The organism is Kribbella sp. VKM Ac-2566 (assembly GCF_004366005.1).
Taxonomy (GTDB): domain Bacteria; phylum Actinomycetota; class Actinomycetes; order Propionibacteriales; family Kribbellaceae; genus Kribbella; species Kribbella pratensis.
This window is the reverse complement of record NZ_SODT01000010.1, coordinates 1-56,081: the sequence shown is the minus strand read 5'-3', so window position 1 is coordinate 56,081 and position 56,081 is coordinate 1. Positions and strand designations below refer to the sequence as shown.

General features: G+C 68.3%; 58 protein-coding genes (1 of these 58 running past the window's edge). 32 read left to right on the top strand and 26 right to left on the bottom strand.

Going from position 1 to position 56,081, the window contains the following annotated elements; translation table 11 throughout:
• Positions 1–1,859 carry the 5' portion of a peptidoglycan DD-metalloendopeptidase family protein gene (locus EV647_RS18650; RefSeq protein ID WP_134004591.1) on the bottom strand. Its footprint begins 277 nt before the window's first position, so the window shows 1,859 of its 2,136 coding nt (coding positions 1–1,859); it begins with the start codon at positions 1,857–1,859; its stop codon lies beyond the left edge, outside the window.
• A gap of 163 nt (positions 1,860–2,022) precedes the next feature.
• On the opposite strand from EV647_RS18650, the gene lpdA reads away from it, so the two are divergent.
• The gene (lpdA, locus tag EV647_RS18645) at positions 2,023–3,420 is read left to right on the top strand and encodes a dihydrolipoyl dehydrogenase (protein WP_134004589.1); all 1,398 of its coding nucleotides are present in this window, start codon (positions 2,023–2,025) and stop codon (positions 3,418–3,420) included.
• Positions 3,421–3,474: 54 nt separating this feature from the next.
• Here lpdA and EV647_RS18640 read toward each other — a convergent pair whose 3' ends face one another.
• Positions 3,475–3,870, bottom strand: coding sequence for a RidA family protein (locus tag EV647_RS18640; protein WP_134005918.1), 396 nt, complete (start codon positions 3,868–3,870; stop codon positions 3,475–3,477).
• A 59-nt stretch (positions 3,871–3,929) separates the two neighbouring features.
• Between EV647_RS18640 and EV647_RS18635 the strand changes: the two genes are divergently transcribed.
• Positions 3,930–4,949, top strand: coding sequence for a YafY family protein (locus tag EV647_RS18635; protein WP_134004586.1), 1,020 nt, complete (start codon positions 3,930–3,932; stop codon positions 4,947–4,949).
• Here EV647_RS18635 and tsaA read toward each other — a convergent pair.
• The 3 genes from tsaA to EV647_RS42580 form a co-directional block, all read right to left on the bottom strand.
• Entirely contained in the window at positions 4,915–5,328 is a 414-nt protein-coding gene (tsaA, locus tag EV647_RS18630; RefSeq protein ID WP_134004584.1) for a tRNA (N6-threonylcarbamoyladenosine(37)-N6)-methyltransferase TrmO, read from the bottom strand. The genes EV647_RS18635 and tsaA overlap by 35 nt on opposite strands.
• Entirely contained in the window at positions 5,325–6,080 is a 756-nt protein-coding gene (locus EV647_RS18625; protein ID WP_134004581.1) for a metallophosphoesterase, read from the bottom strand. Before EV647_RS18625 ends, tsaA begins: the two co-directional genes overlap by 4 nt.
• A gap of 70 nt (positions 6,081–6,150) precedes the next feature.
• Positions 6,151–6,507 (bottom strand): hypothetical protein, encoded by a 357-nt coding sequence (locus EV647_RS42580; protein ID WP_202876227.1) that lies wholly within the window; start codon positions 6,505–6,507, stop codon positions 6,151–6,153.
• A 122-nt stretch (positions 6,508–6,629) separates the two neighbouring features.
• Between EV647_RS42580 and EV647_RS42575 the strand changes: the two genes are divergently transcribed.
• The 8 genes from EV647_RS42575 (at position 6,630) to EV647_RS18585 (ending at position 14,207) form a co-directional block, all read left to right on the top strand.
• The gene (locus tag EV647_RS42575) at positions 6,630–6,989 is read left to right on the top strand and encodes a hypothetical protein (RefSeq protein WP_202876226.1); all 360 of its coding nucleotides are present in this window, start codon (positions 6,630–6,632) and stop codon (positions 6,987–6,989) included.
• Positions 6,990–7,135: 146 nt separating this feature from the next.
• A complete protein-coding gene (locus EV647_RS18615; protein ID WP_134004578.1) occupies positions 7,136–8,494 on the top strand; it encodes an NAD(P)/FAD-dependent oxidoreductase in 1,359 nt (452 codons plus the stop codon).
• A 45-nt stretch (positions 8,495–8,539) separates the two neighbouring features.
• A complete protein-coding gene (locus tag EV647_RS18610) occupies positions 8,540–9,559 on the top strand; it encodes an energy-coupling factor ABC transporter permease (protein WP_134004576.1) in 1,020 nt (339 codons plus the stop codon).
• Positions 9,556–10,314: a cobalt ECF transporter T component CbiQ gene (gene cbiQ, locus EV647_RS18605; RefSeq protein ID WP_134004574.1), complete on the top strand. Its 759-nt coding sequence runs from the start codon at positions 9,556–9,558 to the stop codon at positions 10,312–10,314. Before EV647_RS18610 ends, cbiQ begins: the two co-directional genes overlap by 4 nt.
• Positions 10,311–11,084 carry an energy-coupling factor ABC transporter ATP-binding protein gene (locus EV647_RS18600; RefSeq protein ID WP_134004572.1) on the top strand — a complete coding sequence of 258 codons (774 nt, stop codon included), beginning with the start codon at positions 10,311–10,313 and terminating at the stop codon, positions 11,082–11,084. Before cbiQ ends, EV647_RS18600 begins: the two co-directional genes overlap by 4 nt.
• Positions 11,081–12,121, top strand: coding sequence for a mandelate racemase/muconate lactonizing enzyme family protein (locus tag EV647_RS18595; protein ID WP_134004570.1), 1,041 nt, complete (start codon positions 11,081–11,083; stop codon positions 12,119–12,121). Before EV647_RS18600 ends, EV647_RS18595 begins: the two co-directional genes overlap by 4 nt.
• 129 nt (positions 12,122–12,250) lie before the next feature.
• Complete coding sequence (locus tag EV647_RS18590; protein ID WP_134004568.1) at positions 12,251–13,036, top strand: SGNH/GDSL hydrolase family protein; 786 nt, start codon at positions 12,251–12,253, stop codon at positions 13,034–13,036.
• Positions 13,037–13,217: 181 nt separating this feature from the next.
• Entirely contained in the window at positions 13,218–14,207 is a 990-nt protein-coding gene (locus EV647_RS18585) for a winged helix DNA-binding domain-containing protein (protein WP_134004566.1), read from the top strand.
• Here the strand turns inward: EV647_RS18585 and EV647_RS18580 are convergent.
• Together EV647_RS18580 and EV647_RS18575 are read right to left on the bottom strand one after the other, a co-directional pair.
• Positions 14,196–16,457, bottom strand: coding sequence for an excinuclease ABC subunit UvrA (locus EV647_RS18580; RefSeq protein WP_134004563.1), 2,262 nt, complete (start codon positions 16,455–16,457; stop codon positions 14,196–14,198). The genes EV647_RS18585 and EV647_RS18580 overlap by 12 nt on opposite strands.
• Before the next feature lie 82 nt (positions 16,458–16,539).
• The gene (locus EV647_RS18575; protein ID WP_238175029.1) at positions 16,540–17,076 is read right to left on the bottom strand and encodes a MarR family winged helix-turn-helix transcriptional regulator; all 537 of its coding nucleotides are present in this window, start codon (positions 17,074–17,076) and stop codon (positions 16,540–16,542) included.
• Positions 17,077–17,131: 55 nt separating this feature from the next.
• On the opposite strand from EV647_RS18575, the gene EV647_RS18570 reads away from it, so the two are divergent.
• On the top strand, positions 17,132–17,839 hold the full coding sequence (locus tag EV647_RS18570; protein ID WP_134004557.1) for an SDR family NAD(P)-dependent oxidoreductase: 708 nt from the start codon (positions 17,132–17,134) through the stop codon (positions 17,837–17,839).
• A gap of 37 nt (positions 17,840–17,876) precedes the next feature.
• Positions 17,877–18,926, top strand: coding sequence for a LacI family DNA-binding transcriptional regulator (locus EV647_RS18565; RefSeq protein ID WP_134004555.1), 1,050 nt, complete (start codon positions 17,877–17,879; stop codon positions 18,924–18,926).
• Between the two features lie 634 nt (positions 18,927–19,560).
• Here the strand turns inward: EV647_RS18565 and EV647_RS18560 are convergent.
• From EV647_RS18560 to EV647_RS18525, 8 genes are all read right to left on the bottom strand, one after another.
• Positions 19,561–19,914, bottom strand: coding sequence for a YciI family protein (locus EV647_RS18560; protein WP_134004553.1), 354 nt, complete (start codon positions 19,912–19,914; stop codon positions 19,561–19,563).
• Between the two features lie 72 nt (positions 19,915–19,986).
• Positions 19,987–20,430 carry a carboxymuconolactone decarboxylase family protein gene (locus EV647_RS18555; RefSeq protein ID WP_238177284.1) on the bottom strand — a complete coding sequence of 148 codons (444 nt, stop codon included), beginning with the start codon at positions 20,428–20,430 and terminating at the stop codon, positions 19,987–19,989.
• Between the two features lie 45 nt (positions 20,431–20,475).
• A complete protein-coding gene (locus EV647_RS18550) occupies positions 20,476–21,258 on the bottom strand; it encodes a sugar phosphate isomerase/epimerase family protein (protein WP_134004547.1) in 783 nt (260 codons plus the stop codon).
• Positions 21,259–21,260: 2 nt separating this feature from the next.
• Complete coding sequence (locus tag EV647_RS18545) at positions 21,261–22,085, bottom strand: carbohydrate ABC transporter permease (protein WP_133791624.1); 825 nt, start codon at positions 22,083–22,085, stop codon at positions 21,261–21,263.
• Positions 22,075–23,022 carry a carbohydrate ABC transporter permease gene (locus EV647_RS18540; RefSeq protein ID WP_134004544.1) on the bottom strand — a complete coding sequence of 316 codons (948 nt, stop codon included), beginning with the start codon at positions 23,020–23,022 and terminating at the stop codon, positions 22,075–22,077. The genes EV647_RS18545 and EV647_RS18540 overlap by 11 nt, the downstream gene beginning before the upstream one ends.
• Before the next feature lie 5 nt (positions 23,023–23,027).
• On the bottom strand, positions 23,028–24,335 hold the full coding sequence (locus tag EV647_RS18535; RefSeq protein WP_134004541.1) for a sugar ABC transporter substrate-binding protein: 1,308 nt from the start codon (positions 24,333–24,335) through the stop codon (positions 23,028–23,030).
• A gap of 8 nt (positions 24,336–24,343) precedes the next feature.
• The gene (locus tag EV647_RS18530) at positions 24,344–25,486 is read right to left on the bottom strand and encodes a mandelate racemase/muconate lactonizing enzyme family protein (protein WP_134004538.1); all 1,143 of its coding nucleotides are present in this window, start codon (positions 25,484–25,486) and stop codon (positions 24,344–24,346) included.
• A 38-nt stretch (positions 25,487–25,524) separates the two neighbouring features.
• Positions 25,525–26,550, bottom strand: coding sequence for a hydroxyacid dehydrogenase (locus tag EV647_RS18525; RefSeq protein ID WP_134004536.1), 1,026 nt, complete (start codon positions 26,548–26,550; stop codon positions 25,525–25,527).
• Positions 26,551–26,645: 95 nt separating this feature from the next.
• Here EV647_RS18525 and EV647_RS18520 point away from each other — a divergent pair, with 95 nt between their 5' ends.
• From EV647_RS18520 to EV647_RS18510, 3 genes are all read left to right on the top strand, one after another.
• Entirely contained in the window at positions 26,646–27,545 is a 900-nt protein-coding gene (locus tag EV647_RS18520; protein ID WP_238177283.1) for a LysR family transcriptional regulator, read from the top strand.
• Positions 27,546–27,579: 34 nt separating this feature from the next.
• A complete protein-coding gene (locus EV647_RS18515; RefSeq protein ID WP_134004533.1) occupies positions 27,580–28,524 on the top strand; it encodes an SDR family NAD(P)-dependent oxidoreductase in 945 nt (314 codons plus the stop codon).
• Positions 28,525–28,651: 127 nt separating this feature from the next.
• The gene (locus tag EV647_RS18510; protein ID WP_134004530.1) at positions 28,652–29,470 is read left to right on the top strand and encodes a putative protein N(5)-glutamine methyltransferase; all 819 of its coding nucleotides are present in this window, start codon (positions 28,652–28,654) and stop codon (positions 29,468–29,470) included.
• Here the strand turns inward: EV647_RS18510 and EV647_RS18505 are convergent.
• Positions 29,427–31,391 (bottom strand): translation factor GTPase family protein, encoded by a 1,965-nt coding sequence (locus EV647_RS18505; protein WP_134004528.1) that lies wholly within the window; start codon positions 31,389–31,391, stop codon positions 29,427–29,429. The genes EV647_RS18510 and EV647_RS18505 overlap by 44 nt on opposite strands.
• Positions 31,392–31,569: 178 nt before the next feature.
• On the opposite strand from EV647_RS18505, the gene EV647_RS18500 reads away from it, so the two are divergent.
• Positions 31,570–32,328, top strand: a complete 759-nt coding sequence (locus tag EV647_RS18500) for a phosphotransferase family protein (RefSeq protein ID WP_134004525.1) — start codon at positions 31,570–31,572, stop codon at positions 32,326–32,328.
• Here the strand turns inward: EV647_RS18500 and pyrH are convergent.
• Positions 32,321–33,028, bottom strand: a complete 708-nt coding sequence (gene pyrH, locus EV647_RS18495) for a UMP kinase (protein ID WP_134004522.1) — start codon at positions 33,026–33,028, stop codon at positions 32,321–32,323. The genes EV647_RS18500 and pyrH overlap by 8 nt on opposite strands.
• Before the next feature lie 105 nt (positions 33,029–33,133).
• On the opposite strand from pyrH, the gene EV647_RS18490 reads away from it, so the two are divergent.
• The 3 genes from EV647_RS18490 (at position 33,134) to EV647_RS18480 (ending at position 35,695) form a co-directional block, all read left to right on the top strand.
• Complete coding sequence (locus tag EV647_RS18490; RefSeq protein WP_238177282.1) at positions 33,134–33,922, top strand: DinB family protein; 789 nt, start codon at positions 33,134–33,136, stop codon at positions 33,920–33,922.
• Between the two features lie 9 nt (positions 33,923–33,931).
• A complete protein-coding gene (locus EV647_RS18485; protein WP_134004517.1) occupies positions 33,932–34,522 on the top strand; it encodes a VOC family protein in 591 nt (196 codons plus the stop codon).
• A gap of 225 nt (positions 34,523–34,747) precedes the next feature.
• A complete protein-coding gene (locus tag EV647_RS18480) occupies positions 34,748–35,695 on the top strand; it encodes a small ribosomal subunit Rsm22 family protein (protein WP_134004515.1) in 948 nt (315 codons plus the stop codon).
• On the opposite strand, the gene EV647_RS18475 is transcribed toward EV647_RS18480, so the two are convergent.
• Entirely contained in the window at positions 35,685–36,005 is a 321-nt protein-coding gene (locus EV647_RS18475; protein ID WP_134004513.1) for a nuclear transport factor 2 family protein, read from the bottom strand. The two genes, EV647_RS18480 and EV647_RS18475, sit on opposite strands and share 11 nt — an antisense overlap.
• A gap of 108 nt (positions 36,006–36,113) precedes the next feature.
• Between EV647_RS18475 and EV647_RS18470 the strand changes: the two genes are divergently transcribed.
• Entirely contained in the window at positions 36,114–36,914 is an 801-nt protein-coding gene (locus tag EV647_RS18470; RefSeq protein ID WP_134004510.1) for a MerR family transcriptional regulator, read from the top strand.
• A gap of 6 nt (positions 36,915–36,920) precedes the next feature.
• Here EV647_RS18470 and EV647_RS18465 read toward each other — a convergent pair whose 3' ends face one another.
• The 5 genes from EV647_RS18465 to EV647_RS18445 form a co-directional block, all read right to left on the bottom strand.
• Positions 36,921–37,682: an SDR family NAD(P)-dependent oxidoreductase gene (locus EV647_RS18465; protein ID WP_134004508.1), complete on the bottom strand. Its 762-nt coding sequence runs from the start codon at positions 37,680–37,682 to the stop codon at positions 36,921–36,923.
• Positions 37,683–37,751: 69 nt separating this feature from the next.
• Positions 37,752–38,633 carry an AraC family transcriptional regulator gene (locus EV647_RS18460; protein WP_134004505.1) on the bottom strand — a complete coding sequence of 294 codons (882 nt, stop codon included), beginning with the start codon at positions 38,631–38,633 and terminating at the stop codon, positions 37,752–37,754.
• A gap of 22 nt (positions 38,634–38,655) precedes the next feature.
• Positions 38,656–39,447 (bottom strand): alpha/beta fold hydrolase, encoded by a 792-nt coding sequence (locus EV647_RS18455; RefSeq protein ID WP_238177281.1) that lies wholly within the window; start codon positions 39,445–39,447, stop codon positions 38,656–38,658.
• Positions 39,444–39,863 carry a VOC family protein gene (locus EV647_RS18450; protein WP_134004503.1) on the bottom strand — a complete coding sequence of 140 codons (420 nt, stop codon included), beginning with the start codon at positions 39,861–39,863 and terminating at the stop codon, positions 39,444–39,446. Before EV647_RS18450 ends, EV647_RS18455 begins: the two co-directional genes overlap by 4 nt.
• Positions 39,864–39,873: 10 nt before the next feature.
• Complete coding sequence (locus EV647_RS18445; RefSeq protein ID WP_134004500.1) at positions 39,874–40,830, bottom strand: helix-turn-helix domain-containing protein; 957 nt, start codon at positions 40,828–40,830, stop codon at positions 39,874–39,876.
• 70 nt (positions 40,831–40,900) lie between these two features.
• Here EV647_RS18445 and EV647_RS18440 point away from each other — a divergent pair, with 70 nt between their 5' ends.
• The 7 genes from EV647_RS18440 to EV647_RS18410 all read left to right on the top strand — a co-directional run bounded on the left by EV647_RS18440 (position 40,901) and on the right by EV647_RS18410 (position 48,205).
• The gene (locus EV647_RS18440; RefSeq protein WP_134004497.1) at positions 40,901–41,887 is read left to right on the top strand and encodes a saccharopine dehydrogenase NADP-binding domain-containing protein; all 987 of its coding nucleotides are present in this window, start codon (positions 40,901–40,903) and stop codon (positions 41,885–41,887) included.
• Between the two features lie 72 nt (positions 41,888–41,959).
• Complete coding sequence (locus EV647_RS18435; protein ID WP_134004494.1) at positions 41,960–43,576, top strand: hypothetical protein; 1,617 nt, start codon at positions 41,960–41,962, stop codon at positions 43,574–43,576.
• A 46-nt stretch (positions 43,577–43,622) separates the two neighbouring features.
• Entirely contained in the window at positions 43,623–44,639 is a 1,017-nt protein-coding gene (locus tag EV647_RS42570) for an endonuclease/exonuclease/phosphatase family protein (RefSeq protein ID WP_134004492.1), read from the top strand.
• Positions 44,636–44,902 carry a DUF664 domain-containing protein gene (locus EV647_RS18425; protein WP_202876225.1) on the top strand — a complete coding sequence of 89 codons (267 nt, stop codon included), beginning with the start codon at positions 44,636–44,638 and terminating at the stop codon, positions 44,900–44,902. The genes EV647_RS42570 and EV647_RS18425 overlap by 4 nt, the downstream gene beginning before the upstream one ends.
• A gap of 55 nt (positions 44,903–44,957) precedes the next feature.
• A complete protein-coding gene (locus tag EV647_RS18420) occupies positions 44,958–45,401 on the top strand; it encodes a helix-turn-helix transcriptional regulator (protein WP_134004488.1) in 444 nt (147 codons plus the stop codon).
• Positions 45,402–45,411: 10 nt separating this feature from the next.
• Complete coding sequence (locus EV647_RS18415) at positions 45,412–45,822, top strand: VOC family protein (protein ID WP_130385673.1); 411 nt, start codon at positions 45,412–45,414, stop codon at positions 45,820–45,822.
• 22 nt (positions 45,823–45,844) lie between these two features.
• The gene (locus EV647_RS18410) at positions 45,845–48,205 is read left to right on the top strand and encodes an excinuclease ABC subunit UvrA (protein WP_134004487.1); all 2,361 of its coding nucleotides are present in this window, start codon (positions 45,845–45,847) and stop codon (positions 48,203–48,205) included.
• Positions 48,206–48,228: 23 nt separating this feature from the next.
• Here the strand turns inward: EV647_RS18410 and EV647_RS18405 are convergent, their stop codons facing one another.
• The gene (locus tag EV647_RS18405; protein WP_134004485.1) at positions 48,229–48,912 is read right to left on the bottom strand and encodes a response regulator transcription factor; all 684 of its coding nucleotides are present in this window, start codon (positions 48,910–48,912) and stop codon (positions 48,229–48,231) included.
• Complete coding sequence (locus EV647_RS18400; protein ID WP_134004483.1) at positions 48,912–49,964, bottom strand: sensor histidine kinase KdpD; 1,053 nt, start codon at positions 49,962–49,964, stop codon at positions 48,912–48,914. Before EV647_RS18400 ends, EV647_RS18405 begins: the two co-directional genes overlap by 1 nt.
• A 167-nt stretch (positions 49,965–50,131) precedes the next feature.
• Between EV647_RS18400 and EV647_RS18395 the strand changes: the two genes are divergently transcribed.
• Positions 50,132–50,572, top strand: a complete 441-nt coding sequence (locus EV647_RS18395; protein WP_134004482.1) for a response regulator — start codon at positions 50,132–50,134, stop codon at positions 50,570–50,572.
• Here the strand turns inward: EV647_RS18395 and EV647_RS18390 are convergent.
• A complete protein-coding gene (locus EV647_RS18390) occupies positions 50,523–52,166 on the bottom strand; it encodes a PAS domain S-box protein (RefSeq protein WP_134004481.1) in 1,644 nt (547 codons plus the stop codon). The two genes, EV647_RS18395 and EV647_RS18390, sit on opposite strands and share 50 nt — an antisense overlap.
• Positions 52,167–52,381: 215 nt before the next feature.
• Here EV647_RS18390 and EV647_RS18385 point away from each other — a divergent pair, with 215 nt between their 5' ends.
• From EV647_RS18385 to EV647_RS18370, 4 genes are all read left to right on the top strand, one after another.
• Positions 52,382–52,930: a hypothetical protein gene (locus EV647_RS18385; RefSeq protein WP_134004480.1), complete on the top strand. Its 549-nt coding sequence runs from the start codon at positions 52,382–52,384 to the stop codon at positions 52,928–52,930.
• A gap of 98 nt (positions 52,931–53,028) precedes the next feature.
• Positions 53,029–53,559 (top strand): hypothetical protein, encoded by a 531-nt coding sequence (locus EV647_RS18380; protein ID WP_134004479.1) that lies wholly within the window; start codon positions 53,029–53,031, stop codon positions 53,557–53,559.
• A complete protein-coding gene (locus EV647_RS18375; RefSeq protein WP_134004477.1) occupies positions 53,556–54,044 on the top strand; it encodes a hypothetical protein in 489 nt (162 codons plus the stop codon). The genes EV647_RS18380 and EV647_RS18375 overlap by 4 nt, the downstream gene beginning before the upstream one ends.
• An 86-nt stretch (positions 54,045–54,130) precedes the next feature.
• The coding region (locus EV647_RS18370; RefSeq protein WP_202876224.1) for a hypothetical protein at positions 54,131–56,081 on the top strand (1,951 nt) is incomplete at its 3' end.

Below are 56,081 nucleotides of genomic sequence, written 5' to 3'. Positions count from 1 at the left end.
TTGCCGAACTGCGCACGGTAGGCCGAGGCGAGCTTCAGGTAGGCCGCGGCGGCGTCGCACCTGAGCATGTGACCGGACCCGAGCGCGCACAGCTTGCCCGACGGAATCATGCCGTTGCTGTAGCCGCCCCACCCGGTGCTCGCGGACCCGGTCGCCAGGAACGGCATCGGGTTGACGGGGTCGCCGCCGAGCCGGACCTCGAAGTGCAGGTGCGGCCCGGTCGAGTTGCCTTCGGTGCCGACGGCACCGATCTGCTGCCCGGCCGTCACCTGCTGCCCGTCCGCGACGTCGACCCTGCTCAGGTGGGCGTAGAGCGTCTCCAGGCCGTTCCCGTGGTCGATCCGCACCAGGTTGCCGGCCCAGGCGGGGTGCTCGACGCGTACGACGCCAGACGTCACGGCGCGTACCGTCGTACCGATCGAGGCCGGGAAGTCCTGGCCGGTGTGGGATCCGGTCGACCACATGGATCCCGACTGACCGAACGGCGTACCGATCTCGTAGGTCCCGTCCGGCAGCGGCCAGGTCCAGGAGCCCGAACCGACGTCGTACGACGTGGCCGTGTTGCCGCACCGGAACGCGTACGCCTCGGACGTCGCCACCGGCGCGACCTGGGGCTTGGCCGGGGCGCCGAGCGTCGGACGGAGCGCGGCGTACAGGTTGTCGGGCACCGTCGTGACGACGACCGACCCCTTCGACTCGTCGGCGGCGATCATCTCGCCGTTGTCGAGCGCGACGCCGATGTGGACGAGGCCGAGGGACCTGCTGCCCATGACGAGCAGGTCGCCGGGCTGGATCTGCGCGTTCGGGACGGCCTGGTAGTTCGGGTAGACCTTGCCGACCAGGTTCGGCAGGGTCGTGTACGGCTGCCACGCGACGCGGGCCGCGCCGAGGCAGCCGTACTTGTCCGGGCCGGTCGCGGCAACGCCGTACGGCTTCCCGACCAAGCTGAAGGCTTGGTTGACCGCCCGGATCGTCTCGGCCGACATCACGCGCACGGTCCGTCCGGCGACGGACACCGATGCGACACCCGGGACTGCCGCACCGCGGCGGGTCAGCGGAGCCAGCCCGTTCGGCAGTTTGCTCGGATTCTTGAGTACGGCGGCGGCCGGGGGAGTGACCTTCGTGGCGGCGAGCTCAGTCAGATAGGTCCGCCAGCGAGCGAGCGCCTGCTGGTTGCGCGCCAGCTGGAGCTGCTTCGAGAGCGCGGAGGCGACATCGAGATCGGCCGTCTGGTCAGCCATCGCCGCCGATGCGCTGGCAGCCTTGTGCTGGACCTGATTGCTGAGCTCCTGAGCCTTGGCGGCGGCCTCGTTCGCGGCGGTGCGCTTCGCGGTCGCGTCGGCCTTGAGCCGGTTGGACTCGGCTTCAGCAGCCATGGCCTTGTTGTACTGCGACACGTGCGTGCTGCCGAGCTGCGTGATCGCGGTCTGCCGATCGGCGATCTCCTGCAGGTTCTCGGCGATCGGGGCGAGCGACCAGAGCATCGACTCGGTACCCATCACGGTCGGAATACCCAGCTGGTACGCCTGCGCGGTGATCACGCCGAGCCGGCGACGCTCCGCGTCGGACAGGCCCTTGGACGCCGTCGCACTGGCTTCCGCCTTCTTCGCGGCGGCCTCGGCGGCCTGCGCCTCCTTCAGCGCCTTCGTGTAGGCGATCGTCGCCTTGGCGAAGTCGGCCTGGACGGCGGCGGCCTCGGCCTGGAGCTGCTCCAGCGAGCGGTTGACATCGGTGACAGAGGCAGGCGGCGGCTCGGTCGTGGGCGGCGTCGGGTCGGCGTACGCCGCCGGGACGGCGACCGCCGCCAGCAGTATGCCGAGTGCCGCGAGCCGCAGCCCCCGGCGTCTGCCCAGATCCATCCGTCCCCCATGCCTATCGCCTCACGCGCGAGCCCAGCGTAGGCGTCGTACGGTCCTGACGGAACCCTCGTGCACACACCGTGACCCTTCGGGCAACATGAGGCGGGCCACAGTTGCCGCCTCGGCGTCGGATCGGCTGGTGGCACCTATTAAAGTTCACTGCATGGCCTCGCACTTTGACGTTGTTGTCCTCGGCGCCGGTCCCGGCGGGTACGTCGCGGCGATCCGCGCCGCCCAGCTCGGGCTCAAGACCGCCATCATCGAGAAGAAGTACTGGGGCGGTGTCTGCCTGAACGTGGGCTGTATCCCGTCCAAGGCGCTGCTGCGGAACGCCGAGCTGTCGCACATCTTCCGGACGGAGGCGAAGACCTTCGGCATCAGCGGCGAGGTGACCTTCGACTTCCCGACCGCGGTGCAGCGCAGCCGGAAGGTCGCGGACGGCCGGGTCAAGGGCGTTCACTTCCTGATGAAGAAGAACAACATCACCGAGTTCGACGGCTGGGGCTCGTTCACCGACGCCAACACCCTCGACGTGACGCTGAACGACGGCTCGTCGGAGACGGTCACCTTCGGCTCCTGCATCGTGGCGACCGGCGCGACCACCAAGCTGCTGCCGGGCACCCAGCTCAGCGAGCGCGTGGTGACCTACGAGGAGCAGATCCTCACCGAGGAGCTGCCCGGCTCGATCGTGATCGCCGGCGCCGGTGCGATCGGTGTCGAGTTCGCGTACGTGCTGGCGAACTACGGCGTGAAGGTGACGATCGTCGAGTTCCTCGACCGGATGGTCCCGCTCGAGGACCCGGAGGTCTCCAAGGAGCTCGCGCGGGCGTACAAGAAGCTCGGCGTCGACGTGCTGACGTCCACGCGGGTCGACTCGATCGACGACTCCGGCGCCTCGGTCAAGGTCACCGTGACCGGCAAGGACGGCGTACAGCAGACGATCGAGGCCGACAAGGTCATGCAGGCGATCGGCTTCCAGCCGCGCGTCGACGGCTACGGCCTGGACAAGATCGGCGTACAGCTCACCGAGCGCGGTGCGATCGGCGTCGACGGCTTCTGCCGGACCAACGTGCCGAACATCTTCGCGATCGGCGACGTGACCGCGAAGCTGATGCTCGCGCACGCGGCCGAGGCGATGGGCGTGATCGCGGCCGAGACGATCGCGGGTCACGAGACGATGGAGCTCGACTACGCGATGATCCCGCGGGCGACGTTCTGCCAGCCGCAGATCGCCAGCTTCGGGTACACCGAGGAAGAGGCCCGCAAGCTCGGCCACGACGTGAAGGTCGCCAAGTTCCCGTTCACCGCGAACGGCAAGGCGCACGGCCTCGGCGACCCGACCGGTTTCGTCAAGGTGATCAGCGACAGCAAGTACGGCGAACTTCTCGGCGCGCACCTGATCGGTCCCGAGGTCACCGAGCTCCTGCCCGAGCTGACCCTGGCCCAGAAGTGGGACCTGACCACCAAGGAACTGGCCCGCAACGTCCACGCCCACCCCACCCTCAGCGAGGCTCTCCAAGAGGCCTTCCATGGCCTCGAAGGCCACATGATCAACTTCTAGCCGCAGTTGGGGAGGGTTTTGTGCCGTTCTGGGCGCAAAACCCTCCCCAAGTCATCAGTCGACGGCAGTGGCTTCGAGTTCGACCAGTTGGCCGGGGATTGCCAGGCGCGTGACGCCGAGCATTGTCGTGGTGGGTGCGACGCCCGCGGCTGCGAGGCGTGCGGCCAGTACGCCGTAGTGGGGGAACAGTAGGTCGACGTCTGTGGTGTAGACGTTGAGGCGGACGAGGTTCGTGAGGGACATTCCGGCCTCGGTGAGTACTGCCTCCAGGTTGTCGAGGCTCAGTGCCAGCTGTGCGGGCAGGTCTCCGTCGTGCTGGGGTTTGCCGTCGGCGTCCATCGCGGTCTGGCCGGAGCAGTACAGCGTCCGGGGGTGACCTTCAACCAGCTCGCCCTGGTTGAAGCCCAGCTCCAGCGACCACGGCACCGGGTTGACTGCGGTTCGTTCAATCGTCATGCCGGCGAGCTTTCCAACAAATCACGACATCCTTGGTCAGGTATTGTTTCGGGGTGCGCGCCGACCGGTTGGTCTCGCTGGTGTTGTTGCTGCGTCAACGCGGCCGGCTGACCGCAGACGTGCTCGCCCGCGAGCTGGAGGTGTCGACGCGCACGGTGCTGCGGGACATCGAGGCGCTGTCGGCGGCGGGCGTTCCGGTGTACGCCGAGCGTGGGCGGCACGGCGGATTCGCGTTGCTACCCGGGTTCCGCACCGAGCTCACCGGGCTGAATCACGACGAGGCACTGGCGTTGCTGACTGCCGGCTCGGGACGAGGCGAGCAGGTCTTCGGTCTCAGCTCCGCGCTGGCCTCGGCGATGCGCAAGGTGGTCGACGCGCTCCCCGAAAGCCACCGGACCACCGCGAGCGAGGCAGCCCAGCGGATCCTCGTCGACCCGGAGACGGACCTGCTCTCGCGTCGGCTGATCACCAAAGAGGTGCCCGATGCCACGATGCTCGAGGTCCGGCGCGCGGTGCTGGCCGGCCACAAACTGCGCATCCTGTACGCCGCCACAGGCCGGGAACCGCAGTGGCGCACGGTCGACCCGATCGGCCTGGTCACCGTCCGCGACCGCGGCTACCTGCTGGCCAGAAGATCCGGCGAGGACCGCACGTACCGGCTGTCGCGGATGCAAGCCGCCGAGGAGCTCCCCCAACCTGCGGAGCGTCCGAGCCGCGTCGACCTCGACCGCATCTGGCGCGATCGCTCCGCCCAGTTCCTCTCCGATGGCCACCTCACGGTCCTGGTACGGGTCAATCCAGCACGCCGCGAAGACCTGCTGAACGCCGCGGTGGCCGTCCGAGCCGAGGCCCCCGAACCTGACGCCGACGGCTGGCTCCACCTCGAACTGACCTTCCAAGACTCGTGGCACGCCGAATGGGCTCTCTGGCAACTAGGAGACAACGCGGAAGCCCTGAAGCCCCAGTCCCTCCGCACCGCCCTCCACAACCGAGCCACCACAATGGCCACTCGCTACGAGTCTCCGATCGACGCGGGGGTCAGCGTTCATGGATGTCGCCCAGAACGGGCTTGACGTCGACGACCGGTGTGTCGTCGAGGGCTTCCAGGTTGTTCACGTGCAGGCGGAGGCCGTCGACGGCCAGGACCGTGACTCGATGGAGGCCGAGGGGGTTGGGGCGGTCAGGGGAGCGGGTGCTGAAGACGCCGGTCGCCGGGCGGGACGTGTCGCCTCGCGGATGGACTGCCTGTACGGCGCGGTCGGCTCGGTCGAACCAGGTGATCAGGATGAGTTCGTCGCCCGCCGTGATGTCGGCGAGGGCAGCGCGGACCGACTCGTCGAAGACCACCCACGCGTCGGGGGCGCCTTCGTCGCCCTGACGGGGAGCGTCCGTGCGCTCCTGCAGGCTGGACTCGACCCGGGCGATCGGGTGCAGAACCAAGGGGCCCGTCATCGCGGGAACCTGTAGACGGTCTGGAGGGGTTCGCCCGGTACGTGGACGTGGAGGGCGAAACCGGGTTCGGCGGTGGGGTCGACCAGCGATCCGGTCGGGCTCTCGGGTTCGAAGGGGAGCGGGACCGACGAGCGGATGCCGGGGGCGACTCGGAGGGGGATGCCGGCGAAGGTTGCTGCGATGGCGTTGTGGACGTGGCCCGCGAACAGCGCGGTGACTGGCTTGCCTTGGAGCACGGCGGCGAACGGCTCGCGGGTCCGGAGCATCCACTGGTCCATCGTCGGGTGATGCAGGTTGAACGGTGGCTGATGGAACGCGACGAACAACGGTCCGTCGAACGGTTCCCGCAGTACGCCGTCCAGCCAGGCCAACGACTCCTCCGGCAGCAGACCGTGGTTCTCGCCCGGCACCGTCGTGTCGAGCAGCACGAAACGGGCCTCGCCGACATCACGAACCTGGTGCACCGGATGCGCCTCACCCGGCGCGTCGACGAACGACGCGAGCCCGGCGCGGAACGGCGTACTCACATCGTGGTTGCCCGGCAGGACGAGCACCGGCGCGGACAGCTCGAGCTCCGCGGCGAGTTCGGCGTACTCGGACTCCAGCCCGTGATCGGCCAGATCGCCGGTGACCAGGACGACGTCGACCGGGCGGCGGAACTCTCGCAGGTACGACGTGATTCGCCGGAGCCTCGATCGCGCCTCCTCCGAGCCGTCGAGATGCGGGTCACTGAGGTGCGCGATCACGTACATGGCAGCACCCTAGCCGCAGGATCCGTTCACTCTGACGTGGCGCCGGTGGAATTCCGACGCCGGTCCTCTTTCACCCCAACGCAGTCAGCAATTGCCGGTAGCCCGGAGCGAGCTGCCTGAGGGTTTCGGCTGCTTGGCTGAATTCACCCACCACCAATGGGTACTGGAGGCGGCCGAGAAGAGTGGACTGGTCGCGGGCGATGACGGCGGCTTCGGCCTCGCCGATCGAAGCCAGCCAGGTGGCGGCGTCGTCGAGGCGGCGGGCACCGGAGCGGACGGCGAAGGTCGAGAGGTGCCGCTGGAGGTCGTCGTCGATGCCGGCGGCAAGCATTCCGGCGAGCCGGTGGACGGCGCCGGCCGAGTCTCCGTTCGCGAGCCAGCTGACTGCCGCGGGCAAGGAGGCTCGGACTGCGTCCTCGACCCGCACGTCGCGGACTCGGCGAAATGCGTGCGCAGGACATGAGGAGCCGAGAAGTCGAGTTTCTCCGCCCGCCAAGCCTGCAGGAAGCTGTCGATCGGCAGCGTCGCGTAAGGGAAGCCGTCCGGGTCGTGCATCACGACGACATCGTCGGTCACCTCGAGTACGACGACCCAATGGTCGCCGCCGATCGCTGTACCGGCCGCCCAAGGCTGGTGCCTGAGCAGACCGATGTCCACGGGACCGACAAGCGCGGGGCCAGACGCAGCCCGCAGTCGGTCGAGGGCCTCGTCCGGCGAACCACCCGCGGAGCGTTCGCAGGTCCAGCCCAGCAGGTCGACGGCGGCGTCGAGGCCCAGGTCCGGGTTCCATCCGGGCGGGTCGAAGTACGGGAGGCCCGACGGTTCGATCTGTGCACCGTAGGGCGAGCCGGTCAGTACCTCGATCGCGGACGGCGGCGCAGAATTGCCGCCGGTCACCATCGCGAGTGAATTCGCGTAACAATAGCTACCGGAGCCGATATAGCGAGTCATACCGCCGACAGTGACATTTTCGGAATTCGTTGTCACCTTGGTGAATTCGGCGGCCGACGGGGGTGGGTTCGGCCGCGCCCGGCCGGTCTGGGAGATTGGGCAGCATGGCTGAACAGGTTGACGTGGTCGTTGTCGGGCTCGGAGTCGGCGGGGAGGAGACGGCGGGGCGGCTGGCGCAGGCCGGGCTGCGGGTGGTCGGGATCGAATCCCGGCTGGTCGGCGGTGAGTGCCCGTACTACGGGTGCATCCCGAGCAAGATGATGATCCGGGCCGCGAACCTGATCGCCGAGACGCGTCGCGTCGACGGCATCGCCGGTACGGCGAGCGTGCAGCCGGACTGGACGCCGGTCGCGAAGCGGATCCGCGAGGAGGCGACCGACACCTGGAACGACCAGGTCGCGGTCGACCGGCTGGTGAACAAGGGCGCGACCGTCATCAAGGACGTCGCCACGATCACCGGCCCGAACACGGTCCGCGCCGGCGACACCGAGTACGAGGCGGCCCGCGGCATCGTGATCGCGACCGGGACGGTCCCGTCCGTCCCGCCGATCGACGGCCTGGCCGGTACGCCGTACTGGACGAACCGCGAGGCGATCGAGGTCGAGACGCTGCCCGAGTCGCTCGTCGTCCTGGGCGGCGGCGCGATCGGCATGGAGCTGGCGCAGGTGTTCGCCCGCTTCGGCGTCCAGGTGACCGTCGTCGAAGGTGCTCCTGAGGTGCTGCCGATGGAGGAGCCGGAGTCGGGCGAGCTGGCCCGCGAGGCGATGGAGCGCGACGGTGTGACGTTCCGTCTCGGCGCGCACGCGCAGCAGATCGGGTACGCCGACGGCACGTTCACCGTCACGCTCGCGGACGGGGCGACGGCCACCGGCGAGAAGTTGCTGGTGGCAACCGGTCGGCGGGTGGCGACCGCGGAGCTCGGCCTGGACAAGCTCGGTCTGGACCCGTCGGCCCGGCGGGTCGAGGTCGACGAGCACGTCCGCGCGGGCGACAAGGTCTGGGCGGTCGGTGACGTCACCGGCGTCGGCGCGTTCACCCACAACGCCATGTACCAGGCCGACATCGCGGTCCGCGACATCCTGCAGGAGGCGGACGCGCCGACGGCGAGCTACCACGCGATGCCGCGGGTCACGTTCACCGACCCGGAGATCGGTGCGGTCGGGCTGACCGAGAAGCAGGCGCGGGAGGCGGGGCTGAACGTGCGGACCGCGTCGACCCCGATCCCGGCCTCGACTCGCGGCTGGATCCACAAGGCCGGCAACGAGGGCTTCATCAAGGTCGTCATGGATGCCGACCGGGGTGTGCTGGTCGGCGCGACGAGCGCGGGCCCGACGGGTGGCGAGGTGCTCAGCGCGCTGGCGGTCGCGGTGCATGCCGCCGTACCGGTGAACACGCTGCGTCAGATGATCTACGCGTATCCGACGTTCCACCGTGCGATCAGCGAGGCGCTCAAGGAGCTGTGAGATTGCTTGTTGCGATTCGGTCGCAACAAGAACAACAATGAGCGCGTGCATGTCCCTGACGGTTTCTTCAACGCGCCGACGTCCGTCGCCACCGGCCTGATCGCGGCCGGGGCGGTCGGCTTCAGCCTGCAGCGGGCGAACCGCGAGCTCCGGGAGACCGGTCCGGCGCTGGCCGGGCTGACCGCGGCGTTCGTGTTCGCGGTGCAGATGGTGAACTTCCCGGTCGGCGCGGGCACCAGCGGTCACCTGCTCGGAGGCGCGCTCGCGGCGGCGCTGGTCGGGCCGTGGACCGCCGTACTGGTGATGTCGACGGTGCTCCTGGTGCAGGGGCTGCTGTTCGCCGACGGCGGTCTGACGGCGCTGGGTACGAACATCACGTTGATGGGCCTGATCACGGTGCTCGTCGGGTACTTCCTGACACGGGCGCTGATGAAGGTGCTGCCGCGCCGGGTCGGCAGCGTCGTACCGGCCGCGACCGTCGGCGCGCTGGTGTCGGTGCCGGTCGCGGCCCTGGCGTTCACCGGGCTGTACTCGATCGGCGGCGCGGTCGACATCCCGCTCGGCAAACTCGCGACCGCGATGGTCGGCTGGCACGTTCTGGTCGGGATCGGCGAGGCGGTGATCACCGCGGCCGTGCTGAGCGCGGTCGTCGCGACCCGGCCGGACCTTGTGTACGCCGCCCGGCACCTGCAGCACGACCTGGTCCTGGTCGATGCCGACGGCAACACCTCCACGGTGTCACCGGACCGGCCGATCGCCGCGAAGCCGGCCGGCCGATCCCTCGGTGTGGGGATTGCGGTGACGCTGCTCGTCGCGGGCGGGCTGAGCCTGTTCGCGAGCGCGCACCCGGACGGGCTGGAGTTCGTCGGCGCCAAGCTCGGGTTCGAGGGTGCGGCGAAGGACTCGGCGGTTGCGGGCAGTCCACTGGCCGATTACGGCGTACACGGCATCGGAAATGCACAGGTTTCCGGCGCACTGGCCGGGATCATCGGCGTACTGGTGACGATCGTCGTCGGCCTCGCGATCGCCAAGCTCGCCTCACTCCGAACCAACAAGGCCTCATGAGTGGGGACGGCCTGCTCGTCGCGGTGGACAGCCCGGTCCACCGCGTCCCGGCGCAGGTGAAGCTCGTCGCACTGTTCGTGTTCGTCCTCGCGGTCGTCTCCACGCCGGCCGCGATCTTCTGGGCGTTCAGCCTGTACGCCGTGATGCTCGTTGCGGCTGTGGTCGTGGCGAAGTTGCCGGTGACCGTGGTGTCGCGACGGCTCGCGGTCGAGACGCCGTTCATCGTGTTCGCGTTGTTGCTGCCGTTCGTCGCGACCGGCCCGCAGGTCGACGTACTCGGGCTGCACCTGTCCCAGTCGGGTGTACTCGGTGCCTGGAACGTGCTGGCGAAGGGGACGCTCGGGGTGATCGCGGCGATCCTGCTGTCGGCGACGACCGCGCCGCGCGACCTGCTGGCCGGGCTCGAGCGGCTGCGGCTGCCCGCGACTCTCGTGGCGATCCTGTCGTTCATGGTTCGGTACCTGAGCGTGGTCTCGGACGACCTGCACCGGATGCGGGTGGCGCGGGAATCCCGCGGGTACACCGGTGGCCGGGTCGGTCATCTGAAGGCGGTCGCCGGGGGAGTGGGCGTCCTGTTCGTCCGCAGCTTCGAGCGGGGCGAGCGTGTCCATCTGGCGATGCGCTCGCGCGGCTACACCGGACGAATGCCACTGCTCAGCGTCTCGGGCGCGACCCGGGCACAGTGGCTCGAGGGTCTGGCGATCTCCCTCGCCGCGGTCACGATCGCGGTCGCGGCTAGGGTGGTGAGCTTGTGAGCGGTCCTGCGATTCAGGTCGAGCGGCTGGTGTTCGCCTATCCCGACGGGCGGCAGGCCCTGTTCGGCGTCGACTTCACCGTGGAGCGCGGCGAGCGGGTCGCGCTGCTCGGTCCGAACGGCGCCGGCAAGACCACGCTCGTGCTGCACCTGAACGGCATTCTCGGGTCGGTCGCCGGTGGGACCGGGAGCGGCCGCATCCAGATCGGCGGCACCGGGCTGCACCGGGAGCACCTGACCGAGATCCGGCGCAAGGTCGGTCTGGTCTTCCAGGACCCGGACGACCAGCTGTTCATGCCGACGGTCCGCGACGACGTGGCCTTCGGGCCCGCCAACCTCGGGTTGCGTGGCGCGGAGCTCGACGATCGCGTCCACGAAGCGCTGGTCCAGGTCGGCATGCAGGACCACGCCGACCTCGCCCCGCACCACCTGTCGTTCGGTCAGCGCCGACGGGTCGCCGTCGCCACGGTCCTCGCGATGCGTCCCGAAGTACTGGTCCTCGACGAGCCGTCGAGCAACCTCGATCCCGCAGCCCGTCGCGAGCTCGCCGACATCCTTGCCGGGCTCGACGTCACGCTGCTGATGATCACCCACGACCTCCCGTACGCGCTGCAGCTGTGCGAGCGGAGCCTGTTGATGGATGGCGGCCGGATCGTGGCTGACGGCAAGACCCGTGACCTGCTCGGCGACGCCGACCTGATGGCCGCACATCGTCTCGAGCTGCCGTACGGATTCGATCCCCTCTCCGTCCCCGGTCCGGAGCGTTCATGAAGATCACTGCGGTCACCGTCGAGGTCACGTCGGAGCCCAAGGCCCATCCGGTGCGCGATGCGATCCAGCTGCTCGATCGCAATGGTGTCACCAGGGTCCGCATCGACACCGACGAGGGCGTCAGCGGCGTGAGTACGACGTACTTCGGTCGCGTCGAGAGCTCACCGGACGTGCTGGCGAAGATCGTCACCGACCAGCTGGCGCCGGCGATCATCGGCGAGGATCCAGCCGTCATCCGGGGGATCCGGCAACAGCTGCAGACGCTGACCGACTACCAGGGGACGGCGGGGCTGTCGTCGTACGGGATCTCGGCGATCGACCAGGCGCTGTGGGATCTGCTCGGGAAGTCGTTGGGTGTGCCGGTGTGGAAGTTGCTCGGTGCGCAGCGGACCGCCATCCCGACGTACGCGATGGTCGGCTGGCTGGAGCTCGACGTTGCAGGTCTGGAGCGGGTGTCCGCGGAGGCGATGGAGCAGGGCTTCCGGGGCGTGAAGATGAGGGTCGGCGGCGGGCCGCTGACCGAGGATGTGCAACGGATCAAGGCGGTCCGCAACGTGATCGGGCCGGATGCGCCGCTGATGGTCGACGCCAATCAGGCCTTCGGGTTCGCCGAGGCGCTGCGGCGCGGCCGGGTGTACGAAGAACTCGACTGCCGGTGGTTCGAGGAGCCGCTGCCGGCGGGGGACACCGACGGTCATGTCCGGCTGGCGGAGAAGTTGGACATCCCGATCGCGACGGGCGAGAACCGCTACGGGCAGGCCGCGTTCCGGGACCTGATCGCGCGCGGCGGCGTGGGCGTCGTACAACCTGATCTGCGACGGGCCGGTGGGTTGACGGATTGTCTCGAGATCGGGTTGATGGCGGCCGGGTTCGGGATTCCGTACGCGTCGCACGGCGGCGGTGCGCACATTCATGTGCTGGCGGCCCTGCCGAACACGATCTACGTGGAGAGCGGGCTGCTGCCTGCCGGGGTGCAACTGGTGGACGGTTGTTATCCGTTGCCGACGGGACCGGGTTTGTCGTCCTGGGACGGCTAGTTGGTGACAGTCACCGGGAATCCACGGTGAATTTGTTACCAAGCCCTTGTGTGTTACTCGCCAGTCAGCGAAGGTGACGTTGAGTACTTCTGTCGCTACCCCCCGCTCAGGCAAAGGCGGTCCGCCCCCATGAAGTCATTCACCAGTTTGCTCACTGCCGCGGCCCTCGGTGCCGCGATGCTCCTCAGCCCGGGTGTCGCGCATGCCGCGGCACCGAACTACGTCGCGCTCGGCGACTCCTACGCCTCCGGTGTCGGAACCCGCTCCTACATCGAGAGCAGCGGCTCCTGCCAGCGCTCCACGAAGGCCTACGCGTACATCGACGCCGGCCGGATCGGCGCGAACCTCACGTTCGTCGCCTGCTCCGGCGCGCGGGTCGCCGATGTGACCGCGAATCAGCTGCCGTCGGTGACCAGCTCGACCAACATCGTCTCCGTCCAGGTCGGCGGCAACGACGCCGGGTTCTCGTCGGTGATCACCGAGTGCGCGAAGCCGTCCTGGCTCGCCGACTGCACCGGCGCGGTCGCGAACGCACGGTCGATCATCAACAACACGCTGCCGGGCCGACTCAACACGCTCTACTCGTCGATCAGGAGCCGGGCCTCGTCGGCGAAGGTCGTCGTGGTCGGGTACCCGCGCCTGTTCAACGGCACCGACTGCAACGCCGGCACGTTCTTCAGCCCCGACGAGATGACCAAGCTGAACGCCACCGCGGACCTGCTGAACTCGAAGGTCTCGGCCTCGGCGAGCGCGGCCGGTTTCACGTTCGTGGATCCGACGTCGAACTTCATCGGGCATGCGGTCTGCGGCAGCCCGGAGTGGATCAACGGGCTGTCCAACCCGGTCAGCGAGTCCTACCACCCCAACGTGACCGGCCAGGCGGCGTACGCCGGCCTCGTCCAACCCGCCCTCTGACCGATCCACGTTTGCCTGGCTGACCAGGCAAATGAGGGGTTCGTGACCCGGATTCAGGGTCACGAACCCCTCATTTCATGGGTGAGCCAGGCAAATTGCCGGGTCAGCCAGGCAAATTGGTGAGGGGGAGGGTGCGGACGGGGCTGGTTCGTGGTGTCATGCAGGAGTGGCGCGGAGGTCTGTGGGCTGGTTACTGGCAGCCAGGATGCAGGCCAACGGCCTGGCGCGTCCGGTGAACGAGGCCGGCCCCGGAGGGGTGGCCGACGTCGTACGCCGGGCGGGGGGACTCCAGGCCCAGACCTGGCGAGGAGCGGCGTACGCCGTCCGCGCCCGATCGACCGCGACCACGCTCGCCGACGTCGCGAGCGCCCAGGAAACCGACCGCTCCGTGATCCGCGGCTGGTTCATGCGCGGCACCCTCCAACTCGTCGTGACCGAGGACGCCGGCCCGCTGCTCGGGCTGCTCGGCCCGAAACTGATCAAGGACACCGAACGCCGGTACGGCGAACTCGGCCTCCCGGATCGCGTCCGAGCCGAGGCCGCCGACGTACTCGAGGACTGGTTGCTGACCCACGGCCCGAGCAACCGCGCCGAACTGGCGGACGTCCTGGTCCGCGCCGGACTGATCGCGGAGCCCAAAGGACAGGCTGTGTACGCGCTCATCCGGTACGCCGGTCTGCTCGGACGCCTCTGCTACGGACCCGGCGAAACCTGGGTCGCCGTCCGCGACTGGCTCGGCAAGCCACTGGTCCTCGAAGGCGACCCCGAGGACCTGGCCCGCCGCTACCTGACCGCGTACGGCCCAGCCACCCCACGCGACTTCGCCACCTGGTCCGGCCTGCCGGTCCCAGTTGCGCGCCGAGCGGTGGAGGCGGTGGCCACGACGTCCTTCGAGATCGAGACCACCGAACTCCACGCCGTCGACGATCTACCGGGCTGTTACGAAGTACGCCTGCTGGGCGAGTTCGACGCCTACCTACTCGGCTATCAGAACCGCCACTTCGACCTACCGACCTCGATCTTCCCCGGCGGTGGCATGCTGCGTCCCGCAGTAGTGCAAGCCGGCCGCCCGATCGGCACCTGGCAGCACGCCACCCTCGCGGTCGACCTCTTCGAACCAGCAGACCTGACCCAGGAACTAGCAGATATCAACCGCTTCTCAGGCCACTGACACGTACTCGCGGAGATGCTCCGCGGTGATGGTCGGGCTGCTCTCGACCAGGTCAGCGGGCGTTCCTGTGAAGACGACCCGACCGCCGTCGTGGCCGGCTCCCGGGCCGATGTCGATGAGCCAGTCGGCGTGCGCCATCACCGCCTGGTGGTGCTCGATCACGATCACCGTGTTGCCCTGATCGACGAGCGTGTCGAGCATGCCGAGGAGCTTGTCGACGTCGGCCAGGTGCAGTCCGGTCGTCGGTTCGTCCAGGATGTAGATCGACCCGGTCCGGCCCGTGTTGATCGCCAGCTTGAGCCGCTGACGTTCACCACCCGACAGCGTGGTCAGCGGCTGCCCGAGCCCGATGTACCCGAGCCCGACCGTCGCGAGCCGATCCAGGATCGTCCGCGCCGTACCGGTCCCGAAGAACTCCCGCGCCTCGGCCACCGTCATCCGCAGTACTTCGCTGATGTTCTTGCCGCGCAGCCGATACCCGAGCACCTCGGCCGTGAACCGGGCCCCGTTGCAGTCCTCGCACACCGACGCGACCTCGGCCATCATCGCGAGGTCCGTGTACACCAGCCCGATGCCCTTGCAGGTCGGGCAGGCACCGACCGAGTTCGCGCTGAACAACCCGGGCTTCACCTTGTTCGCCTTGGCGAAGGCCGCGCGAATGGGATCCAGCAACCCCGTGTACGTCGCCGGATTGCTCCGCTTCGACCCGCGGATCGGTTCCTGACCCGCGACGATCACGCCGTCCCGCCCGGCCAGCGAGCCGTGGATCAGTGAACTCTTCCCGGAACCCGCGACCCCGGTCACCACCGTCAGTACGCCGAGCGGAACGTCGACATTCACGTCCTGCAGATTGTGCAGCGACGCGTGCTCGATCGAGATCTTCCCGGTCGGCCGCCGTACGTCGTCCCGCACGGTCACCCGGTGATCGAGGTACTGCCCGGTGAGAGTCCCGGACGTCTTCAAACCGTCCACGTCGCCGGCGTAGCAGAGCCGCCCGCCGGACAGGCCCGCACCCGGGCCGAGGTCGACGACGTGATCGGCGATCCGGATCGTCTCCGGCTTGTGCTCGACGACCAGCACCGTGTTGCCCTTGTCCCGCAGTTGCAGCAGCAGGTCGTTCATCTGCTGGATGTCGTGCGGATGCAGGCCGACCGTCGGCTCGTCGAAGACATAGGTGACATCGCTGAGGCTGGACCCGAGATGACGCACCAGCTTCACCCGTTGCGCCTCACCACCGGACAGCGTCGACGACTCGCGATCCAGGCTCAGGTAGCCGAGACCGATCGTCACGAAGGACTCGAGCAGGTCCCGGAGCCCGTCGAGCATCGGACCGACTCCCGTATGCTTGACCCCGGCAACGAACTCGGCCAGATCATTGATCTGCATCGCCGAACACTCACCGATCGTCCGCCCGTCCACGGTCACACTCCGGGCCGCGGCATTCAGCCGCACACCGTGGCATTCCGTGCACGTCTCCTGCCGGATCGCGCGCTCGGCGAACGCCCGCGCGTGACTCTGCATCGACTGCGGATCCTTGCTCAGGTACTGCCGTTTCAGCTTGCTGATGAGCCCTTCGAAGGTCAGGTTGCTCTTCCCGACCCGGATCTTGATCGGCTCCTGGTACAGGAACTGCTGCCACGCCTCCGCCGGGTAGTCCTTCAGTGGCAGGTCCGCGTCGAACAGGCCCGACTGAGCCATCAGCTGCCAGTGCCAACTGTCGACCGAGTACCCAGGCGCCTTGATCGGGCCTTGATTGAGGGTCTTGTCGCGGTCCACGAGTTCGTCGAGGTTGAACTCGGTGGTCCGCCCGAGCCCCTCGCACACCGGGCACATGCCTTCGGCGCGGTTGAAGCTGAAGACCGAGGGCGGCCCGGCGTACGGCGTGCCGGCGCGGCTGAACAACACCCGGAGCATGGTGTGGGCGTCGGTCGCCGTACCGACGGTGGAGCGGGCGTTGGCGCCGATCCGTTCCTGGTCGACGATGATCGCGGCGGACAGGTTCCGCAGCGCGTCCACGTCCGGCCGGCCGAGGCTCGGCATGAAGTTCTGCACGAACGCGGTGTAGGTCTCGTTGATCAGCCGCTGGGACTCGGCGGCGATGGTGTCGAAGACGAGTGAGGACTTGCCGGAAACGGAGACTCCGGTGAAGACGGTGAGCCGGCGTTTCGGGATGTCGAGCGAGACGCCGCTGAGGTTGTTCTCGCGGGCGCCGCGCACCTGGATGACGTCATGACTGTCAGCAGGAAGCATCCTTCAATGGTCTCATTGAACCGCCCGTACGAACTTGGCTCAGCTTGTCAGCCCTCGTGGCTGGGTAAAAGTTTCAACGTCGTCAGGAAGGTTTGCGAGCGATGCGGGCGACCTCGTCGAGCAGATCCTGGAGCTGGCCCGCGAGCTGGGTGCGCGCGGTGGGGGACAGTGACGCGACCAGTTCGGACTCGCGCGTGAGCACCTGGTCGACCGTCCGCTCGATCAGGTCGTGCCCGGCTTCGGTGAGCGTGACGACGACCGCGCGACTCCCGTCGGCCGCGGACCGCCGGGTGACCAGTCCGCCGGCCTCGGCGCGGGCGACCCGCTGCGAGATCGCCCCGGCGGTGACGAGCGTACGGCGGGACAGCTCGCGCGTACTGAGCTCGTACGGCGTGCCCGCGCGCCGCAGCACGCTGAGCAGGTCGAGCGTCGCGGGATCCACGCCGGCGTCCGCGAGCACCCGGCGCCGGTCGTCGGCGAACAGCTTCGCCAGCCGCCACAGGGGAGTGACGATCTCTATCGAGTCGGTCGGCGTACCGGGCCGTTCCCGCTGCCAGGCGCGGGCGATCTCGGCGGCGGGGTACGGACTCGGAGCATCGAGCGGGTAGTTGTCGACCACGAGGCCCATGGTACGTTTAGATCTAAACATTTAGAGCTAAACGTGAGGATTTCAGATGAGGACGATCGTGGTGACCGGGGGAGCGACCGGGATCGGGCGGGCGACCGCGGAGCGGTTCCGCGCGGACGGTGACGACGTGGTGATCACCGGCCGGCGCGCCGACGTACTCGCGAAGACCGCCGCTGATCTCGGAGTCAGGGCAGTGGTGTGCGACGCGACCGACCCGGCGCAGGTGGAGCGGCTGCTGGACGAACTGCCCGAGCAGGTCGATGTCCTGGTCAACAATGCCGGTGGCAACACCGACTTCGGCCGGCCGGACGGCGATCTCGCGCAACTGAGAGCGAACTGGCTGGCGAACCTCGAAGCCAACCTGATCAGCGCAGTCCTGACCACAACCGCCCTCGCACCCCGATTGACCACTGCCGTCGTCCATCTGGGCTCGATCGCCGGCGCTCGCGGGCCGGGTTCGTACGGCGCCTCGAAGGCCGCGCTGGCGATGTGGAACGTCGACGTGGCGACCGAGCTCGGGCCCCGGGGAGTCACCTCCAATGTCGTCGCGCCGGGCTTCACCGCGGAGACCGAGTTCTTCCAAGGCCGGCTCACCGGCGAGCGCCGCGAGACTCTGCTCCGGGCAACGCTGACCAAACGCGAGGGCCAGGTCGACGACATCGCCGGGACGATCCACTTCCTCGCCTCACCCGCCGCCCGCCACCTCACCGGACAGGTCCTGCACGTGAACGGCGGTGCCTTCGTCACGCGCTGATACGTGACAACGTATGTCAGGTGTGACAATGGGCAGCATGCGTCCCACCGTCAAAGATGTCGCCAAGCTCGCCGGGGTGTCGCCGAAGACGGTGTCGAACGTGATCAACGGCGTCGTCTTCGTGCGCCCCGAGACCCGGGCCCGGGTGGAGAGCGCCCTCGCCGAGCTCGACTACGTGCCGAACATGAGCGCGCGTGGCCTCCGCAACGGCCGCTCCGGCATGATCGCGCTGGCCCTGCCCGACCTGCTCAGGCCGTACTCCGCGGAGATCGTCCACCTGGTCGTCGAGCTTGCCCACGAGCGCGGCTGGGGTGTGCAGATCGAGCAGACCGCGGCCGAGCCCAAGCGCGAGTTCGAGCTGCTCTCGAAGGCCCGCGCGTACCTGGTGGACGGCCTGATCCTGAACCCGGTGAACCTCGACGACAGCGCGGTGACGACGGCCGGTCCGCTACCGCCCCTCGTGCTGATCGGTGACGTCGACCAGGACGTGGTGAGCCAGGTCGCGATCGACAACGTCGCGGCCGCGCGGGACCTGACGAAACACCTGCTGGCGCAGGGCTGCCGGCGGATCGCGGCCGTCGGTACGCCGGAGATCCCGCGCGGCTCGAGCGGGGTCGGAGTCCTCGGCGGATCGGCCGAGTCCCCGGGTACGGCGGCGTCGCGGCTGCGGACCGCGGGGTATCGCCAGGCGCTCGAGGAGGCCGGCGTACCGATCGATCCGAGTCTGGAGATCAGCCTCGACCGCTGGCGGCCCGAGGGTGCCGCGACCGTGGTGGCGAAGTACCTGGCCGAGCACGAGTTGCCGGACGCGTTCTTCTGCTTCACCGACACGATGGCCTCCGGTACCTTGTCCACGCTGTGGAGCGCGGGCATCGACGTACCGAAGCAGGTCCTGGTGGCCGGGTTCGACAACATCCTCGACAGTCAGTTCATGATTCCGCCGCTGACCACGATCGCCTTCGACCGCAGAGAGTTCGTCGCCGCGGCCCTCGACCTGCTGGCCGAGCGCATGGCGGACAAGGACGCACCGCCGCGCAGGGTGATGATCCCCCACCACGTGGTCGAACGCGCCAGCACCGCACGCTGACGCGGCCCTGCTACCGCCGGCTTCGGTGGTCGGTAGGGTTCCTGGACAGTCGTTCCGGGGAACGGGATTCCGGTCACGATCCCTTGAAAACGTCGTCACTCTCAGCGAGGGTTGCCTGATCACTTCCGCGTCGTTTCCGGGTGCGGGAAGGACGGGGGAGTGTGCGGGCGTGCCGTGAGGACGAGGTGTTCGGTGCGACCGCAACCGCCAACACTCGGGGGCAGTAACGATGAGAAGGGGGAAGTGTGTCAGCGATGACAAGGCTTGCCGAGCAGTGCCGTGATGTGAGGAGTCACGGCAACGCGGGACTCGGGCGAGCTTCGATCCAACCGGCGGTGTGTACCGGCATCCACGAGGTGAGCTCGTCGATTCCGTCGGTGCGACCGCGACGCGTGGCGATGCTCAGACTGAGCAACGGTATGACGACCACGCTCCGACTCGGCGACGGTGCCCAGGCGCCGGCGCCCGGTAGCACTGTGTACGTCCAAGGTGGCCGGGGCATGGGTGATCAGCCCGCCTCAGGTGGGGTCATCCTCGCGTCCCGCGAACCCGTCGGGACGTAGACGGTCTGAGTCAGTGACTCGCCGGTCTCAGGTGTCCAACGCCCAGCTGAGGCCGGCAAGCCGCTGGACAGCTAGCTCTCCACCGGGTCGGTGAACGACCTGATCTCGATCGGCGAGTACGGCGCCTCTGGCAGGCGCGCGGCGATCTCGGTTGCGCGATCCAGGCTCGCACAGTCGACGATGTAGTAGCCGGCCAGCACTTCCTTGGCCTCGGTGAACGGTCCGTCCGTCACCGTCGGTACGCCGTCCCGCACCCGGACCACCCGCGAGTTCGCGATGGTCAGCGGCCTGTCGTCGACGTGCTCACCGCGCGCCTTCAGTTCGTCGATGAGCTCGCCGTGCTGTTCCATCACCTGGTCGATGCCTTCGGCGTGCAAGGTGTCCCACGTCTCGTCGTTCCCGTAGATCAGCAGCATGTATTTCATGGCTTGCCTCCATTCACCCGGGTACGTCGGAGCCCCGGACATCTTCTCGACATCCGGGGCCCAGCGTAGTGACTACCAGGTGGCGCCGGCGGGCTCCCGCACCGTGGTGTTGAGGCGGTTGAACAGGTTGGTGAGCGCGATCATCAGGATGATCGCCGACAGTTCCTTCTCGTCGAAGTGGTCGGCGGCAGCGTTCCAGATCTCGTCGGTGACCGCGGTCGGGTTGTCGGCCAGCCGGGTCGCGGCCTCGGTCATCTCGAGTGCGGCCCGCTCGGCGTCGGTGAACAGGTCGGAGTCGCGCCACGCCGCGACCTGGTGCAGCCGCTCGTCGGACTCACCGTTCTTCAGCGCCGACTTGACGCCGCCGAAAACGCACGGCGAGCATCCGTTGATCTGACTGGCCCGCAGGTGCACGAGTTCGAGCGTCTTGCCGTCGGCGCCGGACTGCCCGATCGCCTTGTAGATGTTCTGGATGCCCTTCGTGGCGTCGGGCAGAACCATTGCGGGGTTGGTCATCCGTGCTTGCATGGGAGGTTCTCCAAAAGCTCGTGTCTGTTGATTTCACTCCCTTGACGGATGCTGCGCGGCCGATGTGACAGCGAATCGCAGATCTCTTTCGAGCCTGGTCTCCACAGGTACGGCGGGATCGGAGTACTGACTCGTCAGGCAGATCGGGCCGGTGTACCTGAGCTGCCGCAGCGTCGCGAACACCGCCGGCCAGTCTGACAATCCGTCCTCGGCCTCGACGAAGTTCGTCGTCCAGCCGCGTTCCGAGCGGACGTAGTGGACGTTCTTCAGGTTCACGATGCCGAGCCGGTCCGCGCCGAGCTCCAGGGTCACCGCGGGATGATCCCCGGCAAGCGCGTCGTGCGCCGCGTCCCACACGAGCTTGAACCGATGAGGCAGCCCGTCGAGCAACTGCAGTACGCCGAGCGTCGACGAGACATATCGCCCGTGATGCGGTTGCACTCCGACCTGTACGCCGTACCGCTCGGTGAGTACGGCGGCGGTCTCGAGCAGCTCGCGATTGCGTCGTACCGAAGCGGCGTACCCGTCCGGGCCGAGGCCGGCCATGATCCGGATCATCGGCACGCCGGACTCCGCGCACCCCGCGAACACCTGCTCGGACAGCTCGCTCGCGACGCTGATCGGTTCGATGCCCTCGGCCCGTAACTGCGCGGTGAACTTCGGCAGCTCGGCCTCGGCGGTCGCCGGCGTCACGTACGCCGTTTCGCGCACCGGGACCTCGGCCCCGGCGAATCCGAGTCCGGAGATCAGCCGGCCGAGCTCGTCACCGGGCAACCCGATCCACGGTTTGGTGAAGACGGACCACAGATAGGTCATGTTCAACGGCCTCCCAGCCCACTCATCGTGATACCTCGGACGAACCAGCGTTGCGTGAGGAAGAACAGGACGATCAGGGGCACGGTGGTGACGGTCGCCGCCATCAGGAGAAGGTTCCACTGGGTGCCGTTGGTGTCCTGGAACACCTGCAGGCCGACCGATGCGGTCCGGGTGGCGTCGCTGTTGGAGATCACCAGCGGCCACAGCAGGTTGTTCCACTGCCCGATGAACTTGAAGACCGCCAGCGTCGCGATGGCCGGCACCGCGAGCGGCACGATGACTCGGACGAACGCCTGCCACCGGTTGGCGCCGTCCAACCGGGCTGCCTCCTCGTAGTCGCGCGGGATGCCGAGGAAGAACTGGCGGAGCAGGAACACGCCGATCGCGGTGAACGCGTGCGGCAGGATCATGCCCGGCCAGGTGTCGATCCCGTGCAGCTTCGCGACCAGCACGAACTGCGGGATCAGCGTCACCTGCGACGGGATCATGAGGGTCGCGAGGTAGATGCCGAACAGCCAGCTCCGGCCGGGAAAGTTCAGCCGCGCGAACGCGTACGCCGCGAGCGCCGCGGTGACCGTTTCGAGCAGCGTCGTACCGGCGGCGAAGTAGATCGTGTTCAGCAGGTACTTGCCGAGCGGGACGAGCTCGAACGCGCGGGTCAGGTTCTCGGGATGCCAGCTGCTCGGCCAGAACGACGGCTTCGCGGCCATCGACTCGCCGTCGGACTGGAACGCGACGAGCACCATCATGACGACCGGGACCAGCGTGATCGCGGTGACCAGGAAGCAGGTGAAGACAACGAGCTTGCGCCGGATCTCAGTTGTCATAGTGCACCAACTTCTGCTGGAACAGGAACTGACCTGCGGTGATGAGCACGATGAACGCGAACAGGACCAGCGACTGCGCGGCGGCGTACCCCTGGTCGTAGTTCTCGAAGCCGGTCCGGTAGATGTACATGACCAGCGTGGTGGTGCGGGTGCCCGGGCCGCCGTTCGTCATGATCAGCGCCTGGTCGAAGACCTGGAACGATCCGATCACCGACGTGACGATCACGAAGAACAGCGCGGGGGACAGCATCGGCACCGTGATGTGCCGGAAGCTCTTCCATGGCGACGTACCGTCCACGCGGCCCGCTTCGTAGAGCTGTTGCGGGATCGCCTGGAGGCCCGCGAGGAAGACGACCATGCCGAAGCCGAAGCTCTTCCAGACGCTCATCAGGATCAGCGCGGGCATCGCCCAGGTGTCGGAGATGAGCCAGGCCGGGCCGTTGATGCCGAACCATCCGAGCACGGCGTTCACCAGGCCGTCGTGCGGGATGTAGAGCCAGATCCAGACGAACGCGACCGCCACCGTAATGGTTGCGTACGGCAACAGCAACAGGGATCGGAAGACGGCGATCCGCTTCAGGCCCTGGTTGAGCAGGAGCGCCAGCGCAAGGCTGACCAGGATCGTCAGCGGGACGCTCACCAGGGTGAAGTACGCCGTACTGCCGAGCGCGGACCAGAACGTCGGATCGGGGCCGAGGCGGGCGAAGTTGTGCAGGCCGGCCCAGGTGGGTGCGCTGAACAGGTTCCAGTTCAGCAGTGAGATGACGCCGGCGGCGACGACCGGTCCGGCGGTGAAGATCAGGAAGCCGATCAGGCTGGGCAGGATGAAGAGCCAGGCAGTGAGCGCTTCCCGGCTGCGCCAACGCGGCGGCGGGGCCTGCTTGGCCGGTACCGGTGCGGTGGTGACAGGTGCGGTGTCTGCCGTGGAAATGGCCATCACGCTCACCCCTTCCTGGCCGTGGCTTGGCGGACGGTGTCGAGATGCTGCCGCATCAGTACGTCGAGACGCGGCGTCAGACCGTTGACGGCTTCCGGGACGCTGACCTGGCCGAGGAACGTCCGCGGGAGATCCTGGCCGAGCAACTGCTTGACCTGGTTCCAGTTCGTGGTGACGTCGAAGGCGTGGCCGCCGGCGACCTTGCCGGCCAGGATGTCCTGGACGATGCCCAGGTTGTCGGGCGGCGGCTGGAAGGCGCTCCCTGCGCTGAGCCGGGCCGGGTTGTTGCGGCCGGCCTTGGCGTAGATGTCGAGCGCGCCGGTGCTGGTGAGCGTCTTGAGCAGCTTCCACGCGAGGTCGAGCTCGGCCCCCTCGCGTACCCCCGATGGAATGGCGAAGCTGGACCCTGAGACGCGCGGCGTGCTCCCGTTCGCGCCGGCCGGGAACGGGATGATGTCCCAGTCGAACTTGGCCTTCCGGGCGTTCACGACCTGCCACGGCCCGTTCTGCATGAACGCGACGTTGCCCTGCATGAAGTTGGACAGTGAACTCTCGGTGACCAGGTTCTTGATCGGCGGCGTGACCTTGTCCTTCACGAACAAGTCGATGACGAACTGCAGCGCCTCCATCGCCTCGGGATCGCCGAGCGTACTGCGGCTCGCGTCGGCGCTCATCACGTTCCCGCCCGCGCAATAGATCCACGACACCAGGTCGTCGATGGCCGGCGCGCAGGTGAAGCCGTACTGCTCACCGGGTTTGGTGAGTTGCTCGGCGAGGTCGCGGAACGTTGCCCAGGACATCGGTTCGGTCCGGGACGGCAGCGGGACGCCCTGCTTCTTCAGCAGGTCCTTGTTGTAGTACATGACTGTCGGGGCGACGTCGAAGCCGATCGCGTACGTCTTCCCGTTGAAGCCCGAGATCTTCCGGCTGGTCTCGTAGAAGTCGTCGAGCTTGAAGTCGGGGTCGGCGGCGATCAGGTCGTCGAGCGGCCGGTGCGCACCGCGGGCGGCGTACGTCGGGATCAGGGTGCCGTTGAGCGCGGTGACCAGGCTCGCCGTGCCGCTGACGAGTTGCAGGTCGAGTTTGGTCGGGTAGCCGCTCGACGGGGTCAGGGCGGCGACCGACTTCACGCCGAGTTGCTTCTCGACGTACTTGCCGAAGTCCTCCCAGACCTTCTTCTCGGCGGCGCTGCTCGACCACATCGCCCAGGTGGCGGTGCCGGCCGGTGGCCCCGAAGAACAGCCGGCGGCGAGCGCGATGCCGGCCAGTCCGCCGAGCTGGAGCACGCTGCGGCGGGTCAGGTTGGTGCTCATCGATCTCCTCAACGGTAGAGCAGGTCGATCGACTCGGCGCGGATGCGCTCCTCGTCGACCTCGACGCCCAGTCCAGGGGCGGTGGGGACCGTTGCGACGGCCTTGGTGATGCTCAGCCCGTCCACGTACAGATCGGTCAGCAGCTCCGGCCCGTTGAGCTCGGCGGGCAGGGCGAGCTCGAGCTGACTGAACACGTGCAGTGCGGCGGCGAACGCGACTCCGCAGTCGGTCAGGCCGCTGGCGAGCAATTCCACGCCGCCCGCCAGCGCTGTCTGGGCGGTTTTGAGAGCGTTCCGCAGGCCGCCCGACTTGCAGACCTTGACGACGACCAGGTCCGCGGCGTTCAGGCGGATTGCGCGGGCGAGGTCCTGCGCGGAAAAGCTGCCTTCGTCGATCGCGACCGGAAGGTCGATGAGCTCGCGCACGCGCTGCATGGCGAGCGTGTCGGTGCTCGGGACAGGTTGCTCGACGCAATGGATCGTGCGGATGTGCGACGTCCGGTCGCGGAGTTGTTTCAGCGCGGCTGGTCGATAGGACTGGTTGGCGTCCAGCCAGAGCGGTTTGCCGTCGGCAACTTCCGCGACGGTCTCGATCGCGGCCGTGTCCGCGTCCAGATCGCCGCCGATCTTGACCTTGTACGCCGCATAGTCCGACGACTGGAGAGCGTGTTCGCGGACCGTTTCCTGGTCGCCGACCCCGATCGCGGAGCAGAGCGGGATCTCGTCGTAGATCTTGCCGCCGAGCAGTGCGTGGACGGGGACACCGGCGAGCTTGCCGGCCGCGTCGTGCAACGCGACGTCGACGGCGGCGCGGGCGAACGGGAAACCGTTGGAGACGGCGGGGCTGAGGCGTTTGGCGGCGCGCTGGTGGAACAGTTCGACGTCGAACGGCGTGAGTTCGAGCAGGATCGGGGCGAGGTGCCGGCGGATGACGACCGCCATCGTCTCGGCGGTCTCGTAGCTCCAGCTGGGGAGCGCTCGCTGCTCTCCCCAGCCGACCACACCGTCCTCGGTCGTGAGCTTCACGAAGATCACCGCGCCGGCCTGGTCGGGGGCGGCGTCGGGGGAGCCGACGGCGCCGCTGCCGAGCACGAACCGGCGAGCGAACGGCACCGCAACCGCAAAGACCTCAACCTGGGTGATGCGGGACAAGATGATCAGTCCTCTCTCGGTCTGCTCGGCGCGGTGGGTCAGGCGGCGATCGACCAGAGGGCGGGATCTACGAAGCTGGGGCCTCGGGTGCCGTCTTCGAGCCACTGGAGGGCGTCCTTCAGCACGTAGCCCGCGAGCGCGAGGTGGCCCTCGGCGGTGTCGCCGGCGATGTGCGGGGTGAGCAACAGGTTCTCCGCACGGAGAGCGCTCTCGGCAAGGTCCGGCGGCTCCGGGTCGTAGACGTCGAGCGCGGCGTAGATCCGCCCGGAGACAGCGTGTTCCAGCAGGGCCTGCTGATCGATCGCCGGACCGCGCGACGAGTTGACCACGACCGCACCGTCGGGCAGCCGCTCGATCAGCTCGCGCGAGATCATGCCCTTCGTCTCGGGCACGTTCGGCACGTGGATCGTCAAGAAGGCGCTCGCTGACGTTTCCGGCAGCTCGGCCAGCCGGACCCCGAGCTCGGCGGCGCGTTCGGCACTCAAGTACGGGTCGTACACGACCACGTCACAGCCGAACGGCTTGAGCAGCGTGATCAACGCACGCGCCGTACTGCTCGCGCCGACGATCCCGACCTTCGCGCCGGCCAGCTCGTGCCCGCGGTATCCGGTCTGCTTCCACCCGCCACCGCGGACCGCACCGTCGAACCGAGGCAGCCGCCGAGCCAGCGTGAGCATCGACGCCAGGCAGTACTCACCGACCGACCACGCGATCCGCGGACCTGCCGAGAACACCCCGACCCCCTGGTCGAGGATGACCGGATCGATGAGGTTCTTCACGGTGCCCGCGGCATGCGCGACGACCTTCGGACCGTTGCCGTCGGCCCACAGCTCCTTGCCGAGGTGCGGCGTACCCCAGCTGGTCAGCAGCACGTCGGCGCCCTCGGCCAGCAGCGGTACGGCGGCCGGGTCGAGCGCGGGCGGTTTCGCGAGCGAGCCGTTGCTCGTGGTGTGGTCGGCGGTTGCCCAGACCACGTTGAAGCGGTCCTCGAGCAGGCGGCGGGTCTCCGGGTCGATCACGTCGGCGGCGCGTTCGGGGGAGAAAAGGGCAGCGAGTTTCGGCACCGTGTCGGCTCCTTCGGTGGTCGGTGATCCGACGGTAGGCGCTTTCCGTTATGCAGGTCCAAGCCCATTTACGTATGGACCGATACCGTGCTTGCATGGCCGCCATGGACCTGTCGCTCCAGCAACTCCGTGGATTCGTCGCCGTCGCCGAGGAACTGCACTACGGCCGGGCCGCCCAGCGCCTGAACCTGACCCAGCCGCCGCTGACCCGCCAGATCCAGGGCCTCGAGCGCACGCTCGACGTCCGCTTGTTCGACCGCACCGGCCGCGGCGTGCGGCTGACCGCGGCCGGGAGAGTCTTCCTCGAGCACGCGCGCCGGGTGCTAGCACTGCTAGAAGTCGCACCCGAGGCGACCCGGCGCGCCGCGGACGGGACGACCGGGACGCTCCGCCTCGCCTTCACCGCGATCGGCGCGTACGCCGTACTCGCCGACTTCCTGACCATGGTCGGGAAACGGACGCCCGGGGTGACGGCCGAGCTGACCGAACTGGTGAGCCCGGCGCAGTTCGAGGCGCTGGCGAACCTGGAGATCGACCTCGGCCTGGTGCGCCCGCCGATCCCGGCGCAGTTCGAGTCGTTGCTGGTCCACTCGGAGGACCTGGTCCTCGCCGTACCCGCCTCGCATCCACTGGCGCTCGGCGACGGGGCGGTCTCGCTGGTGGACGTGACCGACGACTACATCGGGTACAGCCCGGAGGGATCGCAGTACCTGCACGACATCTGTGCGGCGATGATCGGCATGGATCGCTACGCCGTCAGCCAGTTGGCGTCGCAGGTGCCGACGATGCTCGCGCTGGTCCGCGCCGGCCTGGGGTGCGCGTTGATCCCACGCTCGATCATGGCGATGGGTGTCGAGGGCGTCCGCTACCGCGAGCTGGACGCGGCCGACGCGCACTCGGTCACTCTGCACGCCTGCTGGAGCCCCGACAACCCCAACCCGGCCCTGCAGCGCCTGGCCGAATCCCTGCGGCTCGATCCGCGCCTCACGACTTGACTTAGAGCGAACTCTAATTCGTAGGCTCGATGGCATGAGTGCACAACACAAGATCGGCTCGGGTTTCGGGCACGACAGCACCGCGGACGACGTACTTGCCGGGATCGACCTGACCGGCAAGCTGGCGATCGTCACCGGCGGATATTCCGGTCTCGGTCTGGAGACCACCAAGGCGCTGGCGAAGGCCGGCGCCCACGTCGTCGTACCGGCGCGTCGGCCGGACGCGGCGCGGGAAGTTCTCGGCGAGCTCGCTGAGGTCGACGAACTGGACCTGGGCTCGTTGGAGAGTGTGAAGGCGTTCGCGGACCGGTTTCTGGCTTCGGGCCGGTCGGTGGACATCGTGATCGACAACGCGGCGATCATGGCGTCGCCGGAGACGCGGGTCGGGCCGGGATGGGAGGCGCAGTTCGCGACCAACCATCTCGGGCACTTCGCGCTGGTGAACCGGCTGTGGCCGGCGATCGCGGCCGGCGGTGGCGCACGGGTCGTCTCGGTGTCGTCGACCGGGCACCGGCGGTCGGACATCCGGTGGGACGACCTCGAGTTCCGGCTGGGGTACGACAAGTGGGAGGCGTACGGGCAGGCGAAGACGGCCAACGTGCTGTTCGCCGTCCAGCTCGATGCGCTCGGCAAGGATTTCGGCGTACGGGCGTTCGCGCTGCATCCTGGCGGGATCCTGACGCCGCTGCAGCGACACCTCGAGAAGCAGGAGATGGTCGACTACGGCTGGATCGACGAGGACGGCAATCCACTGAACCCGGCGTTCAAGAGCCCGGAGCAGGGCGCCGCGACACAGGTGTGGGCGGCGACGTCGCCGCAGCTCGACGGGATCGGTGGCGTGTTCCTCGAGGACTGCGAGGTCGCCGAGGTGTCGACAGACGACGCGCCGGGAGTACGCCCGTACGCGATCGACCCCGCGTCTGCGGAGCGACTGTGGACCGTGTCGGCGCAGCTCACCGGCGTGAACGCGTTCGGGTAAGCTGACGCGGTCAGGTAACGGCAGACTGAAGGAGGTGGGACCGATCATCCAGGCAGGTCGGTTGCTCCCGCCTCGAGTGATCAGCGCAGGCTGATCGCGGGAGCCTCGTAGTTCTTAGGGGTTCAATGTGTCTGTTTCTTCTTCTGCTGTAGAGCTCGGCTCTGTTGTCGAGCGGCTGCGCGCGTCCGGTTGTGTGTTCGCCGAGGACGAGGCTGCGCTGATCGTCGAGACCGCGCGGGACGCGGCCGAGCTCGCAGCGATGGTCGACCGGCGGGTTGCCGGGTCGCCGTTGGAGTACGTCGTCGGCTGGGCGTCGTTCCGCGGGCTGCGGATCGCTGTCGATCCCGGGGTGTTCATCCCACGTCGCCGTACCGAGTTCCTGGTCGCCGAAGCGCTGCGGATCACCGTCGCGGACTCGGTCGTGGTCGACCTCGGCTGTGGCTCCGGTGCCCTGGGTGCCGCGGTCGCGGCCGAGCGCGAGGTGTCGCTGTACGCCGCTGACATCGAGCCGGCCGCGGTGCGATGCGCACGCCGGAACGTGGAGCGGTTTGGCGGGACGGTCTATCAGGGTGACCTGTTCGCGGCGTTGCCGGAACGTTTGCGCGGGAAGGTCGACGTACTGCTGGCGAATGTTCCGTACGTGCCGACCGACGAGATCCGGCTGCTCCCGCCGGAGGCGCGGCTGTACGAGCCGCACGTCACGCTGGATGGCGGACCCGACGGCCTCGCGACCCTGCGTCGCGTGGTCGTCGGTGCCGCGGAGTGGCTCGGGCCCGGCGGTCAGCTGTTCGTCGAGATGAGCGACCACCAGGCACCCGTCGCGCGGGCGCTGATGATCGAACACGGGCTGGACGCCGAGATCACCACGGACGAGGACCTCGGCGCCAACGTCGTACACGGCATCAAACCCGGCGCTGCACATGCAGCAGGTACTCCCGGCGGTTGAGGGGGTCGTGGTCGGTACGCGGGCGTTCCGGGATCGGGCCGGTCACCGGCTGGTAGCGCTCGAAGGCCGACTCCAGGACCCCCTCGCCGCGGGTGAGAGCGGGGAGTTGCTGCTCGAGTTCGTAGACGGCGGCCGCGGGGATTTCTCCTTCCAGGGTTGAGATTTCCGCGGCCAGCGCCGGTACCTGGGGAATCGCCCGGAGCCGGGCGAGGGCCGCGAGTACGGCGCGGGTCGTGTCGGTCGGGATCTCCAGTCGGAAGCGGTGCATCGGCTCGTGCACCGTCGTACCTGCCTCCTGGAGCGCGGTCATCAGGACCAGCGGCGTGAGGAACCGGAAGTCGCCGGCCGTGCTGGACATGCTCTTGTCGAACACGGCGTGGGCGTGACTCTGGCGGGCGGAGTACCCCGAGTGCGTCATCACCACGCGGGCGTCAGGGATCTGCCAGCCGTGGATGCCCTGGTGCAGCGTTTCGCGGACGGTTTCCTCGACGGCCTTGATGAACGCGTACGGCATCGAGCCGAGTTCGACCTCCAGCTCGAAGGTGACCCCGGCGTCGACCGGTGCCGCTTCGACGCGGAGTCCGACGGTCGCGAGGAACGGGTTCGCGTCCTTCTTGTTGAACTCGACCGCCTGCCCGGTCCCGGCGATCCGCTCGATGCAGATCGTGGTGGTCTCGCGGAAGTCGACCTCGATCCCGAAGTCCGTTGCCAGCGTGGACTCGATGACCTCCTTCTGCACCTCGCCGTACAGGGAAACGTAGGTTTCCTGGCGCAGGTCGTCCTGGCGGAGGTTGATCAGCGGGTCCTGCTCCGCCAGTTGGGTGAGCGCCACGCGGAGGTTGCCCTTGTCGGAGCGCTTCCTCGGAGTGATCACCGTTTCGAGCGTGGGCGGGGAGAACGCCGGTGCGGAAACAATGTGTCGTTCCGTTCCGGAAACGTTCCGGAAATCGGTCAGGGTGTCGCCGATGCGGATTTCCGTCAGGCCCCAGAGGCGGCCGATCTGGCCGGCACGGATCGTCGTGGCGGGGCCTTCGCCGACGACCTCGAGCGCGGTGATCTTCCCGTCGGTGTCGCCGTACCGCACGCGTTCGCGCACGTGGGCCGTGCCGGAGAACATCCGGACGTAGGCGATCTTCTCGCCGGCCGGTCCGCGCTCGACCTTGAACACGGTGCCGTCGAGCGGTACGCCGGTGGTGCGGGCGCGGGGGAGCAGTTCCCGGATGCCGTCGGCGAGCGCTTCCGTGCCCGCGCCGGTGATCGCCGATCCGAAGTACACCGGGTGGACGATCGCCTGATGCGTCTGGGCGATGAGTGCCTCGTGCAACGACAGTGGCTCGTTGTCGACGTACCGCTGCAGGAGCGCGTCGTCGTGCCGGGTGAGGACCTCCAGAAGGGCGTCCTCCTGCACGATCGGCTTGAACGTCGCCTCGGGTGTGCCGAGGTACGCCGCCTCGCCCATCGGGACGATCTCCCGGGTGAGTTTCGCGGCGATCTGCTCCAGTACGCCGTCGTACTGCGCGCCGGTCCGGTCGAGTTTGTTGACGAAGATCAGCGTCGGGATGCGCAGACGTTGCAGGGTGCGCATGAGTACGCGCGTCTGCGCCTGGACGCCCTCGACCGCCGAGACGACCAGGACCGCACCGTCGAGCACGCTCAGCGCGCGCTCCACCTCGGCGATGAAGTCCGGGTGGCCCGGGGTGTCGATCAGGTTGATGCCGACGTCGCCGATCGTGAACGCCGCGACGGCGGACTTGATCGTGATCCCGCGCTGCCGTTCGAGCGCGAGCGAGTCGGTCTGGGTACTTCCGTCGTCGACGCTGCCGACCTCGTCGATGACTCCGGCGGCGTACAGCAGCCGCTCGGTCAGGCTGGTCTTTCCGGCGTCAACATGCGCCAGGATCCCAAGATTCAGTAGTTCCACGCCGCTTCATGTCCTTAGAACAGGTGCCATCGGTCTCCGCAACAGCCATGAAGCGAGGTCGCATGACGGACTCCTTTACCAGACACCTGTTCGTTCGTACGCCCCGAGTACACCAACCCTCTCCACCGACGAACAAACCATTTAGCTCCCACCTACACCCACCCGTAGGCTGACTCGGATGCTCGATCCCATCGCCCTCGCGGCACCGCACGTCGGCGCCGTCCTCCGTGCGACGCCGGTGAACGGCTTCGTCGGCAACGAGACGTTCCGCCTGGAGACCCGCGCCGGCGTCTACTACCTGAAGGCGGGCGCGACGGTCGCCGAGGAGGCCGATGCGTGCCGGCTCGCGCGGTCGGTGGGCGCACCTGCGCCGGAGGTGATCGCGTCGTCCCCTCTGATCACGCGGGAGCTTCCTGGCCGGCCGCTCGCGGCTGACTCACCTGACCTCGGCGCGGTGGTGCGGATGGTTGGAGAGGGCATGCGGCGCGTGCACACGATCGTCGACCCGTCGGCGTCCTGGCGAGATCGACTGCGCGGTGTCCTGGACGGGCTGGACGTGTTGCCGGATCGCCTCGCGGCGCGCGTGCGGGAGGTGATTCCTCCGTTCATCGACAGTGTCGGCGACGTGACGCCGGTGTTGTTGCACGGGGATCTGCATCTGCGGCACGTGTACGCCGAGGGCGCCGAGCTGACCGGGATCCTCGACTGGGGCGACACGACGTACGGCGATCCGCTGTTCGACCTCGCCCGGCTGTCCATGGCGGGACCGGACGTGACGGCGATGTTCCTGACCGGGTACGGCGACGTCGACGCGCCGCCGCGGACGCTGTCGACGTACCGCGTGCTGTGGTCGCTGATCGCATTGCAGGCCGAGCACGCAGCGGGCGGGGACTGGATTCAACCGCACCTCGAGGTGATCGCGCGCGACCTCAGTTGATAAGGGTCCCCAAGGGGGTGCCGTTGAGGATGGCGGAGGCGGCGCCGGGGCGGTCTATGTCGAAGACGTGGAGGGGGAGGTGGTGGTCGCGGGCGAGGATGAAGGCGGTCTGGTCCATCACGCCGAGGCCGCGCTCGATGACCTCGGCGTACGTGAGGTGGTCGAACCGCCGCGCGTCGGGATGCTTGTTCGGGTCGGCGTCGTACACGCCGTCGGTGCCGTTCTTCGCGACGAGCAGCGCGTCCGCGTCCAGCTCCACGGCACGCTGCACCGACGGGTAGTCCGTCGTGGTGAACGGCTGCCCGTTGCCGCAGGCAAGCAGTACGATCGAGCCCTTCTCCAGGTGCCGGAGCGCGCGCAGCCGGATGTACGGTTCGGCCAGGTTGTCGATCGGGATCGCGGTCATCAGCCGTACGCCGTGCGCCCCGAGCGCCGCGAGCCGCCCCCGCAGCAGCACCGCGTTGATGACGGTGCCGAGCATGCCGATGTTGTCCGCCTCGACCCGGTCAATACCCCAATCGTCGGCGCGATTGCCCCGGAACACGTTCCCGCCGCCGACGACGACCGCGACCTGGACGCCGGTGGCGCGCAGCGCGATCACCTCGGTCGCGAGATGGGTGAGCCGGTCGCCGGCGAAACCGAACTCGTTCGGGCCGGCGATCGCCTGGCCGGACAGCTTGAGGACGAGCCTGCGGTACATGCCGCTCCGTTCTGAAGGCGGGAGGCACGTCCGGTCGCGGCGTACCGACAGCAGATGTATCACGGAGCGGTTCCGCTGTGGGCCGTGGTCTGTAAAGCTGACGGGGTGACCGAGTTCAAGGCGCGGAATCTCACCGGGGCGCGATTCGAGAAGTCGACGCTGCGGGGCGCGGTGTTCCGGGACGTCGATCTCAGCGGTGCCTCCTTCGACGACGTGGACCTCAGTGGTACGACGATCCGCAACGCGCGACTGGTCGACGTGTCGCTCGACGGCGACATCAGCAACCTGACGGTCTGGGGCATCGACGTCGTACCGCTGGTCGACGCGGAGCTCAACCGCCTGTACCCGGGCCGCGAGCGGATGCGCCCGACCGACGCCGACGGCTACCGCGAAGCGTGGGACCTGCTGGAACAGCTGTGGTCGGAAACCGTGACGAAGGCTCGCCGCTTACCGCCGGAACTGCTGCACGAGTCGGTGGACGGCGAGTGGTCGTTCATCGAGACACTCCGCCACCTTGTGTTCGCCACTGACGCCTGGGTACGTCGTGCGGTCCTCGGCGTACCCGACCCGTGGCACCCCCTGGACCTGCCTCACGACGAGATGCACGACACCCCACCCGTGCCACGCGACCGCGCTGCTCGTCCCTCGCTCGACGAGGTGCTCGAGCTGCGGGCCGATCGGATGACGACGGTACGGACGGTCCTCGCCGACCTCACCGACGACCAGTTGACCGAGCAGACGACTCCCGTCCCGGAGCCTGGCTACCCGGCGTCCGAGAGCTATGAGATCAGCAGGTGCCTGGGCGCGATCCTCAGTGAGGAGTTCGAGCACCGCCGGTACGCGGAGCGCGATCTCGCGACCCTGCAGGCGAGAACTGTCGGCGCGGAGTCCTAGCCTCGGTTCATGGTGCCCGAGACTGGACCGCAGGACTGGCGAAAGCTCGCGCAGAAGCTGCACGCGAGATTCTTGATCGACGCCTATGCCGACGGCGCGCGCTTCGTGGCGGCGGTCGGCGAGGCCTGTCAGGATGCCGTACCTGAGGTGCGGCTCGGTGCGTCCTTCGTGGACGTCGCCACTCGCGACGCGCAGCTGGCCGGACGGATCAGCGCGATTGCGGCGGAGCACGGGTTGACCGCCGACCCGACGGCCGTGGCGCAGCTCGAGATCGGGTTGGACACGGCGGATCTCGTCGAGCTCGGCCCGTTCTGGGCAGCGGTGCTCACCGGCAGCACGGAGTCCTTCACGGGCAACGACATCCTCGATCCGACGGGCCGCGTCGCCAATCTGTGGTTCCAGGGCACGACGCCGCACGAAACGCCTCGCCAGCGGTTCCATCTCGACCTCTGGCTGCCGCCGGAGGTCGTGCAGGAGCGGATCGAGGCGGCGCTCGCCGCGGGTGGCAAGGTCGTGTACGACGAGGAGGCGCCGGCGTTCATCGTGCTCGCGGATCCCCAGGGCAACAAGGTCTGTCTGTGTACGTCGGAAGGCCGGTAAAACGCCAGCGCGGTACGGCGTGCTCTGCTACATTCGTGCTGAATCGAGGAGGTGTGTGATGGCTTGCAAGGTGATCCGGTTCCGCGCCATTCCCTCCCCGACTGCTGCCCGCTGAGAGGCTGACAGCTCTTCCCGGACCGATTGGTGCGTCGCGGCGTCTGGCCGCGGATCACGTGCGCCCTCGACCAGGTGCGCACTCCGTGCCGATCGAACCGGAGATCCCTCATGTCCTCCGTGGACATTCAGCTGCATGCTGCCCTCGCACGCGCCGTCGCCGGCGTGCCGCATCACGAACTCCGCGGCCGAGTCGCCGCGCTCTCACATCGCTACCGGACCGAACAGGTCGCCGACACCGCCCCGGGGATACGCGACGCGCTCGATGCCCTCGCGTACGCCGTCGTACGAATGCCGGCCACCTTCCGCGCTCTGCTCACCGCGGTGTCGACGGTGGAGCACCAGCCCAGCACCCATGTGGACCTCGGCGGCGGAACCGGCGCTGCAGCCTGGGCCGCCGCCGCGCTCTGGCCTTCCGTCACCACCGAGATCGTCGAACGCCAACCCGCCGCGATCCGCCTCGGCCGGCAACTTGCCGCAGGCAACTTCTCTCCCGACTGGCGCTGGACGACCGCCGACCTCCGCGACTGGACCTCACCGACCACGATCGACCTCATCACGATCGGCTACGTGCTGAACGAGCTGACCGATGAGACCCGGCGCGACCTGATCGGCGCCGCCGCCCGGTCGGCGAAGACGATCGTCGTCGTCGAACCGGGCACCCCCAGCGGTCACCGCCGTACCCTTGCCGCCCGCGACCTCCTGATCGAGCAGGGACTCACGATCGCGGCGCCCTGCCCGCACCAGGGACCGTGCCCGGCCGACTGGTGCCACTTCGCCGCGCGCCTGCCGCGCACCGAACTCCACCGCATCCTCAAGGACGGCACCCGCAACTACGAGGACGAGAAGTTCACGTACGTCGTCGCAACCCGCCGCCCGGTTCGCCCGACGCCGGCGCGGGTGATCGCCCGGCCGATCCGTCGCAAGGGCCAGGTCGTCCTGGACCTCTGCACCGCGGCCGGTACGTCGGAGCGGGTCGTCGTACCGAAGTCCTCTCCGTCGTACCGGACTGCTCGCGGCGCATCGTGGGGTGACGAATCGCCGACGATCAGGAGATGACAAGCCGGGTGATCCGGCCGTCGACCAGGGTGAACGTGAAGTCCAGGTCGGCGGTGCCGCCTGGGAAGTCGCCTTCGAGGTGATGGGTCGCGACGTAGGTCTGTTCGTCGACCTGCCGGGCGCTGGTGAGTTCGGTCGTGTAGCTGTACTCGGTGGCCGAGCTCGCCAGCCAGGCGCGGATCTCGTCGTGCCCGCGATAGGTCTTGCCGTCATCGGTGACCTCGGCGTCATCGGCGTACCAGCGCATCGCCGCGGGGACGTTCCGGGTGACGTGGGAGATCAGGTACTTCGTGATCGTGTCAGGCAGCATGGCGTGCTCCTCAGATGGTTGGAACGGTGCCGACGACGCTGCCTCCTCTCGGTGGGGGAGACGCAAGGAGTTGACTCTCTCCCCGGGGGAGGGTGCAGGCTGGGCGACGTGCGGAGCGGACTGACGATCGGAGAGTTCGCGCGGGCGACGCATCTGAGTGTGCGCACGCTGCGGCGCTACCACGAGAGCGGGTTGCTCGAGCCGGCGGCTGTCGACCCGTCCAGCGGCTACAGGTACTACGCGGTCGAGCAGATCCCGTCCGCTCAGGTCATCCACCGGCTGCGCGAGCTCGACGTACCGCTCGCAGACGTCGGCAAGATCATCGCCACCGACGATCCGGATCGGCGCGCGGACCTCGTAGCGGTCCATCTCGAGCGGCTGCAGGAGACGCTCGAACGGACCCGAGCGGCCGTGACCTCGCTGCAACGGCTGCTCGAGCCCGCTGCGGGCGACCTCGAGATCGCGCTCCGCTCGGAGCCCGCCACGTTGGTTGCCGGCATCACCGACATCCTGAGCCTGGACGAGGTTCTCCCGTGGTACGGCGGCGCGATGGCCGAGCTAGACGCAGCCGTCGCGCAGCCTGTCGGTCCGCCCGGCGGGCACTACGACGACGAACTCTTCGCCGAGGGCCGCGGAACCGTTCTCGTCTACTACCCCGTCGCGGAGGCGCCGTCGCACGGCCGGGTGCGCCCGGTCGAGCTACCCGCCGTCGAGCTCGCAGCCACGATTCACCACGGACCCCACGACGACATCGACGTCACCTACGGTCGGCTCGCGACCTGGGTGCACGAGCATGCCCTGGCCGTTGCGGGACCGGTGCAGGAGACGTACTCGGTCGGCCCGCGGGACGACGCGGATCCGGCGGCCTGGCGCACCGGCATCGCGTGGCCTGTCTTCCGCGTCGGCTGAGCGGTCTCAGAGTTCGTAGCCGCCTGAGGCTTCTACGGTCTGGGCGGTGATCCAGGCGGCGTCGGGGGAGCCGAGGAAGGCGATGACCTTGCCGAGGTCGTCGGACTCGCCGATCCGGCCGAGCGCGGTGCGTTCGGCGATCGGCGGGATCAGTTCGGGGTGCTGGGCGAACGCGTCGTCGCCCAGGCGGGTCCGGGTCACGCCGGGAGCGACGGCGTTGACCCGGATGCCGCGGGTGCCGAGCTCCTTCGCGAGGTACCGGGTGAGCACGATCTGCGCGCCCTTCACGCTCGCGTAGACCGAGTACCCGGGCGACGGGCGCGCAGACTCGAGTGCCGACGTACTCGTTGTGTAGACGATCGAGCCGTGGTCGGTGATCAGCGGGAGGAGGGTCTGGGTGAGGAAGTACGGGCCCTTCAGGTGGACGTTCACCATCTGGTCGAACAGGTCCGCGGTCGTGTCCTCGAACATCACCGGTGGCTGCCCGACACCGGCATTGCTGACGAGGAAGTCGAACGAGGTGCGGTCCCATCGCTGCAGTACGTCGGTCAGCGCGGCGCGGAACTCGATGAACGTGTCGGCGCGGGCGACGTCCAGCGGCAGCGCCACCGCCGTACCGCCGTCCTTCTCGATCCGCTCGACCGTCTCCAGGCCGCGTTCGCGACTGCCGCGATAGGTGACGACGACGGCGGAGCCGCGTTTCGCGAGCTCGAACGCCGTGGCCTGGCCGATGCCGGAACTCCCGCCGGTGATCACAGCTACATGCATGATCGTGCACAACTCCTACTGGTCAGGAACAGGTACCTCACCAGTAGACGTTTGGTTGCAGGGCGAGTGTTAGACCAATGCTCGCGACGACTTGCCTGATCCTGCTCGATCGCGGCTCGGCGGTGTACCGAACTCGCGCCGGTACTCGCGGCTGAACTGGGACGGGCTGTCGTAACCGACGGCGTACCCGGCACTCGTCACGTCCTCGCCGAGTCCGACCACGCGCAGCCGCGCCTCCTGCAGGCGGATCTTCTTCTGGTACTGGATCGGGGTCAGCTCGGTCACCGTGCGGAAGTGCCGGTGGAACGCCGACGTACTCATGCCGGCCATCGACGCGAGATCCTCGACCCGGAACGGCTCGGTGTAGTGGTCGCGGATCCAGCGGATGACGCGCGCGACGTGCGACAGGCTGCTGTCCGCGAGGCCGATGTCGCGGACGGCGGCGCCTTGTGGACTGCGGAGCAGGCGCCAGAGGATCTCGCGCTGGACGAGCGGCGCCAGTACGGGCGCGTCCTCGGGCTCGTCGACCAGGCGCAGCAGACGGATGACCGCGTCGACCAACTCCGTCGACGCGCGACTCACGGTCAGGCCGCGGACGGGTCCGCCCGGTTTCTCGGCCGCGTCGAGCAGGAGCTCCGCGATGACCTCCGGTTTCAACTCGAGACCGACGCCGAGACAAGGGGCAGTAGGCGAAGCCTCGACGAAGTGGCCCGTGACGGGCAGATCGACCGACACGACGAGGTAGTCGCCGGCGCCGTACTCGAAGACCTGCTCGCCGAGCGCCAGCCGCTTCCGGCCCTGAGCCACCAGCGCGAATGTCGGCGAGGCCAGGCTGGACGTCGGCGCGGTGGGCGCCGTGACGACCGACAGCAAGAGCCCGTCGACAGTGTCTTCACGCCCGATCGCTTTCACGATCAGCTCCCGCAACTCCTCCATCATGAGGTCAGACATCACGAGGTCAGGCGTCACGAGGTCAGGCGTCGAGGAAGGTGGTGACGGTGTCGAGGACCAGGGGAGTGCGGGCGAGGCCGGTGAAGTGCGTCGTACCGGGGAAGATCGCCAGTTGTGAAGCGGGGACACCGACGAAGTCGCCGTTGACGTCGCCGCCGCGGAGCTGGTGGAAGCGGACGGCGTGCTCGAGCTTCACCGCGTCGGAGTCGCCGAACGTCAGCAGCGTCGGCGCCTCGATACCTCGGATGTCGTCGTCGCTCCAGCCGCTGGTGCCGCGGTCGTAGCTGCCGAGCTTGTCGAGCAGCGTCTGCAGGTGCTCGTGATCGGGGTGCGGCGACTTCGCCAGGTAGTCGGCCTCCATCGGCGTACCGGCGATCATCTCCACCTTCATCGAGCCGACCGCCGCCGCGTTCTCCTCGCGGTCGCCGGACGGGTTGAACGAGACCGACGAGATGACCGCCTTCCGGACCAGCTCCGGGTACTCGATCGCGAGGTACAGCGCGACCGCACCGCCGACGCTGAACCCGAACAGGTCGGCCTTCGGTACGTCGAGGCGCGCGAGCAGCGCCACCACGTCCGAGGCCAGCTCCGCCGTACCGAGCGGGCGGTCGATGTCGTTCGTGTAGCCGTGTCCCTGGAAGTCCGCGGCGATGACCTTCCGCCCGGCCGACAACCCTTCGAGCAGTTCGCCGAACTGGAGGTCGATGTTGAACAGTCCGCCGTGCAGCAGCACCAACGGCGTACCGCCCTCGCCGTGCACCTCGTAGTACATGCGCAGCCCGTTGACGTCGGCGTACCCAGTCTTCTTGCTCACGGTTCTCCCACCAGTAGACAAAACGGATGCCCCGCCGGATCCGCCAGGACGAACAGCGGCTCGTCCTCGTCGGCGCTCCGGTCGTACAACAGCGTTGCACCGAGCTCCTCGGCCCGTTGCCGATGCCGATGAAGTTCGTCCACCGACAGTACGGCGTAGTCGAGGTGCATCTGCATCGGCACGTCGGGCGACGGCCACGTGGACGGCGTCAACTCGTCCACCTGCTGGATCGCCAGCTGACGATTCCCTTCGTCGTCAACAAGCACCAGCCAGCTGGCATCATCCGCCGCACCGTCCACCGGCGGCTCGTCCCCCGCCCGGTACCGCAACCCGAGCAACACCCGATAAAACTCAGCCAGCCCCCGCCCATCGGTCGTATCGAGCGCGGTATGCATGCGCCGCGGGTAGGTGTCCATGGCGGTAACCCTAGTCAGTCTCTGGGTTTGGGGAAGTGGTGCGGAACGAGCGTCGGTAGGTGTTCGGGGGGACGCCGACTACGCGTTGGAAGTGGCGGCGGAGGGTGGTGGCTGTTCCTAGGCCGGTGGCTGAGGCAACCTTTTCGATTGCGTCGTCGGTGGACTCGAGGAGTTGCTGCGCGCGGCGGACGCGCTGGGTCAGGAGCCACTGGAGAGGCGTCTGGCCGGTGACCGAACGGAACTGCCGGCCGAGGTGTCGCGGGCTGGTGTTGGCCCGCCTCGCCAGGTCCGTGACGGTCAACGGCTGGTCCAGGCGCTCTTGCGCCCAGCCCAGCAACTGCGCGAGCGAATGATCGCCGTTGACCTGCACCGGCGTCGCCACGAACTGCGCTTGCCCACCGGCCCGATGCGGCGGTACGACGAGACGCCGGGCAACCGTGTTCGCGATCGTGGCGCCGTGGTCGAGATGGATCAGATGCAGACACAGGTCGACCGCCGCCGCCTTCCCCGCCGCCGTCAGCACCTTGCCGTTGTCCGTATAGAGAACGTCGGGATCGACGACCGCCTTCGGATAGCGCGCGCTGAGTACGTCGGTGTGCCCCCAGTGCGTCGTGGCCCGCCGGCCGTCGAGCAGCCCGGCCGCACCGAGTACGAACGCGCCGGTGCACAACGACGCGACCCGCGCCCCGGCCTCGTATGCCGCCCGTACCGCATCCGCCAGTTCACCCGGCACCGGCTCGTCGACATCGGCGAGCGCCGGCACCAGCACGGTGTCCGCCCGCGTGATCGCGTCGAGCGGCTCGGTCGGCTCGACCACGAACGGCCCGACCTGTACCGGCCCCGGTCCGCACAGGCGTACGTCGTACCACTCGTCGACGCCGAGCGGTGGATTGCCGAAGATCTCGTACGCGATCCCGAGCTCGAAGTGGAGCAGGTGCCCGGCGGTGGCGAGCGCTACGGTGTGCATGTCCGAAAGTGTACGAATGGTGTCGTTCCGGACTCTCACACCGGCCTGGGAAACCGGCGAGACTCGTCGCATGAACGCAATCGTGGTGTACGGCGCCACCGGTCACACCGGCCGCTTCGTCGTCGAGGAACTCCTCCGGCAGAACCTTCCCACCGCTGTCTCCGGACGCAACGCGGCAGCCCTCGCTGCACAGTGGGGTGACCTCGACGTCCGACCGGCCGCTGTCGACGACCCGCACGCCCTCGACCTCGCCCTGAAGAACGCTGCGGCCGTCATCAACGCGGCCGGGCCGTTCGCCACGACAGCCGCCCCGATCATCGACGCGGCCGCCCGCGCGCGTATCCCGTACGTCGACGTCGCGGCCGAACTCGAAGCGAACGTGTCGACGTTCGCCCGAGAGAGTGCTCTCCCGGTGATCCCGGCGATGGCGTTCTACGGCGGACTCGGCGACCTGCTGACGACCGCGGCGCTGGGGGAGCGGACCAGCGCTGACGAGGTGCATGTGGCCTACGGGCTGAGCAGCTGGCATCCCACGGCAGGCACACGCGCCGCCGGTCAGGTTTCGCACGATCGGCGGAACGGGCAGCGCGTGCGGTTCAGCGGCGGGCGCCTGCAATACCACCAGGACCCGGCGGTCCAGGAGAACTGGACGTTCCCGGATCCGCTCGGCAACCGCCGCGTGATCGCCGAGTTCACGATGGCCGACGTGGTCACGATCCCGACGCACATCGCCGTACCCGAGGTCCGCACGTACATGACGCTCGAAGCCGCTGGTGATCTCGCGGATTCGGAAACGCCGGCGCCGGCTGCCGTCGACGAGCTGGGCCGGTCGGACCAGACGTTCGTGGTGGATGTCCGCGTGCGGACCGGCGGCGAAGAGCGGCGGGCTACCGCGACCGGACAGGACATCTACGCGATCTCGGCGCCGCTCGCGGTCGGCGCGGTACGCCGGATCCTCGCCGGTCAGACGCGTTCCTCGGGGGTGGCATCCGCGGGCGCGATGTTCGACGCCGTCGAGTTCCTCAAGGATTTACCGCTGACACTCGACCTGCCGTAACTCGGTTTCCTGCGGGAGAATGTTGGGCCCCTGCTGTGTTCAACGCCCACGAACAGCTGGAGGCCGCCCACCATGCCCAATATCCCCCTGCCCAACATCCCCCTGCCCCACAGCGATCTGTCCCGCCGTGATCTCCTCCGGCTGACTGCGGCCGGTGCGGTCGCGGGTACGGCGGGGAGCGCTCTCTCCGCGTTCCCGGCGTACGCCGCTGACATCGACTACACGGCGCGCAAGACGTTCGACGACTGGGATCGGCTGTTTCAGGAAGGTGGTCCTGGGCAGCCGGATCAGCCGAACGACAACACGAACCGGGACGGCCGGTCCGGCATGCTCGCCTGGAGTCAGTCGTACGTGCTGCTCGGTCTGGTCCGCATGTACGAGAAGTACCGCGACACCTACTACCTGGACCGCCTCATCGACAACGTCGACCAGGTGCTCGCCGTCCGCGACAGCGAACGCGGCGTCACCGACTACCGCGGTCTCTCGCTCCCCGCCTGGCGAGCCGACCACCCGTACACGACCGGCTACGCAACCCTTGCCGACAGCAACGGTCAGCCGCTGCTCGACCTCCGCGAGGCGCTGTCGTACGCCGAGGACACGACGGTCACGGTCACCGCCGGGACCCGCCCGGACACGTTCACCGTCCAGCTCGTCAACACGTTCGTGAACCGCACGGTCACGCTCTCCGACCTCTCTCTGGATCCGGCCAGTCCCGACTACGCCGTGAGCCGGATCTACGCAGCCGCCCCCGGCCCGCTCCAGCTCACCGCTGCGGATCGACGGCCGACTCCGCGCGCAGGCGACGTACCGCGGCTGGGCACCTACGAGATGCACTGCAAGCCGGTGATCTTCGCCGTTCACACCGGGATGATCACGTACCCGATCGCGAGCTTCGTCCGGCTCGTCGCCGGTTCCCCGGTTCTTCGCCGGCGCTACCAGCGGAAGGCGGCCGAGTACCTCACGGCCTGCCGCGAGGCGGTCGCCGTGCACGACTGGGAGTACGACGAGGAGGGCGGTCACCTGATCTGGCCGAAGGGTCAGCCGCTCGCGTACGACGGGTGTGAGCAGCCGATCAATCAGTCGGTCGGTCTCGGGCAGACGCTGGTCGAGCTCGCGCTGGCAACCGGAGAGAGCGGATACCGGCGGAAGGTCGCCGCGATGGGCCGGATGCTGGCCGGCCAGCTCACGGTGGACGCGGGTGACGCCTATCTGTGGCACTACTGGCCGGCGGGCGGCCGCATCTACGAGGGGTTCATGAAGACGGGAAACCCCGACAGCGATGTCTCGATCTTCACGCCGTCGGGCGGGCCGGCGCGGCAGTTCGAGGACATCAGCCACGGCGCGATCGACGTCGAGTTCGCCGTACGGGCGTTCCGGGCGCGGCTCGCGTTCACCGGCCTGGACATGGAGCGGCTCGCGCGCACGTTCACCCAGAACGTCGCGACGACCGACGCCGACGGCCTCCCCGCCGTACACACGACCGTCGGCGGCACGGCGATCGGCGCGGCCTCGGTCGCGCACCAGGCCCCGCGCTGGATGCAGGTGAGCCCGTGGAACCCGCAGGTCCATGCACACTGTCTCGCGCTCTACAAGCGCTACCAGCCGACACCGGAGCGCGACGGGCAGCAAGCGATCGGCTTCGGCTGGCTACTGGCCAACGTCGCGTATCTCAACTGGGGAGCCCGATGACCACGGCGTACCTGACGTACGACGTGTTGTGACATAGCCTGGTGAGGTGGAGGGGGAGCCGCCCGCGCGGCGGCGGGTGGGGATCGCGATCGCGGGACTGTTGCCATGGGCATGGTTCGTGCTGCGCGACCGGTTCGGCGTGGTCACCGACGTGACCGCGATCGTGCTGCCACTGGCCGTGCTCGTCACGGCCGTCGTCGCCCTCGTCGTCGCGGGGGCAGTGGGTGCAGCGGGCGCCTGGCGTGTCCCGCCGGGCCACCGTGTCTTGGTACGCCGGCGGCGGCGCCGGGCAGCGGTTGTGTTCGCCGTGTCGACGCTGCTGGTCGGGATCGTCGCCACGTTCGGGCCGTGGGTCCCGCACGGCACGGGCACGGTCGACAAGAGTCGCGCCGTCCGGATCGCCGCGGCCAACATCGGCAGCGGTGAGCTCGACGGTGCGGACAACCTGCTCGCACTCAAGGCCGACGTACTCGTGGTCTCCGAGATCGGCGAGCCGCTGACACAGCGCCTGTCCGAGTCGTACCCGGAACACGTCGCCGATTGGAAAGGCCCGTCGATCGGCGTCTTCAGCCGCTGGCCGCTGACTGTCATCGAGCAGACCGGCCCGGATCTCCCCGGGTTCGTGCTCCGGGTCCACGCGCCGTCGGGTGAGTTCGATCTGATCGCGGCGCACGTGCCGCGTCCGTGGTGGAGGACGGGCGGGTCGACGTACGCCTCGTCGACGGACGACGGGATTCCGTACCAGACGACGGTCGCCGAGCATCACCGGCTGATCGAGCAGCTCGCCGAACGGGCAGCGCGCGACGACCGCCCCGTCGTGGTGGCCGGTGACCTGAACACCACGGACCGCGGCCGCGACTACCGGGTCCTCACCGACCACCTCGACGACGCGATGCTCGACAGCTGGGGCCGCCCGTCACAGATCGGCAAATGGTCCGCGCTCATGGTCCGGATCGACCACCTGTTCGTGAAGCCCGGCTGGTGCTCCGACGACAACGACTGGTACTCGATTCCCGCGTCGGACCATCATGGTCTCGCCTCGACGATCGGACCTTGCAGATGACGACCGAACTCGACCAGCTCGTGGCGACGCTCGACAGCCTGCGAGCCGGCGTACTGAAGAAGCTGGCCGGCCTCACCGAGACCGCCTGCGCCGCCTCCAACGAGATCATCGCGAAGCTCGCCGACCCCGAAACCCCGGTGACCCGCAACGGCAAGACGCACAATCTCCGCTGGGCGATCCTCGCCGTGATCGGCGAGACCTCGCGGCACGCCGGGCACGCGGACATCATCCGCGAACAACTCGACGGCACCACCGGCCGCTGACCCGCGATGGCCGGGGGGAATGACTTCGGTCGGCTGACATGGCAGGATTCCTACGGTGAGTAGCGGTACGACGGAGGAACAGCGCCTGCAGGACCTGGCGCGGCTGCGGCGTGTGAAGGACCGGATCGACCGGGAGTACGCGCAGCCGCTGGACGTCGAGGCGCTGGCGCGTGGCGCGCACATGTCGTCCGGGCACCTGAGCCGCGAGTTCAAGCGCGCTTACGGAGAGTCGCCGTACGGGTATCTGATGACCCGGCGGATCGAGCGGGCGATGATGCTGCTGCGACGCGGTGGGATGAGCGTCACCGACGTCTGCTTCGCGGTCGGCTGCCAGTCGCTGGGCACGTTCAGCACCCGGTTCACCGAGCTGGTCGGGATGCCGCCGAGCGTCTACAAGGAGAACGCCGGCGACGCCACGCTCGGCATCCCGTCGTGTGTCGCGAAACAGGTGACGCGACCGATCAGGAATCGAGAAGCATCTCCGACCTCCGGCAGCTAGGTTGACGCCCATGGAGATCAAGATCCTCGCCAGCTTCCTGCCGCACACCGACCCCGAGGAGTCGCTGAAGTTCTACCGCGACATCCTCGGCTTCGAGGTCCGCACCGACGTCGGGTACGGCGGCATGCGCTGGATCACCGTCGGCCCGCCCGGCCAGCCGGACACGGGGATCGTGCTCTGCCCGCCGTTCGCCGACCCCGGTATCACCGAGGACGAGCGCCGTACGATCGGCGAGATGATGGCGAAGGGCACCTACGCCACCGTCGTGCTCCAGACCGACGACATCGACGGCCTGTTCGAGCGGCTGCAGGCGACCGACGCGGAGGTGATCCAGGAACCGGTGGACCAGCCGTACGGCGTCCGCGACTGCGCGTTCCGGGACCCGGCCGGCAACCACATCCGAATCAACCAGGCATCCTGAGTCCTTCCCGAGAGGTAGCAGCATGAGCCGCGACGAGCACGTTGCCGACAGCCACGACCTGATCCGGGTGACCGGGGCCCGGGTGAACAACCTGAAGGACATCAGCGTCGAGATCCCGAAGCGCCGGCTGACCGTGTTCACCGGGGTGTCCGGGTCGGGCAAGAGCTCGCTCGTGTTCGGCACCATCGCGGCGGAGTCGCAGCGGCTGATCAACGAGACGTACAGCGCCTTCGTCCAGGGCTTCATGCCGAACCAGGCCCGCCCGGAGGTCGACGTACTCGAGGGCCTGACCACCGCGATCATCGTCGACCAGGAGCGGATGGGCGCCAACCCGCGCTCCACGGTCGGTACGGCGACCGACGCGAACGCGATGCTCCGGATCCTGTTCAGCCGGATCGCGAAACCGCACGCCGGCCCGCCGACGGCGTACTCGTTCAACGTCCCGAAGCGGACCGCGACCGGTTCGATGACCGCCGACAAGGGCGCCGGGGAGAAGAAGGTCGTCCGCGAGGCCGTGTACGCCGGCGGCATGTGCCCGCGCTGCGAGGGCATGGGCTCGGTGACGGACTTCGACCTGACCGCGCTGTACGACGAGAACAAGTCGCTGAACGAGGGCGCGCTGACGATCCCCGGCTACAGCATGGACGGCTGGTACGGGCGGATCTTCCGCGGCGCCGGGTACTTCAACCCGGACAAGCCGATCAAGAAGTACACCAAGAAGGAACTGCACGACCTGCTGTACCGGGAAGCGACCAAGATCAAGGTCGACGGCATCAACCTGACCTACACCGGCATCATCCCGGCGATCCAGCGGTCGTTCCTGTCCAAGGACGTGGACGCGATGCAGCCGCACATCCGCGCGTTCGTCGAGCGGGCGGTGACGTTCACGATCTGCCCGGACTGCGACGGGACCCGGCTCGGCGCCGAGGCGCGGGCGTCGAAGATCAAGGGCAAGAACATCGCGGACCTGTGTGCGATGCAGATCACCGACCTGGCCGCGTGGATCCGCGAGCTGAAGGAGCCGTCGGTCGCGCCGCTGCTGAAGGCGCTCGGCGACGCGCTCGACTCGTTCGTCGACATCGGCCTCGGCTACCTGTCGCTGGAGCGGCCGGCCGGGACGCTCTCCGGCGGTGAGGCGCAGCGGACGAAGATGATCCGCCATCTCGGGTCGTCGCTGACCGACGTCACGTACGTGTTCGACGAGCCGACGATCGGCCTGCACCCGCACGACATCCAGCGGATGAACGAGCTGCTGCTGCAGCTGCGCGACAAGGGCAACACCGTCCTCGTCGTCGAGCACAAGCCGGAGACGATCGCGATCGCGGACCACGTGATCGACCTCGGTCCCGGCGCCGGCTCCGGCGGTGGCGAGGTGGTGTTCGAGGGGACGCTCGACAAGCTGCGGACGAGCGGGACACTCACCGGACGGCACCTCGACTACCGGGTCTCGGTGAAGTCGTCGGTGCGATCGCCGTCCGGTGCGCTCGAGGTGCGCGGCGCCTCGACGAACAACCTGCAGGACGTGGATGTCGACGTACCGCTCGGTGTCCTGGTGGTCGTGACCGGGGTCGCCGGGTCGGGGAAGAGTTCGCTGATCCAGGGGTCGGTCGCCGATCGCGAGGGCGTGGTGGCGATCGATCAGGGCGCGATCCGGGGGTCGCGGCGGAGCAATCCGGCGACGTACACAGGGTTGCTGGACCCGATCCGGAAGGCGTTCGCGAAGGCCAACGGGGTGAAGCCGGCGCTGTTCAGCGCGAACTCCGAAGGGGCCTGCCCGGCGTGTAAGGGCGCGGGCGTGATCTACACCGAGCTCGGCGTGATGGCGACCGTCGAGGCCCCGTGTGAGGAGTGCGAAGGTCGTCGCTTCCAGGCGGCCGTGCTGGAGTACACGTTCGGCGGGAAGAACATCGCCGAGGTGCTCGCGATGCCGGTCTCGGAGGCGTTGACGTACTTCGCCGACGGTGAGGCGAAGACGCCGGCCGCGGAGAAGATCCTGGAGCGGCTCGCCGACGTCGGGCTCGGGTACCTGTCGCTCGGGCAGCCGTTGACCACGCTGTCCGGCGGTGAGCGGCAGCGGTTGAAGCTCGCGACGCACATGGGGGAGAAGGGCGGGATCCTCGTCCTCGACGAGCCGACGACCGGCCTGCACCTGGCCGATGTCGAGCAGCTCCTCGCTCTACTGGACCGCCTGGTCGACTCGGGCAAGTCGGTCATCGTCATCGAGCACCACCAGGCCGTCATGGCCCACGCCGACTGGATCATCGACCTCGGCCCCGGCGCCGGCCACGACGGCGGCAAGGTGGTCTTCGAAGGCACCCCGGCCAACCTCGTCAAGAAGCCGAAAACCCTGACCGGAAAACATCTCGCGGAGTACGTCGCCTGACGCCACTTGAACGCGCCGTTGCGTCACGCCGAGCCGCGGAAGCGATAGCCGAAGCCGCGGACGGACTCGATCCGAGCGGCCGGCGCATCGGGCGATTCGAGCTTTCGGCGAAGTCGAAGAACCGCGAACTTCACCCGTTCCAGTCCGAGACCGCTCGGGTCGTCCCACACCTGGGCGAGCAACTGGGCCGGATTGAGGATCGAGCCCCCATGCCGGACCAGCACGGCCAGCAGCCGAAACTCCGTCGGCGTCAGGCGCACGTCCCGACCGTCCAGCGACACCGACCGCTGCTGTGGATCGATCCGCAGCCGGCCGTCGTCGTAGACCTCGATCGCCCAGGTGGGCTGCGCCGTACGACGCAGCAATGCCTCCAGTCGCGCGACCAGCTCGTTGCTGCCGAACGGTTTGGTCAGGTAGTCGTCTGCCCCGGCCCGCAGTCCGCGGACCTTGTCCGCCTCCTGGCCATGGCCACTGAGGATGAGGATCGGCAGGTCGCTGATGTCCCGGACCCGCTCGAGAACCTGCCAGCCGTCCATCCCTCGCAGCCCGATGTCCAGCACCAGCAGATCAGGACGCAGGGAGTGCACCGCCCGCAGACCCGCCCGCCCGTCCTCGACATGGTCGACCTCGTAGCCCGACCGTCGGAGCAGCACACCGAGCGCGAGTCCGACGTCGGCATCGTCCTCGATCACCAGGACGCGGCTCATCACCGCTCACCCGGTCGCCGCCACGGAAGCCCGACGCTGATCGTGGTGCCTTCGCCCGTGGTGGCGGCCTCGATGGTCCCGCCGTGAATTTCGGCGATCGCCCGGCTGAGCGCCAGTCCGAGCCCGGTCGTCGGTGTACCGGTCCGCGGGCGGTTGGATGCCTGGTGGAAGGCAGTGAAAAGCTGGTCCAGTTCACGCTCGGGGTGGCCGGGCCCGGAACTGGTGACCTCGATCCGCCACCCGGTGCGCGCCGGCGCGGCCCGGAGTACGACGGCGCCGCCTGGTGTAGCGACTTCGAGCCGGTTGACGACGAGATTGGTGAGCAACTGATGCACGCGGCCCCGATCACAGCTGATGAGCCGTCCGTCGGCCTCCTCACCGCGCAGGGCGACGACCGCCGACCGGGCACGGGGTTGCTGCTCCGCTACGACGGTCCGCACCAGCTCACGAACAGAGACGAGCGCCAGGTCCAACTGCAGTTCCCCTGACTCCAACCGGGCGATGAGAGCCAGTTCGTCGATGACGGCGAGCATGCGATCGCCGCTACGCCGGATCACCTCGGCGAACTGGCGGTTCTCCTCGGTCAGTCCGCCTTCCTCTGCGTCGGTCAGGAAGCTGGAGAAGGCGATCACCGACGTCAGCGAGCCCCGCAACGCGTGGCACACGGCGGTGACGAAGTCATGGCCGGCAACCGGGCCGTCGGGATGCTCCATCCGCTCGGCGACAACCTTTGCGAATGCGTCGAGGGCTGTCATCAGCGCATCGTCGGTCCCCGCACCCGCCGTACGGACAGACAGCTGTTGCGCATCGCGACCAATTCCGATGGACCAGACCAGATCGGTCGCCGCAGGCGAAGGCGGACCGACCGAGGCCGTGTCGAGTCGTGCGGAGCTGATGCCGGGCACTTCCGCCAACCGAGCGACGACGCCGTTGGCGTCCTCGTGGGTGCGGATGACCATGGCGGGGCCCAGCAGAGCGAGCACGGCGGTGACATCGGGCCGCACCGACCGAGGCCGGCCCACTGCGCCGACGCCGAACCCCGCTGTTGCCATCTTGTCTCGCCCGTCCCTCGCGCCCGGTCCGCGACAGCTTCGAGTACGCCGCAGGCCGACCCTTCACTATAGTCGAGACATCAGCAAGGAGTCATGATCCGCTTACCTTGGGTGAGAATTGGGCCCTGGATGGTTCTGAGAGCGAATCCACGGATCGGAGAACATGTATGGCTCCAGGGGAGTTCGTACTCGTCGTCGATGACGACGAGTACATCCGGGAGGCGATCCGGCGGATCGTCACCAAGTGCGGGTACTCCGTCCTCGCTGCCGCCGATGCCGGGGCCGCCCTGCGTGCCGCGCAGGCTGTGGAGGCTCCGATCACCTTGTTGCTCACCGATGTCTGGATGCCCGGAGACACCAGCGCTTCCGCCCTGGCAGAAGAACTCGCCGACCGCTACGCTGACCTCCGCGTGGTCTATGTCTCCGGGCTGCCGAAGGAACTCGCGGTCGGCAACGGGCTTGTGGCCTCGGACGCAAGGTTTCTCGAGAAGCCGTTCACCCCGGCGCGGCTGGTGGAGGCGATCCGCGCGGCCCTTGACGAGACCGGCACTCGGGCAGTCAGTTCGCCGGTGGACCAGGCGCGTCCAGAACGTCACGGACCATCGTGAGCAACTCCGTCTGTGCGAACGGCTTCTCGATCAGGGCGACACCCGGCTGCAAGGTCCCTTGCGAGGTCAGCACCGGCTGTGCGTAGCCGGACATGTAGAGCACCCGGAGACCCGGCCGGAGCGCGGAGGCCTCGTCCGCCACGTCCTTGCCCAGCATGCGCGGCATGACGACATCGGTGAGCAGCAACTGAACCGGTTCCTCGGTCGTGCTCAGCAACTCCAGCGCAGTGACCCCGTCGGCTGCGGTCAGCACCCGGTAACCCTTGCGCGTGAGCACGCGGCGGGTGACCTCGCGCATGGCGTCCTCGTCCTCGATCACGAGGATGGTCTCGCCCCCGCCGGAGGGCCGGCCGGACGACTGCGCCTGCGCCTGCGCCTGCGACCCAGGTTCTGCGCCCCCCAGATCGTCCGCCGGGATCACCGTGGCCGGGATCAGCATGAAGAACGTGCTGCCTTCGGATGGCCGGGACATGATCCGCACGAACCCGTCCATCCGCATGATGATCCCGTAGACCGTCGCCAGCCCGAGACCCGTGCCTTCGCCCTTCGGCTTGGTGGTGAAGAACGGTTCGAAGGCGTGCTCGATGACGTCCTGCGACATCCCACTGCCGTTGTCGCTCAGCCGCAGCCGGACGTACTGGCCCGGGCCGAGGCCATGATGGTTGGCCGCATAAGCCTCGTCCACCACGACATTCGCGGTGTCGATCCGCAGTACCCCACCGTTCGGCATCGCGTCCCGGGCGTTGACCGCGAGATTGACCAGGACCTGCTCGATCTGGCCGGGATCGGCCATCACCGGCCACAGATCCGGCGCCAGTACGGCGACCAGGTCGATCTGCTCGTCCAGGGTCCGCTGGAGCAGCTGCTTCACATTGCTCACGACCGCGTTGAGGGAGAGCACCCGGGGTCTGACCACCTCCCGGCGGCCGAAGGTGAGCAGTTGGTGGGTCAGCCCGGCACCGCGTTCGGCGGCGCCCTGGATCTGCTGAAGGTCCTTCAAGGCCGCATCCCAGCGCCCCTGGTCAGCGCCGCGGACGGCCTTGATCTCCTCCTCGACGAACGAGGCGTAGTTGAGGATCACGGACAGCAGGTTGTTGAAGTCGTGGGCCACTCCGCCGGCGAGCTGGCCCAGGCTTTCCAGGCGTTGCGACTGGTGCGACCGGTTCTCTGCCTGCTCCCGGTCCGCCTGAGCCCGGAGTACCTCGCGCTCGGCCTGCAGCTCGCGCCGCTCGGTGACGTCGCGGATCGCGGCGAAGGTAATCGTCCCGTTCTCGGTCGCGATCGGAGACAGTGAGATCTCGGCAGGGAACTGAGTGCCGTCCTTGCGGCGAGCTGTGAGTTCGGAGCTGCCGTCCATCAGGCGCGGCCGGGGCTCGACGACGTACCGCGCCCGTTTCGCCGGGTGCAGCGGGCGGGCGTCCTCCGGCACCAGGATCTCCACCGGCCGGCCGATGAGCTCCTCCCGGCTGTACCCGAACAAGGCCTCCACGCGGGCGTTCGCCAGGACGATGACGCCGTCGGACGTGACGCCGACGATGGCGTCCGGAGTCACCTCCAGCCATCCGACCGGCAATTCTGTCGGCTGCGCGAGCATCTGAGTCACCCCCGTGTGACGACCTCTGCACTATAAGCAACCAGCCCACCGCACTGCGGACCCGTCCACAAATGACACCCGTTCTGCAACCTGGCGGCACCGGCGCCCGCACCACAGGAGCCGCAGTGTCAGGACCAGGCGGAACCAACGCGCCCCCCGCCAGCTCCAGGTTTGCGCGACTCAACCCCAGCACGTGCACCACGAAGGAGATTGTCATGTTCAAGGTCCTGAGGAAGAAGCGAGTTGCCATCCCAGTGGCGGTCTTCGCGGTACTCGCCATCAGCGGTATCGCCTACGCGTTCTGGACCACCACCGGCGAGGGCACCGCGAAGGGCTCCACCGGCACCAGCACCGCGATGACGATCACCCAGGACGGTACGGTCACCGCCATGACGCCGGGTAGCACGGCGCAGCCCGTCAACTACACGATCAACAACACCGCCTCCACACCGCAGTACATCACCACGGTGACGATCGCGAAGGCCAGCGTCACCTACATCGGCGCAGCCGGCGCCGGAACCGGAACCACTGCCGCAGATCACCCGGCCGGCGCGGTTGCCGTGGTGTGCACGACCGGCGACTTCGCCGTGGTCCAACCGGACCCGGTGGGCCTCGATCTTCCCGTCGGCCCCACCGCCTTCACGCGAATCCTCGCTACGACGTACCAGAACAAGCTGAGCGGCACTGTCGCGATGATCAACTCCGCCTCGAACCAGGACGACTGCAAGAACACCACCCTCAACCTCACCATCACGGCCGCGTAGCAGCGCGGCTCCGATCCAGCCAGTGGGGTGGCGCGTGAGGCCGCCACCCCATTGGCTGCTCGACCTCGACGTACCGCCCGCGAGACCCGGGAGACATCATGAGCAAGACATTCCAGCGGCGCCAAGGCCGATGGATTGCCTTCCCGCTCGTCGCGCTCCTCGCCGGGGGGATCCATGCCATCGGGCCCGTCCAGCAGATGCCCGGGAAGCGGCCCCACGCCGTGACCGGGTCGGCCTCATCCACCGCTGCCGCTGATCGCCTCGCGATCAGCGGCAGCGTCACCAGCACGCTGACGCCGACGTCGACCGCCCCGGTCCTGCTGATCCTGACCAATGGCAGCGATGTCCCGCTCGGTATCACCGGCCTGACCGTCCAGGTGGCTGACATCACCGCGCACGGCGGTGGTGAGGCAGCCTGCGACCCGAGCCAGTTCGTGATCCGGCAGTTTGCCGGCAGGTACGGGTTCCACCTCGCTGCCGGCACCACCAGCAGTCTTGCCGAACTGGGATTCGTCCCGGCCCACTGGCCCCAGGTCACCATGCGGGACCTGCCCACGAACCAGGACGGCTGCAAGGACGTCGTGATCCTGCTCCGGGTGATCGGAACGGCCCTGGAGCCGACATCATGAAGCGCCGGGCGCGTTGGACGGCCGTGCTCGTCCTCAGCACGCTCGCCGCCGTCGCTGCCGTGACCGCCGACGCCTACTGGCCCGGATCAGCTGACGGAACCGCGGCCGGCACGGCCGGGGGAGCGCTGTCGATCACGATGACCGCCGGTACGCCGACGACCCAGCTGAGTCCTGGCGGGAGCGCAGGCGTGGCGCTGACGATATCCAACCCGAACTTGTTCGGCGTCCGGATCACCGCGCTGTCCTTGAACACCGGCGCCGGGACGGGCGGGTTTGCCGTCGATGCTGCCCACGCCGGATGTGCTGTCGCAACGCTGAGCTACACGCAGCAAACCAATGGCGGAGCCGGCTGGACCGTACCCGCGAAACTCGGTGCGGTGAACGGTTCACTGCCGCTGGATCTACCCGCTGCGCTGACGATGAACGTCGATGCGGCCAACGCCTGCCAGGGCGCAAGTTTCACCGTGTTCCTGTTGGCCGGCTGATGACGACCCGGGCCGCTGCGGGCCGTTCCACCCGCGTCCGCCCGCTCTGCCAACTCACCGGTACTGTCGTTGTTGCCGCAGTCACCATGACACTGGTCGCAGGCAATGCTGCGGCGTACTGGACCAGCGATTCCACTACTGGCGCGGGCGGAGCCGCGGCGACGACGGTGAACCAGGGCGCGACACCCACCGCCAGTGGGGTCGGGAACACAGTGACCGTCAACTGGGCCGCAAGCACTCTGGCGAACGGTACGGCGGTGGCGAACTACCTGGTCACCCGCTACGACGTCGCGACCCAGACTCCGCAACTCGTCTGCACGGTCACGGGCACGACGTGCACCGATTCGGCGGCGCCCGCCGGGCAGTGGGTCTACTCCGTCACACCGCGCGCGGGGACCAACTGGCTCGGCCTTGAGAGTGAGAAGAGCAACCAGGTCACATCGGACCTCGTCGCCCCCACCAACGCCGTCACCCTAGCTGTTGTCGCAGGCAACGCCTCCCTGAGCGGTGGCACGATCTTCTACCGCGGGCTGGCCGCAGGCTCGTTCCGGCTCCGCAACGCGATGACCGACGCCGGGTCGGGGCCTGCCTCGAGTACGACGACACCCCTGACCGGTGGGCCGACCTGGACACACAACGCGTCGAGCGTCTCCACACCCACGGGCGGGCCGTATCTCTCCGATCCGTTCACCTGGCCGGCAGCGACAACGAGCTCGCCCACCGAGACCATCAGCGGTCGCGATGTAGCCGGCAACGTGAGCAGCCTGCCGCTGACCTTCGTCGACGATTCCATCGCACCGACCGGTGGCACCCTGAGCTACGCGGCCGGCTATCAACCGGTCCCGTCGGTCCAGATCTCGTTCACCTCCGGAACCGACACCGGGTCAGGCATCGCCGGCCGCCAACTCCAGCGTTCCGCGGCGGCCACGAGCGTCGGCGTCTGCCCAGTCATCGGCAGCTACAGCGCCTTTGCCGACGTAGGCCCGCTCGACCCCGCTTCGCCGTACGTCGACGACCAAGTGACGACCGATACCTGCTACGTGTACCGGTACGTCATCACCGACCTGGTAGGAAACCAGTACATCGCGACGAACACCAACGTCGCGATCGTCAGCTACGCCGGTGCCGTCAGCACCACAGTTGGCGCTCTCAGCCTCTGGCGCTTCGGCGAAAGCGCGACCGACCTGATCTCAGCGGACAAGTTCACTGCGCCGACCGGCACGGAGTTGTCGGCTCACACCACCGATACCAGCTGGACCAGGTGGGCGGCGGACCTCAACATCGCCGTGATCACCGCTCAGGGCCGGGTTCGCCAGAACGCCGCGCTCACCGGCGCCGCCAGCTACTACACCTCAGCCACCCCGACGAGCCCCGACTACTCGGTTGAAGCCGACATCACCGTGAAGTCGGTCCTGGCGCTCGACGACGTCGGCATCGAAGGCCGACTTCAGCTCGGCAGCGGTCTGAGCGGCACGTTCTACCTCGCCCAGTATCACCTCGGCGCACTTGGCGTCGCCCAATGGCAGCTGCTCCGGTACGTCAACGGCACGCCCAGCTTGTTGACGACAGCTGTCGCGCAGTCGTCGGCTGTCGGGCAGACGTACCGGCTCCAGCTGGACATGGCCGGATCGACGATCCGGATGTTCGTCAACGGTGTCGTCGTCGCAACAGTGTCCGATCCGTCTCCCATCACTCCCGCCGGCCGGGCCGGCATCCGGCTCGGATCGACCGCGGTGATCGTCGGCCAGAGCGACACCACCGGTCTTCAGCTCGACAACTTCCAGTTGAATCTGTCGACGTACCCCCGCGCCGCAGACAGTCTGAGCACCAACACCGCCGACTACAAGAACGGCGTGAGCCTCGGCACCACCGGAGCATTGACCGGGAGGACCGACACCGCCGCCCGGTTCGACGGCCTCAACGACTACGCGCAGGCGGCCGGGACAACCGGCCTGCCGGTCGGCGCCTCGGCCCGGTCCGTGGAGCTGTGGTTCACGACGACGAGCTCGTCGAAGCAGATGTTGTTCGACTACGGCA

Excerpts from the sequence above, each read along its gene's own strand:
- lpdA (WP_134004589.1), top strand. The coding sequence starts at position 2,023 with ATGGCCTCGCACTTTGACGTTGTTGTCCTCGGCGCCGGTCCCGGCGGG.
- tsaA (WP_134004584.1), bottom strand. The coding sequence starts at position 5,328 with ATGACGGGCCCCTTGGTTCTGCACCCGATCGCCCGGGTCGAGTCCAGC.
- EV647_RS18625 (WP_134004581.1), bottom strand. The coding sequence starts at position 6,080 with ATGTACGTGATCGCGCACCTCAGTGACCCGCATCTCGACGGCTCGGAG.
- EV647_RS18615 (WP_134004578.1), top strand. The coding sequence starts at position 7,136 with ATGGCTGAACAGGTTGACGTGGTCGTTGTCGGGCTCGGAGTCGGCGGG.
- cbiQ (WP_134004574.1), top strand. The coding sequence starts at position 9,556 with ATGAGTGGGGACGGCCTGCTCGTCGCGGTGGACAGCCCGGTCCACCGC.
- EV647_RS18595 (WP_134004570.1), top strand. The coding sequence starts at position 11,081 with ATGAAGATCACTGCGGTCACCGTCGAGGTCACGTCGGAGCCCAAGGCC.
- EV647_RS18590 (WP_134004568.1), top strand. The coding sequence starts at position 12,251 with ATGAAGTCATTCACCAGTTTGCTCACTGCCGCGGCCCTCGGTGCCGCG.
- EV647_RS18580 (WP_134004563.1), bottom strand. The coding sequence starts at position 16,457 with ATGCTTCCTGCTGACAGTCATGACGTCATCCAGGTGCGCGGCGCCCGC.
- EV647_RS18570 (WP_134004557.1), top strand. The coding sequence starts at position 17,132 with ATGAGGACGATCGTGGTGACCGGGGGAGCGACCGGGATCGGGCGGGCG.
- EV647_RS18565 (WP_134004555.1), top strand. The coding sequence starts at position 17,877 with ATGCGTCCCACCGTCAAAGATGTCGCCAAGCTCGCCGGGGTGTCGCCG.
- EV647_RS18560 (WP_134004553.1), bottom strand. The coding sequence starts at position 19,914 with ATGAAATACATGCTGCTGATCTACGGGAACGACGAGACGTGGGACACC.
- EV647_RS18555 (WP_238177284.1), bottom strand. The coding sequence starts at position 20,430 with ATGACCAACCCCGCAATGGTTCTGCCCGACGCCACGAAGGGCATCCAG.
- EV647_RS18550 (WP_134004547.1), bottom strand. The coding sequence starts at position 21,258 with ATGACCTATCTGTGGTCCGTCTTCACCAAACCGTGGATCGGGTTGCCC.
- EV647_RS18545 (WP_133791624.1), bottom strand. The coding sequence starts at position 22,085 with ATGACAACTGAGATCCGGCGCAAGCTCGTTGTCTTCACCTGCTTCCTG.
- EV647_RS18540 (WP_134004544.1), bottom strand. The coding sequence starts at position 23,022 with ATGGCCATTTCCACGGCAGACACCGCACCTGTCACCACCGCACCGGTA.
- EV647_RS18535 (WP_134004541.1), bottom strand. The coding sequence starts at position 24,335 with ATGAGCACCAACCTGACCCGCCGCAGCGTGCTCCAGCTCGGCGGACTG.
- EV647_RS18520 (WP_238177283.1), top strand. The coding sequence starts at position 26,646 with ATGGCCGCCATGGACCTGTCGCTCCAGCAACTCCGTGGATTCGTCGCC.
- EV647_RS18515 (WP_134004533.1), top strand. The coding sequence starts at position 27,580 with ATGAGTGCACAACACAAGATCGGCTCGGGTTTCGGGCACGACAGCACC.
- EV647_RS18500 (WP_134004525.1), top strand. The coding sequence starts at position 31,570 with ATGCTCGATCCCATCGCCCTCGCGGCACCGCACGTCGGCGCCGTCCTC.
- pyrH (WP_134004522.1), bottom strand. The coding sequence starts at position 33,028 with ATGTACCGCAGGCTCGTCCTCAAGCTGTCCGGCCAGGCGATCGCCGGC.
- EV647_RS18485 (WP_134004517.1), top strand. The coding sequence starts at position 33,932 with ATGGTGCCCGAGACTGGACCGCAGGACTGGCGAAAGCTCGCGCAGAAG.
- EV647_RS18480 (WP_134004515.1), top strand. The coding sequence starts at position 34,748 with ATGTCCTCCGTGGACATTCAGCTGCATGCTGCCCTCGCACGCGCCGTC.
- EV647_RS18475 (WP_134004513.1), bottom strand. The coding sequence starts at position 36,005 with ATGCTGCCTGACACGATCACGAAGTACCTGATCTCCCACGTCACCCGG.
- EV647_RS18465 (WP_134004508.1), bottom strand. The coding sequence starts at position 37,682 with ATGCATGTAGCTGTGATCACCGGCGGGAGTTCCGGCATCGGCCAGGCC.
- EV647_RS18460 (WP_134004505.1), bottom strand. The coding sequence starts at position 38,633 with ATGTCTGACCTCATGATGGAGGAGTTGCGGGAGCTGATCGTGAAAGCG.
- EV647_RS18450 (WP_134004503.1), bottom strand. The coding sequence starts at position 39,863 with ATGGACACCTACCCGCGGCGCATGCATACCGCGCTCGATACGACCGAT.
- EV647_RS18445 (WP_134004500.1), bottom strand. The coding sequence starts at position 40,830 with ATGCACACCGTAGCGCTCGCCACCGCCGGGCACCTGCTCCACTTCGAG.
- EV647_RS18440 (WP_134004497.1), top strand. The coding sequence starts at position 40,901 with ATGAACGCAATCGTGGTGTACGGCGCCACCGGTCACACCGGCCGCTTC.
- EV647_RS18435 (WP_134004494.1), top strand. The coding sequence starts at position 41,960 with ATGCCCAATATCCCCCTGCCCAACATCCCCCTGCCCCACAGCGATCTG.
- EV647_RS18425 (WP_202876225.1), top strand. The coding sequence starts at position 44,636 with ATGACGACCGAACTCGACCAGCTCGTGGCGACGCTCGACAGCCTGCGA.
- EV647_RS18415 (WP_130385673.1), top strand. The coding sequence starts at position 45,412 with ATGGAGATCAAGATCCTCGCCAGCTTCCTGCCGCACACCGACCCCGAG.
- EV647_RS18410 (WP_134004487.1), top strand. The coding sequence starts at position 45,845 with ATGAGCCGCGACGAGCACGTTGCCGACAGCCACGACCTGATCCGGGTG.
- EV647_RS18405 (WP_134004485.1), bottom strand. The coding sequence starts at position 48,912 with ATGAGCCGCGTCCTGGTGATCGAGGACGATGCCGACGTCGGACTCGCG.
- EV647_RS18400 (WP_134004483.1), bottom strand. The coding sequence starts at position 49,964 with ATGGCAACAGCGGGGTTCGGCGTCGGCGCAGTGGGCCGGCCTCGGTCG.
- EV647_RS18395 (WP_134004482.1), top strand. The coding sequence starts at position 50,132 with ATGGCTCCAGGGGAGTTCGTACTCGTCGTCGATGACGACGAGTACATC.
- EV647_RS18390 (WP_134004481.1), bottom strand. The coding sequence starts at position 52,166 with ATGCTCGCGCAGCCGACAGAATTGCCGGTCGGATGGCTGGAGGTGACT.
- EV647_RS18385 (WP_134004480.1), top strand. The coding sequence starts at position 52,382 with ATGTTCAAGGTCCTGAGGAAGAAGCGAGTTGCCATCCCAGTGGCGGTC.
- EV647_RS18380 (WP_134004479.1), top strand. The coding sequence starts at position 53,029 with ATGAGCAAGACATTCCAGCGGCGCCAAGGCCGATGGATTGCCTTCCCG.
- EV647_RS18375 (WP_134004477.1), top strand. The coding sequence starts at position 53,556 with ATGAAGCGCCGGGCGCGTTGGACGGCCGTGCTCGTCCTCAGCACGCTC.